At 66.9% G+C, this 51902-nt stretch carries 51 protein-coding genes; 16 read left to right on the top strand and 35 right to left on the bottom strand.

Annotation, left to right across the window (positions count from 1 at the left end; translation table 11 throughout):
* The first annotated feature begins 222 nt into the window (after positions 1–222).
* A complete protein-coding gene (locus HMPREF3014_RS06375) occupies positions 223–1335 on the top strand; it encodes an alkene reductase (RefSeq protein WP_023087634.1) in 1113 nt (370 codons plus the stop codon).
* 194 nt (positions 1336–1529) lie between these two features.
* Entirely contained in the window at positions 1530–1736 is a 207-nt protein-coding gene (locus HMPREF3014_RS06370) for a hypothetical protein (protein ID WP_003086874.1), read from the top strand.
* A 5-nt stretch (positions 1737–1741) separates the two neighbouring features.
* On the opposite strand, the gene HMPREF3014_RS06365 is transcribed toward HMPREF3014_RS06370, so the two are convergent.
* A complete protein-coding gene (locus HMPREF3014_RS06365) occupies positions 1742–2365 on the bottom strand; it encodes a class I SAM-dependent DNA methyltransferase (protein WP_003449511.1) in 624 nt (207 codons plus the stop codon).
* Between the two features lie 325 nt (positions 2366–2690).
* Here HMPREF3014_RS06365 and HMPREF3014_RS06360 point away from each other — a divergent pair, with 325 nt between their 5' ends.
* Positions 2691–4238 carry a TerC family protein gene (locus HMPREF3014_RS06360; protein ID WP_003082751.1) on the top strand — a complete coding sequence of 516 codons (1548 nt, stop codon included), beginning with the start codon at positions 2691–2693 and terminating at the stop codon, positions 4236–4238.
* Positions 4239–4293: 55 nt separating this feature from the next.
* On the opposite strand, the gene HMPREF3014_RS06355 is transcribed toward HMPREF3014_RS06360, so the two are convergent.
* The gene (locus HMPREF3014_RS06355; RefSeq protein WP_003109252.1) at positions 4294–5073 is read right to left on the bottom strand and encodes an SDR family oxidoreductase; all 780 of its coding nucleotides are present in this window, start codon (positions 5071–5073) and stop codon (positions 4294–4296) included.
* A 5-nt stretch (positions 5074–5078) separates the two neighbouring features.
* Positions 5079–5510: a GlcG/HbpS family heme-binding protein gene (locus HMPREF3014_RS06350; protein ID WP_003082743.1), complete on the bottom strand. Its 432-nt coding sequence runs from the start codon at positions 5508–5510 to the stop codon at positions 5079–5081.
* Between the two features lie 84 nt (positions 5511–5594).
* On the opposite strand from HMPREF3014_RS06350, the gene HMPREF3014_RS06345 reads away from it, so the two are divergent.
* Positions 5595–6503 carry a LysR family transcriptional regulator gene (locus HMPREF3014_RS06345; protein WP_003112374.1) on the top strand — a complete coding sequence of 303 codons (909 nt, stop codon included), beginning with the start codon at positions 5595–5597 and terminating at the stop codon, positions 6501–6503.
* A 3-nt stretch (positions 6504–6506) separates the two neighbouring features.
* On the opposite strand, the gene HMPREF3014_RS06340 is transcribed toward HMPREF3014_RS06345, so the two are convergent.
* From HMPREF3014_RS06340 to HMPREF3014_RS06285, 12 genes are all read right to left on the bottom strand, one after another.
* The gene (locus HMPREF3014_RS06340; protein ID WP_003116047.1) at positions 6507–8435 is read right to left on the bottom strand and encodes a DNA/RNA non-specific endonuclease; all 1929 of its coding nucleotides are present in this window, start codon (positions 8433–8435) and stop codon (positions 6507–6509) included.
* Between the two features lie 91 nt (positions 8436–8526).
* A complete protein-coding gene (gene ilvA / locus HMPREF3014_RS06335) occupies positions 8527–10074 on the bottom strand; it encodes a threonine ammonia-lyase, biosynthetic (protein WP_003082739.1) in 1548 nt (515 codons plus the stop codon).
* The gene (locus tag HMPREF3014_RS06330) at positions 10071–10478 is read right to left on the bottom strand and encodes a YybH family protein (RefSeq protein WP_003082737.1); all 408 of its coding nucleotides are present in this window, start codon (positions 10476–10478) and stop codon (positions 10071–10073) included. The genes ilvA and HMPREF3014_RS06330 overlap by 4 nt, the downstream gene beginning before the upstream one ends.
* A 265-nt stretch (positions 10479–10743) precedes the next feature.
* Entirely contained in the window at positions 10744–11256 is a 513-nt protein-coding gene (locus tag HMPREF3014_RS06325) for a prealbumin-like fold domain-containing protein (RefSeq protein ID WP_003082734.1), read from the bottom strand.
* Positions 11257–11315: 59 nt separating this feature from the next.
* Positions 11316–11648, bottom strand: a complete 333-nt coding sequence (locus HMPREF3014_RS06320) for an ElaB/YgaM/YqjD family protein (RefSeq protein ID WP_003082731.1) — start codon at positions 11646–11648, stop codon at positions 11316–11318.
* A 128-nt stretch (positions 11649–11776) separates the two neighbouring features.
* Positions 11777–13975 carry a TonB-dependent receptor gene (locus HMPREF3014_RS06315; protein ID WP_003082728.1) on the bottom strand — a complete coding sequence of 733 codons (2199 nt, stop codon included), beginning with the start codon at positions 13973–13975 and terminating at the stop codon, positions 11777–11779.
* A gap of 237 nt (positions 13976–14212) precedes the next feature.
* Positions 14213–15103 carry a heme o synthase gene (cyoE, locus tag HMPREF3014_RS06310; protein ID WP_003082726.1) on the bottom strand — a complete coding sequence of 297 codons (891 nt, stop codon included), beginning with the start codon at positions 15101–15103 and terminating at the stop codon, positions 14213–14215.
* A gap of 10 nt (positions 15104–15113) precedes the next feature.
* On the bottom strand, positions 15114–15449 hold the full coding sequence (cyoD, locus tag HMPREF3014_RS06305) for a cytochrome o ubiquinol oxidase subunit IV (protein ID WP_003109258.1): 336 nt from the start codon (positions 15447–15449) through the stop codon (positions 15114–15116).
* Positions 15449–16078, bottom strand: coding sequence for a cytochrome o ubiquinol oxidase subunit III (cyoC, locus tag HMPREF3014_RS06300; protein WP_003086858.1), 630 nt, complete (start codon positions 16076–16078; stop codon positions 15449–15451). Before cyoC ends, cyoD begins: the two co-directional genes overlap by 1 nt.
* A 3-nt stretch (positions 16079–16081) precedes the next feature.
* Complete coding sequence (gene cyoB, locus HMPREF3014_RS06295; protein WP_003082705.1) at positions 16082–18058, bottom strand: cytochrome o ubiquinol oxidase subunit I; 1977 nt, start codon at positions 18056–18058, stop codon at positions 16082–16084.
* 6 nt (positions 18059–18064) lie between these two features.
* Complete coding sequence (gene cyoA, locus HMPREF3014_RS06290; RefSeq protein WP_003082702.1) at positions 18065–19060, bottom strand: ubiquinol oxidase subunit II; 996 nt, start codon at positions 19058–19060, stop codon at positions 18065–18067.
* Between the two features lie 626 nt (positions 19061–19686).
* Positions 19687–21228 (bottom strand): MFS transporter, encoded by a 1542-nt coding sequence (locus tag HMPREF3014_RS06285; protein WP_019371986.1) that lies wholly within the window; start codon positions 21226–21228, stop codon positions 19687–19689.
* 157 nt (positions 21229–21385) lie between these two features.
* Between HMPREF3014_RS06285 and HMPREF3014_RS06280 the strand changes: the two genes are divergently transcribed.
* Complete coding sequence (locus tag HMPREF3014_RS06280; RefSeq protein ID WP_003120492.1) at positions 21386–22000, top strand: TetR/AcrR family transcriptional regulator; 615 nt, start codon at positions 21386–21388, stop codon at positions 21998–22000.
* Between the two features lie 7 nt (positions 22001–22007).
* On the opposite strand, the gene HMPREF3014_RS06275 is transcribed toward HMPREF3014_RS06280, so the two are convergent.
* Both HMPREF3014_RS06275 and HMPREF3014_RS06270 read right to left on the bottom strand, forming a co-directional pair.
* Positions 22008–22394 (bottom strand): DUF4440 domain-containing protein, encoded by a 387-nt coding sequence (locus HMPREF3014_RS06275; RefSeq protein ID WP_003082694.1) that lies wholly within the window; start codon positions 22392–22394, stop codon positions 22008–22010.
* A gap of 13 nt (positions 22395–22407) precedes the next feature.
* A complete protein-coding gene (locus HMPREF3014_RS06270; RefSeq protein ID WP_003082692.1) occupies positions 22408–23766 on the bottom strand; it encodes an MDR family MFS transporter in 1359 nt (452 codons plus the stop codon).
* A gap of 107 nt (positions 23767–23873) precedes the next feature.
* On the opposite strand from HMPREF3014_RS06270, the gene HMPREF3014_RS06265 reads away from it, so the two are divergent.
* On the top strand, positions 23874–24785 hold the full coding sequence (locus HMPREF3014_RS06265) for a LysR family transcriptional regulator (RefSeq protein ID WP_003082689.1): 912 nt from the start codon (positions 23874–23876) through the stop codon (positions 24783–24785).
* Positions 24786–24835: 50 nt separating this feature from the next.
* Here the strand turns inward: HMPREF3014_RS06265 and phnX are convergent, their stop codons facing one another.
* Together phnX and phnW are read right to left on the bottom strand one after the other, a co-directional pair.
* A complete protein-coding gene (phnX, locus tag HMPREF3014_RS06260) occupies positions 24836–25663 on the bottom strand; it encodes a phosphonoacetaldehyde hydrolase (RefSeq protein ID WP_003100114.1) in 828 nt (275 codons plus the stop codon).
* A 35-nt stretch (positions 25664–25698) separates the two neighbouring features.
* Complete coding sequence (phnW, locus tag HMPREF3014_RS06255) at positions 25699–26814, bottom strand: 2-aminoethylphosphonate--pyruvate transaminase (protein WP_003086851.1); 1116 nt, start codon at positions 26812–26814, stop codon at positions 25699–25701.
* Between the two features lie 167 nt (positions 26815–26981).
* Between phnW and HMPREF3014_RS06250 the strand changes: the two genes are divergently transcribed.
* Positions 26982–27842: a LysR substrate-binding domain-containing protein gene (locus HMPREF3014_RS06250; protein WP_003082684.1), complete on the top strand. Its 861-nt coding sequence runs from the start codon at positions 26982–26984 to the stop codon at positions 27840–27842.
* Between the two features lie 8 nt (positions 27843–27850).
* On the opposite strand, the gene HMPREF3014_RS06245 is transcribed toward HMPREF3014_RS06250, so the two are convergent.
* The 4 genes from HMPREF3014_RS06245 to HMPREF3014_RS06230 form a co-directional block, all read right to left on the bottom strand.
* Positions 27851–28375, bottom strand: a complete 525-nt coding sequence (locus HMPREF3014_RS06245; protein ID WP_003082681.1) for a DUF2937 family protein — start codon at positions 28373–28375, stop codon at positions 27851–27853.
* A 26-nt stretch (positions 28376–28401) separates the two neighbouring features.
* The gene (locus HMPREF3014_RS06240; protein WP_003082680.1) at positions 28402–29175 is read right to left on the bottom strand and encodes a class II glutamine amidotransferase; all 774 of its coding nucleotides are present in this window, start codon (positions 29173–29175) and stop codon (positions 28402–28404) included.
* Between the two features lie 3 nt (positions 29176–29178).
* On the bottom strand, positions 29179–29640 hold the full coding sequence (locus HMPREF3014_RS06235) for an HIT family protein (RefSeq protein ID WP_003082677.1): 462 nt from the start codon (positions 29638–29640) through the stop codon (positions 29179–29181).
* 63 nt (positions 29641–29703) lie between these two features.
* Positions 29704–30177: a hypothetical protein gene (locus tag HMPREF3014_RS06230; RefSeq protein WP_003086834.1), complete on the bottom strand. Its 474-nt coding sequence runs from the start codon at positions 30175–30177 to the stop codon at positions 29704–29706.
* Positions 30178–30325: 148 nt separating this feature from the next.
* On the opposite strand from HMPREF3014_RS06230, the gene HMPREF3014_RS06225 reads away from it, so the two are divergent.
* Together HMPREF3014_RS06225 and lepB are read left to right on the top strand one after the other, a co-directional pair.
* Complete coding sequence (locus tag HMPREF3014_RS06225; protein ID WP_003116042.1) at positions 30326–32377, top strand: S9 family peptidase; 2052 nt, start codon at positions 30326–30328, stop codon at positions 32375–32377.
* Positions 32378–32453: 76 nt separating this feature from the next.
* Positions 32454–32993, top strand: coding sequence for a signal peptidase I (gene lepB, locus HMPREF3014_RS06220; protein WP_003082673.1), 540 nt, complete (start codon positions 32454–32456; stop codon positions 32991–32993).
* Positions 32994–32999: 6 nt separating this feature from the next.
* On the opposite strand, the gene hxuC is transcribed toward lepB, so the two are convergent.
* The 5 genes from hxuC to HMPREF3014_RS06195 all read right to left on the bottom strand — a co-directional run bounded on the left by hxuC (position 33000) and on the right by HMPREF3014_RS06195 (position 38141).
* A complete protein-coding gene (hxuC, locus tag HMPREF3014_RS06215) occupies positions 33000–35555 on the bottom strand; it encodes a heme receptor HxuC (RefSeq protein ID WP_023087635.1) in 2556 nt (851 codons plus the stop codon).
* Positions 35556–35683: 128 nt separating this feature from the next.
* Positions 35684–36667: a FecR family protein gene (locus HMPREF3014_RS06210; protein WP_023087636.1), complete on the bottom strand. Its 984-nt coding sequence runs from the start codon at positions 36665–36667 to the stop codon at positions 35684–35686.
* Positions 36664–37191, bottom strand: coding sequence for an RNA polymerase sigma factor (locus HMPREF3014_RS06205; RefSeq protein ID WP_003082669.1), 528 nt, complete (start codon positions 37189–37191; stop codon positions 36664–36666). The genes HMPREF3014_RS06210 and HMPREF3014_RS06205 overlap by 4 nt, the downstream gene beginning before the upstream one ends.
* 148 nt (positions 37192–37339) lie before the next feature.
* Entirely contained in the window at positions 37340–37789 is a 450-nt protein-coding gene (locus HMPREF3014_RS06200; protein ID WP_003082662.1) for a YcgN family cysteine cluster protein, read from the bottom strand.
* A gap of 76 nt (positions 37790–37865) precedes the next feature.
* The gene (locus HMPREF3014_RS06195) at positions 37866–38141 is read right to left on the bottom strand and encodes a metal/formaldehyde-sensitive transcriptional repressor (protein ID WP_003082658.1); all 276 of its coding nucleotides are present in this window, start codon (positions 38139–38141) and stop codon (positions 37866–37868) included.
* A 67-nt stretch (positions 38142–38208) separates the two neighbouring features.
* Here HMPREF3014_RS06195 and aitP point away from each other — a divergent pair, with 67 nt between their 5' ends.
* Positions 38209–39180, top strand: coding sequence for a CDF family iron/cobalt efflux transporter AitP (gene aitP / locus HMPREF3014_RS06190; protein WP_003082653.1), 972 nt, complete (start codon positions 38209–38211; stop codon positions 39178–39180).
* Between the two features lie 11 nt (positions 39181–39191).
* On the opposite strand, the gene HMPREF3014_RS06185 is transcribed toward aitP, so the two are convergent.
* The 3 genes from HMPREF3014_RS06185 to rnd all read right to left on the bottom strand — a co-directional run bounded on the left by HMPREF3014_RS06185 (position 39192) and on the right by rnd (position 41793).
* Complete coding sequence (locus tag HMPREF3014_RS06185) at positions 39192–40124, bottom strand: D-2-hydroxyacid dehydrogenase (RefSeq protein WP_003082652.1); 933 nt, start codon at positions 40122–40124, stop codon at positions 39192–39194.
* Between the two features lie 254 nt (positions 40125–40378).
* On the bottom strand, positions 40379–40672 hold the full coding sequence (locus tag HMPREF3014_RS06180) for a YcgL domain-containing protein (protein ID WP_003100122.1): 294 nt from the start codon (positions 40670–40672) through the stop codon (positions 40379–40381).
* On the bottom strand, positions 40669–41793 hold the full coding sequence (gene rnd / locus HMPREF3014_RS06175) for a ribonuclease D (protein WP_003100123.1): 1125 nt from the start codon (positions 41791–41793) through the stop codon (positions 40669–40671). The genes HMPREF3014_RS06180 and rnd overlap by 4 nt, the downstream gene beginning before the upstream one ends.
* A gap of 140 nt (positions 41794–41933) precedes the next feature.
* Here rnd and HMPREF3014_RS06170 point away from each other — a divergent pair, with 140 nt between their 5' ends.
* Together HMPREF3014_RS06170 and HMPREF3014_RS06165 are read left to right on the top strand one after the other, a co-directional pair.
* Positions 41934–42995 carry an SMP-30/gluconolactonase/LRE family protein gene (locus tag HMPREF3014_RS06170; RefSeq protein WP_003116037.1) on the top strand — a complete coding sequence of 354 codons (1062 nt, stop codon included), beginning with the start codon at positions 41934–41936 and terminating at the stop codon, positions 42993–42995.
* 300 nt (positions 42996–43295) lie between these two features.
* Positions 43296–44150, top strand: a complete 855-nt coding sequence (locus HMPREF3014_RS06165; RefSeq protein WP_023087637.1) for a sulfurtransferase — start codon at positions 43296–43298, stop codon at positions 44148–44150.
* Positions 44151–44174: 24 nt separating this feature from the next.
* On the opposite strand, the gene HMPREF3014_RS06160 is transcribed toward HMPREF3014_RS06165, so the two are convergent.
* The gene (locus HMPREF3014_RS06160; protein ID WP_003116035.1) at positions 44175–45014 is read right to left on the bottom strand and encodes an alpha/beta hydrolase family protein; all 840 of its coding nucleotides are present in this window, start codon (positions 45012–45014) and stop codon (positions 44175–44177) included.
* Positions 45015–45125: 111 nt separating this feature from the next.
* Between HMPREF3014_RS06160 and HMPREF3014_RS06155 the strand changes: the two genes are divergently transcribed.
* The 3 genes from HMPREF3014_RS06155 (at position 45126) to HMPREF3014_RS06145 (ending at position 47900) form a co-directional block, all read left to right on the top strand.
* On the top strand, positions 45126–45719 hold the full coding sequence (locus tag HMPREF3014_RS06155; protein ID WP_016253681.1) for a TetR family transcriptional regulator: 594 nt from the start codon (positions 45126–45128) through the stop codon (positions 45717–45719).
* A 221-nt stretch (positions 45720–45940) separates the two neighbouring features.
* Complete coding sequence (locus HMPREF3014_RS06150) at positions 45941–46420, top strand: hypothetical protein (protein WP_003082640.1); 480 nt, start codon at positions 45941–45943, stop codon at positions 46418–46420.
* Between the two features lie 205 nt (positions 46421–46625).
* Positions 46626–47900 carry an outer membrane protein transport protein gene (locus HMPREF3014_RS06145; RefSeq protein ID WP_003082638.1) on the top strand — a complete coding sequence of 425 codons (1275 nt, stop codon included), beginning with the start codon at positions 46626–46628 and terminating at the stop codon, positions 47898–47900.
* 58 nt (positions 47901–47958) lie between these two features.
* Here HMPREF3014_RS06145 and HMPREF3014_RS06140 read toward each other — a convergent pair whose 3' ends face one another.
* From HMPREF3014_RS06140 to HMPREF3014_RS06130, 3 genes are all read right to left on the bottom strand, one after another.
* The gene (locus tag HMPREF3014_RS06140; RefSeq protein ID WP_003082631.1) at positions 47959–48513 is read right to left on the bottom strand and encodes a glutathione peroxidase; all 555 of its coding nucleotides are present in this window, start codon (positions 48511–48513) and stop codon (positions 47959–47961) included.
* A 164-nt stretch (positions 48514–48677) separates the two neighbouring features.
* Entirely contained in the window at positions 48678–49877 is a 1200-nt protein-coding gene (locus HMPREF3014_RS06135; protein WP_003449467.1) for an MFS transporter, read from the bottom strand.
* Between the two features lie 73 nt (positions 49878–49950).
* Complete coding sequence (locus HMPREF3014_RS06130) at positions 49951–50400, bottom strand: MarR family winged helix-turn-helix transcriptional regulator (RefSeq protein ID WP_010895547.1); 450 nt, start codon at positions 50398–50400, stop codon at positions 49951–49953.
* Positions 50401–50530: 130 nt separating this feature from the next.
* Here HMPREF3014_RS06130 and HMPREF3014_RS06125 point away from each other — a divergent pair.
* Positions 50531–51902, top strand: a 1372-nt coding sequence (locus HMPREF3014_RS06125; RefSeq protein WP_070753826.1) for an acyl-CoA dehydrogenase family protein, incomplete at its 3' end; no start/stop codon positions are given.

Here is a 51902-nt window from a genome sequence, read left to right as displayed (position 1 = left end):
CGGATAACGCCGGGGGCGTTATTCGCCCTACCCGCCTGACGCAGCGCGTCATAGGCCATTCCTCCTCCCTCGGTGCGCCCGCGCTATCCGGGCATTCATGAATTGAACTCAAGTGTCATTTTCCCCGGCAGCGGTTTTTCGCACGAATCGTTCCGCCAATAATGCGCCCACCTTCTTCCAGTACGCCGCGCCGCGGCCGGCCTCACGAGCGAGATCGCCATCATGCTGTTCAGCCCCTATGCCCTTGGCCACCTGACCCTCCCCAATCGCATCGTCATGCCGCCGATGACCCGTTCCCGCGCCGCCAGTGGCGAAGTCGCCACCGCGCTGATGGCCGAGTACTACAGCCAGCGCGCCGGCGCCGGCCTGATCGTTTCCGAAGGCACCCAGATCAGCCGGCAGGGCCAGGGCTACGCCTGGACGCCGGGCATCCACAGCGCCGAGCAGGTCGCCGGCTGGCGCCAGGTCACCGACGCGGTGCACGCCGCCGGCGGGCGCATCTTCGCCCAGCTCTGGCACGTCGGCAGGGTCTCGCACACCTCGCTGCAACCGGGCAACGCCGCCCCGGTGTCCTCCTCGGCGCTGGTGGCCGAAGGCGTGAAGGTCTTCGTCGATCCCCAAGGCCGCGGAGCGCAGGCCGGCGGCGGCGAGATGGTCCAGCACTCGGCGCCGCGCGCGCTGGCCGTGGAGGAAATCCGGGAGATCGTCGCCGACTATGCCCAGGCCGCACGCAACGCCCTCGACGCCGGCTTCGACGGGGTCGAACTGCACGGCGCCAACGGCTACCTGATCAACCAGTTCATCGACTCCCAGGCCAATGCGCGCAACGACCAATACGGCGGCTCGCTGGAGAACCGCCTGCGCTTCCTCCGCGAAGTCGCCGAGGCGGTCACCGCGGTGGTCGGCAGGGAGCGCATCGGCGTGCGCCTGGCGCCGCTGACCACCCTGCAGGGCGCGGTCGACGACACCCCGCAAGCCACCTACCTGGCCGCGGCGCGGCTACTGGACGAGATCGGCGTGGCCTACATCCACATCGCCGAGGCCGACTGGGAAGACGCCCCGGCCATGTCGGCGGCGTTCAAGGAAGCGTTGCGCATCGTCTACCGTGGCAGCCTGATCTACTCCGGCATGTACACCAAGGCGCGCGCCGAGGAAGCCCTGGCCAGGGGCTGGGCCGACCTGATCGGCTTCGGCCGGCCGTTCATCGCCAACCCTGACCTGCCCTACCGCCTGGAGCACGACCTGGCGCTGGCCGACGGCGACCGCTCGACCTACTTCGGTGGCGGCGCCGCCGGCTACACCGACTACCCGAGCCTGCCGCAGGCGGCCGGTTGAAACCCCTAGCCGACCGGACCGCGAGCGCGCGGCCGGTTGGCGAAACATGCCGCCACAACCTCGCCTTTGGTCGACTAGAACCCACGGCTGGCGGGACCTAGACTCAATTCGCCAGATATTCATTATTAATAGGCCTGATTTCCTGGACAGGGGGGACCACCGATAGCATCGAGGAACATTTCGAGGAATCCGCCATGAGCAAGTCCCTGATCGTCTCCCTGGCCGCCAGCCTGGTCGTCCTGGCCGGTTGCGCCAACCCGCCGCGCAGCGTCGAACGCCCCTACAGCGACGCCGAAATCAAGTCCTACGCCCTCGACAGCCTGGAACGCAGCGACCTCTCGCCGAAGCGCCTCGACCAGTACCGCAGCGTGCTCGGCACGCCGCACCGGCAGACCCTGTAGCGCCTTCAGACGGGGCGCCGCCAGACGCTCGCCAGCCAGGGCTGCTGCTCGCGCGGCAGGCCCGGCGGCCGGTAGTAGTGCTCCAGCTCGACGAAACCGGCTTCCTCCAGCAGGCGTTTCCAGGCCGGGTAATCGTGGTAGGCACCGTAGCGTTGGCCATTCCAGCCCTCGCGGTTGTCGCCGCGCGGGTTGGAGCTGAACAGCACGCCGCCCGGCCGCAGCGCTTCGAAGAGTTCGCCGAGCACCCGCGGCAAGGCGCTGCCGGGCACATGGAACAGGCTGGCGTTGGCGAAGATGCCGTCGAAGTGCCCGGCCGGCAGTCGCAGCGCCAGGAAATTCTGTTGCCATACCTCGCAACCGCTGTCGGCCCTGGCCATCTCGACGAAGCGCGGCGTGCCTTCGAGTCCCACCGGCTGGTGGCCGAGGCGGCGGAAGGTGGCCAGGTCGCGCCCGGGACCGCAGCCGAAATCGAGGATCCGGTACGGCGGCGACCCGTCGATATGGCGCAGCAGCGCCTCGACGTTCTGGCTCACGTCATGGCCGCGGGTGCCCTCGCGGAAGCCTTCGGCGTTGCGCTGGTAGTCGGCCAGGGTGGTGGCGGTGATCGCGTCGAAATCCTCGGTGCTCATGTCTGCTCGCAGTGGCGGGGTTCCGCCCAGTCTAGCGCCGGCACGGGTTTCGCCTAAGGTTTTGTAATAGTTTCCCGCTGTGGCGAGGGCCCGCGACACAGTAGGATCGACTTCCCTTTGACTCTCAATGGCCATCATGACCACCCTTTCGGAGCCCCCCAGTCGTCCTTCCGGACAACCCTCCCCGCTTCGCCTTCGCCACCTGCGTCCGCCCCTCGACGCCGAATCCCTCGCCTCGTCCCCCTCCGTCACCGCCGGCTGCCGCAGCCGCGCCGTGCAGCGTCGCGCCAGCGCGACGGCCAGCCGGACCGGGAGGTAAGCGCACATGGAATGGATAGCTGACCCGACTGCCTGGCTCGGCCTGGCGACCCTGATCGTGCTGGAGATCGTCCTCGGCATCGACAACCTGGTGTTCATCGCGATCCTCGCCGACAAGCTGCCGCCGCACCTGCGCGACCGCGCCCGGGTCCTCGGCCTGTCGCTGGCGCTGCTGATGCGCCTGGGCCTGCTGGCGAGCATCTCGTGGATGGTGACCCTCACCGAGCCGCTGTTCGAGGTATTCGGCAAGAGCTTCTCCGGCCGCGACCTGATCATGCTGTTCGGTGGCGTGTTCCTGCTGTTCAAGGCCACCATGGAGCTGCACGAACGCCTCGAAGGCCATGTCGCCCAGCACGCCGGCAACAAGACCTACGCGCTGTTCTGGCCGATCGTCGCGCAGATCGTGGTGCTCGACGCGGTGTTCTCGCTCGACGCGGTGATCACCGCGGTGGGCATGGTCGAGCACCTGGAAGTGATGATGATCGCGGTGATCGTCTCCATCGGCCTGATGATCGTCGCCAGCAAGCCGCTGACCCGCTTCGTCAATCGTCACCCGACGGTGATCATGCTGTGCCTGGGCTTCCTGATGATGATCGGCTTCAGCCTGACCGCCGAGGGCCTGGGCTTCCATATCCCGAAAGGCTACCTGTACGCGGCCATCGGCTTCTCGATCCTCATCGAGGTGTTCAACCAGGTCGCCCGCAAGCGCCGCAAGAAGAGCCTGCAGGGCCACCGCCCGCTGCGCGCGCGTACCGCCCATGCGGTGCTGCGCCTGCTCGGCGGCCAGCGCCTGGAGGCCGACGAGGTCGGCGAGGAAGTCGCCGACCTGTTCGAGGAGGGCGACGACCAGGTGGTCTTCGACCGCCGCGAGCGGGTGATGATCAGCGGCGTGCTGCAATTGGCCGAGAAGCCCATCCGCAGCCTGATGACGGTACGCGCCGAGGTCGACTGCATCGACCTCGACAGCGGCCGCGAGGCGATCCGCGCGGCGCTGCTCGAATCGTCCTACTCGCGCCTGCCGCTGGTGCGCGACGGGCGCGTCGAGGAGCCGCTGGGCTACGTGCACAAGAAGGAACTGCTCAAGGAGCTGCTCGCCGGCGCCCAGCCGGACCTGGAAAGCCTGGCCCGCCAGCCGCTCAACCTGTTGCAGGACTGCTCGATCCTCAACGCCCTGGAGCAGATGCGCGAGGCCTCGACCCACGTGGCCTTCGTGGTCAACGAGTTCGGCGAATTCATCGGCCTGCTGACCCTGACCGACATTCTCGAATCCATCGCCGGCGAGCTGCCCGACGCCAGCGAGATCGACGGTCCGGACGTGGTCGAGGAGAACGACGGCTACCTGGTCAGCGGTGCCATGAACCTCAGCCAGGTGCGTCGACGCGTGGGGTTCGACGCGCGCGCCACGGAGGACTACCAGACCCTCGCCGGGCTGGTGATGAGCCTGCTCGACCGCCTGCCGGTGATCGGCGACCGCCTGCAGTGGCAGGACTGGGAACTGCGGGTGGTGGAAGTGGAAGAACGCCGGGTGACCCGGGTCCTGCTGCGCAGGGGCTGAGCGAAGCGGCGGCCGCCGATCCGGCCGCCGCCCTCCCCGGCGCAGCGGCAGACCGCTACAGGCGGCGCTGCCAGGCCTGCGCCTGCTCGTCCTTGACCACCTCGACGAAAGCTTCCGGCAACAGGGTGCGGAACGGTCCTTCGTCGGCCTCGGCCAGCTCGACCATCCGCGCGATCATTTCCTCCGGATCGTACTGCTCGAAGGGAAAGCGCACGCCGCTGTGGTCGGTGAAGTGGCGCTGCGGGTCGTACCAGCGTTTCCAGGTTTCCATCATGCGATCGTTGAAGCCGGTCTGGTACGGGCCGGGATTGATGGTGCCAACCTGGATGCCGAACGGCTTCAGTTCGGCATGCAGGGCCTCGGCGAAGGCCTCCAGGGCATGCTTGGAGGCGCAGTAGGGGCCGGTATAGGGTCCGGTGATCAGGCCGGCGATGGACGACACGAAGAGCACCTTGCCGCCACGCTTCTGCTCGACCATGCGCCGGACGAAACCCTGGGTCAGTTCCAGGTTGGCGAACACGTTGGTCTCGAACAGCGCGCGCACCAGTTCCAGCGGGATCTCCGCGCTGGCCCCGGCCTCGGCGCTGCCGGCGTTGTTCAGCAGCACGTCGATATCCCATTCCCAGGCGCGTTCGCGATCGGCGGCGACGGTGATGTCGAGGGTTTCCACCCGCAGCGGGACGCCACGTCGCCCGGCCTCTTCGCGCAGGTCGGCGGCCTGCCCGGCGCCGCGCACGCCGGCGATCGTCCGATGGCCGCGGGCGGCCAGGCGCAACGCCACTTCCCGACCGAAGCCGCTGCCGGCCCCGGTCACCAGGATTCGCTTCTGTTTCATCTCGATTACCTCTGGATTGTTGCCATGGCCACGGCGGCCTCGGCGATGGATTGGTCCTGGGCCGCGCTGGCGCCGGAGACGCCGACGCCACCCAGGCAGGAACCGCCGGCATCGCCCAGCGGCATGCCGCCGGCGAAGCAGGCCAGCCCGCCGTTGCTCTGCTCGATGCTCCACAACGGCTGGCCCGGCCCGGCGAGTCGGCCCAGCTCGCCGCTGGGCAGGCGGAACAGCGCGGCGCTGCGCGCCTTGCGCTGGGCCAGGTCGATGGCACCGGGAACGCTATCGTCCATCCGTACGAACGCCAGCAGGTTGGCATGGGCGTCGACCACCGCGACGCAGACCGCCAGGCGCTGCCGCTGCGCTTCGGCAATGGCCGCCGCGATGCAGCGTTGGGCATGTTGCAGAGACAGGTGGGTAGACATGGCCGGCGTCCTCATCGAGTGCTTGCGGGCCAGTCTAGAAAGGTCGAAGCTTTAACAGAACCGGCCTTCTCCTACGTAGACTTTCAAGTTTTTCTAACAATGAATCGACGCGATCCCCTCGCCGGCCTGCATGTCTTCAGGCAGGTCGCCGACACCGGCAGCTTCACCCGCGCCGCCGCCCTGCTCGGGGTGACGCCGGCAGCGGTGAGCCAGGCGATCAACCAACTGGAAGCCGAGCTGCGTCTCAAGCTGTTCCACCGCACCACCCGCGGGGTCAGCCTGAGCGAGGCCGGGCAGCGCTACCACGAACAGACCGAACAGCCCTACCGCGACCTGGTGCGCGCCCGCGAAGCGCTCGGCGAAAGCCTCGCGGAACCCTCCGGGCAGCTGCGCATCAGCGCCCTGCACCTGGCGAAGAACCTGGTGATCGCACCGATGCTCAACGAGTTCGTGCGACGCTACCCGAAGGTACAACTGGAGATCCGCTACGAGGACCAGTTGGTGGATATCGTCAGGGAACGACTGGATGCCGGCATCCGCCTGGCCGACGCCCTGCAGCCGGGCATGGTCGGGGTGCAACTGACAGCGCCGCTGGCGTGCCTGCTGGTGGCCACTCCGGCCTACCTCGCCGAGTACGGTACGCCGGCCAGCGTCGCCGACCTCGATGGGCATGCCGCCGTGCGCTTCCGTTTCCCGCGCAGCGGCCGCCTGCACAAGTGGCGCTTGCGGGAAGACGGGCGGGAACTGGAAGTGGACCTGCCGGCACGCTTCGTCAGCACCGACACCGAGGCGATCATCGAGGCGGCCCGCGCCGGCGCAGGGATCGCCCAGGCATTCATCCGCGAGCGGGTCGCCGCGGACCTCGCCGCCGGGCGCCTGGTGGAAGTGCTGCCTGGCAGTTGCCTGCCGCTGCCGCCGATGTGGCTGTATTACCTGAACCGCCGCCACGTACCGGCCAAGCTGCGCGCCTTCATCGAACTGCTACGCGAGTGGCGGCAGCCGGCCTGAACCTCAGCGGCCCTTGCCGGCCGGCCCCGGCCGGCTCAGCAGGAGGTCGTCCGGTCCGTCGATCTCGATGAAGCGACCGCTTTCCAGCGCCTCCTCCAGCGGCGTGCCGGCGAGCACGTCGGCCTTGCGCAGGGCGCTGGAGAAACGCAGGTCGGCGCTGGCCTCGACCTTCGCCAACGGCACCTGGTAGGTCTTGAACGCACCGTAGCGGAAGCCTTCGCTGGGCATCATCCCTTCCTGCCCCAGCAGGTAGGCGGACACTCCCAGTTCGCCGCTGTCGGCGTCGATCATCGCCACCACCTTCCAGAACTCCAGCGGCACCTGCACGCCCTGGTAGAGCGGATCGTCGTCGCGGAACACCGGGCCGGTGAACACCGAGATGCGGAAGCCCTCGCTCCTGGCGTTCTGCAGCACGTAGTCCTCCAGCGACAGCCAGCTGCGCTGGTTGAGCTGCGCCACCTGGGGCACCGCGTTGGTGTAGACGAAGGTGTCGTCCTCAGCCTGCCGGGCGACGGCATCGCTGTCGCCCCAGCCGGGATCCTCGCGACGCACCATGTGGCCCTTGTCGAACGAAGCCGGGCCGTAGAAGTCCTTGTGTCCGACCTGCGCGGCCGCCTCGATGCGCGGGTCGAAGCCCCAGGAATCCTTGCGCTTGAGCGAACGCTTGAGCGCGCCGTCGATATTCACCGCGGTGAGGATCGGCAAGCGCCGGCTGGCGCTCATCACCACCGAGAAATGCAGATAGTCCAGGCGCGTGCCCTTGCCCACCGGCAGCACCTGGTGGCTCTTGCCCGGCTTGGGCAAGGCCGCCTTCGGCCCGAGGAAGGCCTCGTCGAAACCCTTGCGCTCGGCCAGGTCGGCGACGCTGCGCTGCTTTTCCTGGAAGCGCGGCACGCCGCGCTTCAGCTCCGCCCCGGCCACCGGCACCCAGGCGCGACGCGCCAGCAGGCTGCGGATCACGCTGGCCTTCACCGCATAGTTGGTCTTGCGGAACTGGCCGCCGAAGTGCAGGCCGACCACCTCGCCGCCGTCGATCGAAAGCACCGCCGAGCCGGAATTGCCGCCCAGGGTCGAGCAGTCGTGGGTCAGGTACCAGGCGTCATGGGGCAATCCCACGACTTCGCCGGGAGCGAAGCGCTTGACGTCGTAGATGTTGCCGAAGATATCTTCCATCGCCCCGGCGTCGTTGCGGCTGTCGCGCGCCGGATAGCCGACCACCGCCACCGCCTGGCGCGGCTCGGCATCCTGGCGCGCGAGGACCAGCGGCGGCGGCAGCAGGTCGCCCTTCACTACCTGGAGGATCGCCATGTCCGGCGCCTCGGAGACGTCCGGGGCGATCCACAGGACCCGCGCGATCACATGCTCGTCGCTTTCCGGCTGGCGGTATTCCTCGCGGAAGTCCACGCGGGTGCGCACCTGCTTGCCGGCCTGGTTGAGACGGAAGCGGAACAGGCTGCCCTGGCGCTCGGCGAACAGGCTGGCGACATGCCGGTTGGTGACGATCAGGTCGTCCTCGATGCGCCAGCCGGTACCGCACCAGTCCATGCTGTCGTGGTCGATCAGTTCCAGCCGACCGACCGAGCGGATCGGCGTGGCCAGCGCGGCGCGATGCTTCTTCAGGCGCTGCTCCAGGCCGGCCAGCGGCGCTTCGTCGAAGATACCGTTCTTCACCAGCAGCACCGGCCGGCTCTTGAGCAGGACGATCGCCTCGCTGAAGCGCCGCGAGTCGAAGAACGAGGCGTCGGATTCCGGCGACACGCTCTTGCCCAGGTGGTCGGCGATCTGCTCGCGGCTGGCGTTGTACGCCGGCACGTTGCTCCACTCACCGCGGGCGGCGAGGTGGGCGAGTTCCTCGCGGGTGCCCTTTTCCTTCAGTACCGAGCAGACCCGCAGTTCTTCCGGCGTGGCCCGCCGGGGGTTGCGCTTGCGCATGGCCATGTCCCTCGCTGGGCGGATATCCCTGGCAGGAGTCTAGCCGAGGGACATGACAGGGCCATGTCCCGCTGGCGCACCGCCGCGCAGCTCAACCGGCGAACAGCCGGTAGGCCGGGTTGTGGGTTTCCTCCCAGTACGGATAGCCGATGGCTTGCAACGCCGCCTCCAGCTCGCCGCGCTCCTCGTCCGGCACCTGCAATCCGGCCAGCACCCGACCGTCGGCGGCGCCGTGGTTGCGGTAGTGGAACAGGCTGATGTTCCAGCGCGAGCCGAGCTTGTCGAGGAAGTTCAGCAAGGCCCCGGGGCGTTCGGGAAACTCGAAGCGGAACAGCCGCTCGCGGCGCACCTCGGTACCGTGGCCGCCGACCATGTGGCGGATGTGCAGCTTGGCCATCTCGTTGTCGGTCAGGTCGAGTACCGGGAAGCCCTGCTCGCGCAGGCCGGCGAGCAGGTCGGCGCGGCTGTCGGTGAGCGGATGGGTCTGCACGCCGACGAACAGGTGGGCCTGGCGGTCGCTGTGGTAGCGGTAGTTGAACTCGGTGATCTGGCGCCGGCCCAGCGCCGCGCAGAAGGCCTTGAAGCTGCCCGGCCGCTCGGCCACGGTGACGGCGATGATCGCTTCGCGCTGTTCGCCCAGTTCGGCGCGCTCGGCAACGTGGCGCAGGCGGTCGAAGTTGATGTTGGCACCGGAGTCGATGGCCACCAGGGTCTGCCCCTCGGTGCGTTCGCGGGCCACGTACTTCTTGATCCCCGCTACGGCCAGGGCGCCGGCCGGCTCGGTGATCGAACGGGTGTCGTCGTAGATGTCCTTGATCGCCGCGCAGATTTCGTCGCTGCCGACGGTGATCACCTCGTCGACATGGTCCTTGCAGACCTCGAAGTTGCAAGCGCCGATCTGCGCCACCGCCACCCCGTCGGCGAACAGCCCGACCTGGCCCAGCACCACCCGTTCGCCGGCGGCCAGCGCCGCCTGCAGGCAGTTGGAATCCTCCGGCTCGACGCCGATCACGCGAATATCCGGACGCAGGTGCTTGACGTAGGCGGCGATCCCGGCGATCAGGCTGCCGCCGCCGACCGGCACGAAGATCGCGTCGAGGCGGCCGCTGTGCTGGCGGAGGATCTCCATCGCCACCGTGCCCTGTCCGGCGATCACGTCCGGATCGTCGTAGGGTGGGACGAAGGTCATGCCTTCGCGCTCGGCCAGTTGCAGGGCATGGGCCAGCGCATCGGGGAAGGCGTCGCCGTGCAGCAACGCCTCGCCGCCGCGTGCCAGCACGCCCTTGACCTTGAGTTCGGGAGTGGTGCGCGGCATCACGATCACCGCCCGCACGCCCAGGCGCTGCGCCGCCAGGGCCAGGCCCTGGGCATGGTTGCCGGCGGAGGCGGTGATCACCCCGCGGGCCTTCTGCTCGTCGCTCAGGCGCGCGACACGGGTGTAGGCGCCGCGGATCTTGAAGGAGAACACCGGCTGCAGGTCCTCGCGCTTGAGCAGCACCCGGTTGCCCAGGCGCTGGGACAACTGCGGCGCGACCTGCAAGGGGGTTTCCACGGCGACGTCGTACACCGGCGCGGCCAGGATGCTTTCCACGTAGCCGGCCAGCAGGGGTTTGCTTGCGCTGAGGGTCGAGGCGCTCATCGGCTGGCCTCCGCGCTCGCCGCCACCGAGGCCAGCAGGTCGGTGCCGTAGGAGTTGTCCACCGCGCAGCGCCACTGGCCATCGGCCTCCTGGCGGAACACGTAGGTGGCCCGACGTTGCAGGCGTCCGGCCTTCGACTCGATCACCGCCTCGGCCATGACCAGCGCCGTATCTCCCGCCTCGATCACCCGCAGGTCGTGCTGGCGCACTCGCAGGCTGTGCTCGAAGTGCCGGGCGATGGCGTCGAACGCCTGGCGGATCTGCGCCTTGCCGCAGGCGTTGAGGCCCGGCTTGACCACCAGGGTGGCGTCGTCGCAATAGAAATCCATCAGGGCATCGAACTGCCCGGCATTGATCAGGGCGTCGGCCCGGCCAACGAGGTTCTGGAGGGTCTGGTGCTGCATGCTGTTCTCCCGGTTCGGTGGTTTTGGCCCAGGAGACAGAACGAAGAACCCGCCTCGAGGGCGGGTTCGGAGTGGACGCTGGCTAACCCGCCATAGCTGGAATGGCGGTAATAATGCTGCGGCGGGTAAGCAGGGTCGCGAAGGTCATGGGTATCGAAACTACGGCGCAGGCCCGTTGGCTGTCAAGCGGTCCGGCCGCGCCGGCAGGAAAAAGCCCCTGCCGCGATGGCAGGGGCTTGCCGTTTTGGCCGAACACCGCCGGAGGTCAGCGGGTCAGCAGCACCTTCTGCGGCTGCGAGCCGCTCACGGTGACCAGCTTGGTGACGGTGCCGCCCTCGGTGATGGTCTTGCCATCGCTCTGGGCGCTCCAGGTCAGCTCGCTGGAAATGTAGTAGGTGCCGTTGGGGATGTGGTCGAAGTCGAAGCGACCGTTCTGGTCGGTGGTCGCCTCGCGCACGTAGGTGGCGCGTCGCGGGTCGAGCACCGGCGGTTGCACGTCGGGGTCGCGCTTGGCGGCATCAAGGTTGCCGAACTTCGCGTAGTAGGCCTTCATGTAGCTGGTCGCAGGCTCCAGGGTGACCTTGGTGTTGGTCCCCTTCTGGATCGCACCCGACGCGCTGGTCAGGTACAGGTCGCCGTTGATCACGCCCTCTCCCACCTGCTGGGTCGCCGCGTATTCATGCTCCGGGAAATCCGGCAGGTCGTTGGGATTGGAGGCGCAGGCCGCCAGGGCCACGGTCATGGCCAGGAGGCCGAGGTTCTTCTTGATCGAAAGCATGGGCAATTCCTTTTTTCAAGCGAAGGTAACGAGTCCGTTGTGCGGCACCGACCGCGTGCTCAGGAGCGACGCCCGAGCAGGAAGCCGGCGAGCAGGCCCACCGCGGTGGTGATGGCCACGGTCTGCCAGGGATTGGCGCCGATATAGCTTTCCGTCGCATCCACCGCGTGGCGGCTGCGTTCGGCCACGGCGCTACCGCCCTTGCCGAGGGCATCGTTGGCCTTCTCCAGCAGCGCGCCGATCCGCGCACGGGCGCTATCGGCCTTGTCGCCGGCGAAGGCGGCGCTGTCGGCGAGCATGCTGTTGGCTTCGGAGAGCAGTTCCTGCAGCTCGCTGTAGCTCTGGTGCTGGATCTGCTCGAGGTTGTCTTTCACTGCGTTTTTGCGTGCCATCGAAGAGGCTCCCTGAAAAATGACTTGCAAAGGAGTTGATAGGCGCCGCAGTGAAAAAGTTCAGAGGAAATCGCCGGGAAGAACCGGCGCCCAGGCAGTGGGCGCCGGCTTCCATGGCCTGCCTGCCGTCAGAACGCGTAGATCGCCGAAAGAATCGCCGTGCGACCGTCGCCATACTCGATGGCCGAGGAGCGCGACTGGTTGCCGTACACCTGGCGCACCCGCTCGACGTAGGCCTTGTCGAACAGGTTGTCGAGGTTGAGTTGCAGTTTCAGGTCGCGCGTCGCCTGGTAGCCGAGCATCATGTTGTGCACCCAGTAGGCATCCAGCTTGCCGTTGTCCACCGAGGTGACGTTGCGCTGGCTGACGTAGCGTGCGCCATAGCCCAGGGTCACGCCCTCGGGCAGTTCGTAGGTGCTCCAGAGGCTCAACGAGCGCGGCGGGGTATTGCCCAGGGCCTGCCCCTCACGCTGCGGGTTGCTGGATTTCAGGGTTTCGCTGTCGAGGTAGGTGTAGGTGGCGAAGAGGTCCCAGTGCTCGTTCAGCTTGCCGCTGGCGCTCAGCTCCAGGCCACGCACGCGCTGTTCGCCGGCAAGCACGTAGCTGCCGTCGGCCAGGCGTTCGCGAGCGTCCTCCTTCTTCACCTGGAACAGCGCCGCGTCCAGCTCCAGGCGCCGTCCGAGGAACTCCCACTTGGTGCCCAGCTCGTAGGTACTGTTCTTCTCCGGCGCCAGGCCTCCGGTCGCCTCGGTCACGCCCGAGCCGGTGGTGACCAGGTGTTCCGCCGAGGGGTTGAAGGAGGTGCCGTAGGAGAAGTACACCCGCCCGTTCTCCAGCGGCTTGAATACCAGCCCCGCCCGTGTGCTCAGCTTGCCGTCGGAACTGTCGGCGCGCACCGTCGGCTTGCCTGAGGGCGTGCTCCGCGAGGTGCCGTCGATCCAGTCGTAGCGCAGGCCCAGGCTGAGGTCCCAGCGCTCGTCCAGGGCGATGGTGTCGAAGGCGTACAGCGCCTTGACCTCCAGTTCGGTCCGGTTGCGCGCGCTGTCGCGCTTGTCGGTGGGGCCGTTCCAGTAGCCCGGCGGGTTGTGCAGGTCGAAGCCGTTGGCCGGGTAGAACTTGCCCAGGTTGTAGGAGTAGGTGGTGCGGTCGTAGGTCTCGCGGGACAGCTCGAAGCCGCCGATCAGCGTATGCGCCAGGCCGAAGGTATCGAAGCGGCCGGTGAGGTTGGTCTGGTTGATCCACATCCGCGTCTTCGAATCGCGCCCGTAGGCTTGCGGTCCCGCCGGCAGGTAGCGACCCGGCGGCAGGCCCTTCTGGTTGACGTGGGAGGCGGAGATCACCGTGTCCCGATGCAGGTGGGAATAGCGGATGAGGTTCTGCAACTGGAAGTCGTCGCTGAAATCGTGTTCGAGCTTGAGGGTGGCGACGTCGTTGTCGATCCGTTCCTCGTCCAGGTTGCGCCAGCCGAAATAATCGTGGCGGCTGACGCCGTCCAGCTTGCGCCCGTTCAGCGCCGGCACGCCATAGTCGGGAAGGTTGTCGTCGCGCTGGTGGAAGTAGCTCAGGGTCAGGCGGGTCGGGGTGTCCAGGCCGAAGGTCAGGGATGGCGCGATGCCCCAGCGCTGCTTGTCGATCTGTTCGCGCCCGGCGACGTCGTTGTGGTGGGCCATGAGGTTGAGGCGGAAGGCGGTCGATTCGCCAAGCCCTTCCAGCGGCTGGTTGGTGTCCAGGGTCAGGCGCCGGTAGCGGTCCGTGCCCAGCCCGGCGCCCAGGTGGGTGAAGGCTTCGGCCTTGGGCTGCTTGCTGACCATGTTGATGCTGCCGCCGCTGGTGCCGGCGCCGCCGAACACCGAGTTCGGTCCCTTGATCACTTCCACCGCCTCCAGGTTGAACAGGTCGCTGCGGCTGGTCTGGGCGCTGTCGCGCAGCCCGTCCACCTGCATGTTGGCGTTGGCGCTGAAGCCGCGGATGTTGATGCTGTCGCCGGAACCGCCGCCGCCCTCGCCGGCGTTGAAGGTGATGCCGGAGACGTTGGACAGCACCTGGCGCAGGCTCAGGGCGTTCTGCTCCTGGATCACCTTTTGCGGCACCACCGTGACGGTCTGCGGGGTATCCAGCAGCGGCACGGCGTACTTGGCCGAGGCCGAGCGTTCGACCCTGGACGACGCCTGCTCGCCGGTGACCGTGTCGGCTCCCAGTTCCAGGGGATCGTCCTTGCGCGCCGCGTCCTCGGCCAGGGCCGGCGAGGAGCAGGCGGCCATCAATAGCATCAGCGGCGCCAGCGGGCGTTTGGTGGGCAAGGGGGACGGCTCGTTGCGACGATCCATGAAGTACTCCATCTTGGTTATTGAGAATCATTGGCATTTGATTGATGGAGGGTTTTTTCCACAAGCCGGACAGCTCCGAAAAAGCTCCCGGAAAAATCTGATAACCAACGGCAGAGTCCCGGAACAGAGGGCTCGCCGCGCGGCCCTTCTGCCAGGCGGCGACCGCATCCCTGCCATCGCGCAGACAAAAAAAAGCCCCGCCAATCGACCGGCGGGGCTTCCCTAAAGCGTGTCGCCTCAGAACAGCGAGGCGACCAGATGGGTGGCGGGCGCCACCTGGAAGTCGATGGACATCATCACGCTCAGCGCGGTGATGGCGACGATGGAGAAGGCGAACAGCTTGCGCGCCCAGACCCGGTCGTCGGCGGTCCAGTAGCCGGTCAGGGCGATGGCCAGCCACCACAGGCTCACCGCCACCGCCACCAGCAGGTAGCCGTAGCCGGCGTAGCCGCCCAGGCACAAGGCGAGGGTCGCCGCCATGAAGGCGAGGATGTAGAGCACGATGTGGATCTTGGTCACCGCGATGCCGCGCGCCACCGGCAGCACCGGGATGCCAGCCGCCTCGTAGTCCTTCAGGCGGAAGATGGCGATGGCATAGGAGTGCGGCATCTGCCACAGGCAGAAGATCGCCAGCAGCGAGGCGGCGCCGGCGTCGAACTGGCCGCTCACCGCGCAGTAGCCGACCACCGGCGGCATCGCCCCGGAGAGGCTGCCGACCAGCGTGCCGTACTGCGAACGACGCTTGAACCACAGGCTGTACAGGCCGACGTAGACGAAGTAGCCGAAGCCGGCCAGCGCGGTGGTCAGCGGGTTGGTCCGCCACCACAGCAGGCCGAAGCCGGCGACCCCGAGGACCAGGCCGTGGGCCAGGGCAGCCTTCAGCGAGATCTGCCCGGTCACGGTGACCCGCCCGCGGGTCCGCTCCATGTGCCGGTCGATGTCGCGGTCGATGCAGTTGTTCAGCACGCACCCACTGGCGACCACCAGCGACAGGCCGATGACCGTGGCCAGCAACAGCATCGGCTCGACGCTGCCGCGGGCGGCGAGGAAGTATCCCCCCGCCACCGCGATCAGGTTGCCGAAGATGATTCCTGGCTTGGCCACCAGGAGATAGCGTTTCAGCTTCACGTCATGGCCCTCAGGGCATCGGCATCATCAGCATGTCGGCGCTGAAGATGATCCACAGCGAGAGACCGACCACCAGCAGGATGACGATCACCGTGAAGATGAACGCCATCACGTTCCAGCGCCCTTCCGACGACATGTTCATGTGCAGGAAGCAGATCAGGTGCACCACCACCTGCACCAGGCCGAGGACGACCATGGTGAGGATGGTCGCGTGGCGCGAGAAGCCGCCGTCCATGACCATGTAGAACGGGATCGCGGTGAGGATCACCGAGAGCACGAAGCCGATCGCGTAGGAACCCAGGCTGCCGTGGCCGGCGCCGTGGTTGTCGTGTGCAGCGCTGCTCATTACAGGGCCCCCATCAGGTAGACGACGGTGAAGACGCAGATCCAGACGATGTCGAGGAAGTGCCAGAACAGGCTCAGGCACATCATCCGGGTGTTGTTCTGCGCGGTGAGGCCGCGGGTCCAGATCTGCGCCATCAGCACCAGCATCCACAGCAGACCGGCGCTGACGTGCAGGCCGTGCATGCCGACCAGGGTGAAGAAGGACGACAGGAAGGCGCTGCGGCTCGGGCCGAAACCTTCGGCGATCAGGTGGTGGAACTCGTTGATCTCCATCCCGATGAACGCGGCGCCGAGCAGGAAGGTGACCCCGAGCCAGGCGATCGCCTGGCCCTTGGCGCCCTTGTGCGCAGAGAGCATGGCCAGGCCGTAGGTGCAGCTGGAAACCAGCAGGATGGCGGTTTCCACCAGCACGTAGGGCAGCTCGAAGATGTCCTTGCCGCTGGGGCCGCCGGCGGTGTGGTGAACCAGCACCGCGTAGGTGGCGAAGACGCTGGCGAACAGCACGCAGTCGGTCATCAGGTAGAGCCAGAAACCGAATACGGTGTTGCCGCCGCTATCGTGTGCATGATCGTGGTCGTGGCCCACTTCGTGGGCGTCGGCCAGATGCTTGTTCAATACTGCCGTCGACATGGTTCAGACCTGCTTGGCGAGTTGCTGGAAACGGGCGCTTTCGATCTTCTCGATCTCTTCGGGCTGGACGTAGTAGTCGACGTCCTGGTTGTAGCTGCGCACGATGAAGGAGCCGATCATGCCGACGAAGCCGACCGCCATGAGCCACCAGATATGCCAGATGGCGGCGAAGCCGAAGACGAAGGCGAACACGGCGATGGAGAAGCCCGCGGCGGTGTTCTTCGGCATGTGGATCGGCTGGTAGGCCGGCAGCTTGCGGTAGGCGGTGCCGGCCTTCTTCATGTCGTGGAAGGCATCCACGTCCTGCACCTTCGGCAGCTCGGCGAAGTTGTAGAACGGCGGCGGCGAGGAAGTGGCCCATTCCAGGGTGCGGCCTTCCCACGGGTCGCCATTGACGTCGGCCAGTTGCTTGCGGTTGCGGACCGAGACGAACAGCTGGATCAGTTGGCAGGCGATGCCGCAGAAGATCAGCACGGCGCCGAAGAACGCGACCACCAGGTAGGGCTTCCACAGCGGGTTGTCGTAGTGGTTCAGGCGACGGGTCATGCCCATGAAGCCGAGGATGTAGAGCGGCATGAAGGCCATGTAGAAGCCCACCAGCCAGCACCAGAAGGAACGCTTGCCCCACTTCTCGTCGAGGGTGAAGCCGAACGCTTTCGGGAACCAGAAGGCGAAGCCGGCCAGGTAGCCGAATACCGCGCCGCCGATGATGGTGTTGTGGAAGTGGGCGATCAGGAACAGGCTGTTGTGCAGCAGGAAGTCCGCGCCCGGGATGGCCAGCAGGACGCCGGTCATGCCGCCGATGGTGAAGGTCACCATGAAGCCCAGGGTCCACAGGATCGGCGTGCTGAAGCGCAGGCGGCCCTTGTAGATGGTGAACAGCCAGTTGAACAGCTTCACCCCGGTGGGGATCGAGATCAGCATGGTGGCCACGCCGAAGAAGCCGTTGACGTCACCGCCCGAACCCATGGTGAAGAAGTGGTGCAGCCACACGGTGAAGCCGAGGAAGGTGATCGCGGCGCTGGCCCAGACCATCGACTTGTAGCCGAACATGCGCTTGCCGGCGAAGGTCGCGGTGACCTCGGAGAAGATACCGAAGGCCGGCAGGATCAGGATGTACACCTCGGGATGGCCCCAGGCCCAGAAGAGGTTGATGTACATCATGGCGTTGCCGCCGAGCTCGTTGGTGAAGAAGTGCATGTCCAGGTAGCGGTCGAGCGACAGCAGGCCCAGCGCAGCGGTGAGGATCGGGAACGAGGCGACGATCAGGATGTTGGCGAAGGTGCAGGTCCAGGTGAAGATCGGCATCTGCATCAGCTTCATGCCCGGGGCACGCATCTTGAACACGGTGACCAGGAAGTTGATCCCCGTGAGCAACGTGCCCATCCCGGATATCTGTAGCGCCCAGATGTAGTAGTCCACCCCTACCCCGGGGCTATAGGCCAGCTCCGACAGCGGCGGATAGGCCACCCAGCCGGTACGGGCGAATTCGCCCAGGCCCAGCGACACGTTGACCAGCATGGCGCTGACCACGAGCAGCCAGAAGCTCAGCGAGTTGAGGAAGGGGAACGCCACGTCGCGCGCGCCGATCTGCAGCGGCACGGCCAGGTTCATCAGGCCGGTCATGAACGGCATGGCCATGAAGATGATCATGATCACGCCATGCGCGGTGAAGATCTGGTCGTAGTGCTCCGGCGGCAGGTAGCCGTGGTTGGCGCCTTCGGCCAGGGCCAGCTGGCCGCGCATCATGATCGCGTCGGCGAAGCCGCGGACCAGCATGACCAGGGCGACGACGATGTACATCACGCCGATCTTCTTGTGGTCGACCGAGGTCAGCCACTCGGTCCACAGGTAGGTCCACTTGCGGTAGTAGGTGATCGCACCGACCACGCCGAGGCCCAGCAGGGCGACGACGGCCAGTGTGACCATGACGATGGGCTCGTGGTAAGGCACGGCCGAGAGTGTCAGTTTCCCGAACATCTGCGCTTACTCCTGGGTACTCGGTTGCATGTGCATGTCCTTCATGTCTTTCATGCCCTGCATGGCTTGCATGTCCATGTCCTGCATGTCGTGACCGGTCATGGCGGCTTCGTGCTCAGCCCCGGCGTGCTCGCCGTGCGCGGCACCCTTGGCGTCGCCGTGGTGCTCGTACTTGGTGAGGATGTGGCCAAACAGTTCCGGGCTGACCGAAGAGAAGTAGGTCGGCGGAACGTTCTCGCTCGGCTTGACCAGTTCCGGGTAGGTGCCGATCGACAGGCTGGCCGGTGCCGCCTTGACCTTGGCGACCCAGTCCTGGAAGCCCTGCTCGGAGGTGGCGATGGCCTTGAAGCGCATGCCGGAGAAACCGCCGCCGCTGTAGTTCGCGGAGATACCGTCGAATACGCCTTCTTCGTTGGCGATCAGGTGCAGCTTGGTCATCATCCCGGCCATCGAGTAGATCTGGCTGCCCAGCTGCGGGATGAAGAACGAGTTCATCACCGAATCCGAGGTGATCTGGAAATTCACCGGGGTGTCTTTCGGGAAGGCGATCTCGTTGACCGTGGCGATACCCTGCTCCGGGTAGATGAACAACCACTTCCAGTCCAGCGAAACGGCCTGGATGGTGACCGGCTTGACCTCGGAGTCCAGCGGACGGTACGGGTCGAGCTTGTGGGTGCTTTCCCAGGTGATCCAGCCGAGGATCGCGATGATCACGCAGGGCACCAGCCAGACCACCGCCTCGATGCGGTTGGAGTGGTGCCAGTCCGGCTTGTACTCGGCCTGGGTGTTCGAGGCGCGGTACTTCCAGGCGAACGCCAGGGTCATCACGATCACCGGGATGACCACGATCAGCATCAGCAGGGTCGCGGTAATGATCAGGGTGCGCTCGTCCATGCCCACCTGCCCTTTCGGGTTGAACAGGGTCATGTCGCAGCCGCCGAGCAGCAGCGCGGGCGCCAGGGAAAGCCATTTCAATGCGGCAAACGGGTTTGCTTTGGTCATCTTCCGGCCTTAATCGATGGAAGGAGCGAGTGGTCGCTCATGGATGTCTCCTTGCAAGGCTTGTGGCGGAGACCGCTGGCTTCAGCCAGTTCCAGACATGCAGTCGCCGCCGGGGTACGGAACGGCCATTGCCCGGCCACGGGAGAAGGCAAGCGGATACCTTTCCCGATTCCGGTGGCGGACTCGTTCCACGCGCTGAGTCGTTCCTTGATGAACAGCGTTTTCGAAGCTGTGCCGGAAGAGGCCAAGGGCGGCCAAGGCACGTGCATGCCTGGGCGAGAAGGATTGCCCTTCCCGCCGGGTGATCAGGTCGCAGTTATCGGTCGGCTATTTGTTGTGCAACAGGCAAGGCAGGAACCCATTTATCGCGATGCGGAGCAGAGACTCGCGCGACGCTCGTTGGACCGAAACTGAGCGTCAGTTATTACAATTCATTTCAGCTGAGGAGCCTATGACACATCTTGCAATAGACTTTCTCAAACATAGATAAAGTAGGGCTTTTACCTGCCTGCGACAGGTTGTCGCAGGCCGTACCCTAGCACAACAGTTGGAATACGCGAATATTCTTCGCTTCGAGCAGCATAACGCAAGGAAATCGCCCCCACGCCAGCATCGTGACCCGAGAGTCAGTGTCTATCGGCCTGCAACTGTACCCCTGCCGTTCGTCCAGATGCGCCAACTGTATCCGCCGCCGGGCCGGCGCTAACGCGCAGGCGCCAGAGCAGCGCGGCGGCCAGCAGGGCGCTGGCTCCGGCCACCAGCATAGCCAGACGGAAGCCCTCGGCCAGCGCGGCCGGCAGCTCGGCGTCGAGCCCCGCCAGGGAACCAGGCAAGCGATGGGCCGTGATCGCCTGGGTGGCGAGCCGTTGCGCATCGGCAATCCCCAGCTCCTCCAGCCGATCGCCCAGGACGACGATCGCCCGCCCGCTCAGCAGCGCTCCCAGCAACGCGATGCCGACGGCCATGCCGGCCTGGCGCAGGGTATTCATGGTCGCCGAGGCCATCCCGGAACGCTCGCGGGCCACGCTCGCCATGACCGCCAGACCGGTGCCGGGAACGGCCAGGCCCATGCCCAGGCCGAGCGCCACCAGCAACAGGCCGACCCAGGGATACGCGGTTCCCGTACCGCAAGCGGCCAGCGCCAGCATGGCCAGGCCGATCACCAGGTAGCCCAGCACCAGCAGGCGTCGCAGCGGTACGTGCCGCTGCAACCGGCCGAACAGCATGGACAGTGCGCCCATGGCGAGGAACTGCGGCGCCAGGTAGAAGCCGGCCTGCTGCGCCGAGGCACCCTGCACCTGCTGGAAGAACAGGGAGAGGAAGAACAGGCTGGCGTAGCCGGAAAAACCGAGGACGAACGAGGCCAGGTTGCAGACGGCGAACCCGGCCTGGCGGAACAACCCCAGGGGCAGCAGCGGTCGGGCGGTCCGCCGCTCGACGAAGAGGAAGCCAAGCAGGCCGACCCCGGCCAGGAGCAGCGCCGGCCAGGCCGTGGGAGACAACCAGCCGCCCTCTCCCGCGGCGATCAGGGCGTAGGTCAACGCCCCCAGCCAGACCACGCTGAGCAGCTGCCCCAGGGGATCGAAGGCGGCGTGCTCGGGGTGCGCGGTTTCCTCGATGCCCCACAGGCCCAGGGCGAGCGCCAGCAGGCCGAGCGGCAGGTTGATCAGGAAGATGCTCTGCCAGCCGGCGTGCTCCACCAGCAGGCCGCCGAGCAGCGGGCCGAGGATCAGCGACAGCGCGCTGAAGGAGGTCCAGCCGCCGATCACCTGGGCGCGCTGGCCGGGATCGTGGAAAGCCTGGGTAAGGATCGACAGCGCGCCGGGTATCAACAGCGCCCCGGCGATGCCCTGGACCGCGCGTCCGAACAGCAGCAGCGCCAGCGAGGTGGCCAGCGCGCAGAGCAGCGAACCGAAGCTGAACAGGCCGACCCCGAGCAGCCAGGTCAGCTTGCGACCGTAGCGGTCGCTCAGCGGTCCGGAAGACAGCATGAAGGCGCTCAGGCACAGCGCATAGGCGTCGACCACCCACTGCAGGCCGGCCAGGTCGGTATCCAGGGCGTACTGCAGCGTCGGCAGGGCGAGGTTGACGATGCTGATGTCGAGCGAGGCGATGAAGGTTCCCAGGTAAATGGCGGCGACCAGGGCGACACGACGCGAAGGGTTCATGGAGTACTCCGATGAGAGGGCGCTGGCCCAGGAATAATCCATTGACCGACGGTCAGTCAATAAATATCGCGAAACATTCTCATCTTCCTGTCATGCCTCGTCTTCCCCTCCACGCTCTTTTACACTGCGGCCAACCCAACCACCGGACCCGCGCTCCATGCCCGATCGCCACGCCGAACAGCCTGCCCGCCAACCGCGCACCAAGCCTGCGGAGGTTCGTCTCGAGGAACTGATGGCGGCGGCGCAGCAACTGTTCCTAGACAAGGGTGTGGACGCCACCACCATCAGCGACATCGTCGCTGCCGCGGGGGTCGCCAAGGGTACCTTCTATCACTACTTCCAAGCCAAGGCCGACATCCTCCTGGCCCTACGCGAGCGCTTCACCCAGGCTTTCCAGCAGCGCATCGCGAATGCCGTCGAGGCCTGTCCGGCGAACGACCATCCCGGCCGCCTGCGCGCCTGGACCGAGAGCGGCCTGGCGGGCTACCTGGAGGGCTACCGGCTTCACGATGTGGTCTACAGCGAACACCATCACCACCAGCGCGGCAACCAGGAGCGCGACCGCGTGCTGGAGCAATTGGCGGAGCTACTGGAGAACGGCGCGGCGGCCGGCGCCTGGCCGCTGCGCAACCCACGGCTGAACGCCCTGCTGCTCTACTCCGGGCTGCATGGCGCCGCCGACGACGCCATCGCCGGCGGCCGCCTGGATACCCAGCCGCTGGCCGGCGAACTCGCCGATGCCTTCCTGCGCCTGCTCGGTGCCAGCGACTGAGGCAGGCTCAGCCGCAGAAGGTTTCCTGCAGGTGGCGCCAGTACAGCCGCCCTTCGTCGTCACGGTGCAGGACTACGGTGGACAGGCGCTCGCTGCGACCCGCCGCGTCGGACTGGATTTCCCGATAGGCCAGGGTCGCGCCATCCACGCCTGAAGCCAGCAGACTCTCGCCGTCGATCTCGATGCGCAGCCCAGGACGGGTGCCGCCCTTGCTGCGGAACAGCTCGCCCAGAGCAGTCTTGTCCAGGACCACGCCATGCGGCGTGACCATCGAGAAGTCCTCGGCGAAACGCGCCATCAACGCATCCAGCGCGTCAGCCCGTGAGTCGCCGGCCAGCCAGTCGCGGATCGCCACGTGGGCATGGTGGATTTCCCGGCGGTAGGCACAAGTCATGGTGTAGCTCCTTTCAGGTCTGGACCAGGGCGCGAACCCCGGCGGAATCGATACGCCTCACCCACGGCAGAGGCAATAGCGTGAAAGCGGCGGCGAACAGGAAGCAGTGGACGAAGGCCGCGGGGTCGGCCCGCGCCTGCAATAGGTTGAGCAACCCACCGAGCACGGCCATGCCCAGGCAGAACGCCAGTTGCCGATTGATGTTCCACAAGGCGCTGGCATGGCCCATGCGCGCCGCCGGGACGTCGAGCAAGGCCATGCCCTGTGCCGCGCTGCTACACAGGCTGCCGCCGAATCCCATGGTCGCGTAGGCCCCCGCCAGTTGCCAGAAGCCGCTCCCCTCCCCGCTTCGAGCCAGCCACAGCAGGCCGCCGGCCTGTATCGCCATGCCCGCCAGCAGCAAGGATTTCGGCCCCCAGCGATTGAAGCGTCGCCGGGTCAGGCCGATGGCCAGGCCGGCCGCCAGCGCCCAGGGCAGCATCAGCGCACCGGCACGGCTCGCGCTGAGGCCGAGGGGGCCTTGCAGATAGAGCATGGCGACCAGGTTGGCGCCCATGAAGGCTCCCGGCACGCAGAGATAGACCAGCATCGCCGTACGCAGCAATGGCGCCTCCAGCAAGCCAAGGTCGAGCAGCGCGTCGGTACGAGCGCGCCCGTCACGCCAGTAGCAGCAGCCCAGCACGCAGGCCAGCAGCGCCAGGAGCAGGCCACGCCCGCCGCCGCCGGGCGATCCCAGCCAGGCGAGCGCCACCAGCAGCGTGGCCAGCGCCGCCGAGCCGAGCAGCAGGCCGCGCAGGTCCAGGCGCTGCGCCGCATGCTTGTGCCTGGGCAGCCAGCGCATCGCCAGGGCCAGCACCAGCAGCGCCGGCGCCACGCTGGCGAAGAAGATCCCACGCCAGGACAGGCTGTCCACCAGCCAGCCGCCGAGGGCAGGCGCCACGGCGGGAACGATCAGCGCCACCAGCATCACCCGTGCGGTCAGGCCGGCCCGTGCCGACGCCGGGACATTCCGATAGGCCATGGCCTGGCCGAGGGGGATCAGCAACCCGCCGGCCAACCCCTGGCACAGGCGCCAGACGATCAACGTCGCCGCCGATCCAGCCAGGCCGCAACCCAGCGAAGCGCTGGCGAAACCGGCCAGTGCCAGCAGCATCAGTCGCCGTTCTCCCAGGCGCGAAGCGAGCCAGACGCTCAACGGAATCACCAGGGTCAAGCCGAGCAGGTAGGTGTTGCCGATCCACGCCAGGGTCGCCACCGAAGCGCCAAGGGAACGCCCGATGTCCGGGTAGGCGACGCTGGCGATGAAGATGTTCACCAGGTCCAGGGCGAACCCCAGCAGGTACAAAGTGGCCAGGCGGGACGGTTGATTCATGGGCGCTCCGGAGGTTTGCCGGGGAGCATAGCGAGGCGCTCGCGCTATCTGGAGAGGCTAATCGCGCATAGACTGTCAAATCGAATTTGACAATAGGGTCGCCTTCCATGGTCAGCCTCGACCGCTTCGAAACCTTTCGCGCCGTGGTCGACTGCGGTTCCCTCAGCGCCGCCGCCGACACCCTCGGCCAGACGCGTGCGGTAGTCAGCTTCAACCTCAAGCGGCTGGAGGCCGAGCTGGGCGTTTCTCTGCTCAGCCGCAGCACCCGGCGGATGGCCCTGACCGATGCTGGCGAACGCTTCTACCAGCGCTGCGTGAAGGTGCTCGACGAGGCGCGCCTGGCCATCGACGACGCCCGCGCCGAGCATGGCGAACTGCGTGGCAGCCTGCGCGTCACCACCACCCAGGAATACGGCCTGCGCCAACTGGTGCCGGCCCTGCAGGCATTCGCCCGGCTGCACCCGGCGTTGCAGGTACAATTGTCGACCTCATCGCTGCATGCCGACCTGATTGGCGAACGCTTCGACGTCGCGATCCGCCTGGGGCGCCTGGAGGACTCCACCCACCATGCGGTGCAACTGGCCAGCTTCGAGGTCCTGGCGGTGGCCAGCCCGGCCTGCCTGGCGGCGCTCGGCGAACCGCCGCCGACCGACCTGGAGAGTCTGGAGCGCCTGCAGAATCTCGGTCACAGCCGGCTGGCGGACTCCCTGCCCTGGCAAGTACGCGCCCCCGACGGCGCCCTGCGCAGCTACCGCGGACCGCGCCATCCCATGCTGCTGGCCGACAACGCCGCGGCCCTGCGCGCCTTTGCCCTCGACGGCCTGGGTATCGCCGTGCTGCCGGACTGGCTGGTGCAGGCCGACTTGCGCTGCGGCGCACTGCAACGCCTGCTGGCGGACCACGGGTTTCCGCTCCAGGGCGTGCATGCCGTTTATCCGCCGACCCGCCACCTGCCGTCGAAGGTCCGCGCGTTCATCGACTTCCTCAAGACTCGCCTGGGGCACCCGGACGCCGGTTAGAAAACCGAGGCCGCCGCGGTTGCCCGCGGCGGCCTCGGCACAGACGTGGCTCAGTTACCCTGCGGCATCTCGCCGCGCGCCAGGCGCGCATTGATGTCGCGGACCACCGCCGGCAGCTCGGCGATGGTCTCGATCAGGTAGTGCGGACGCGAACCTTCGAACATCTGTTCGATACGCGTCCGCTCGCGCTCCAGTTCGGCCGCCGGCAGCGCCTTGTACTGCTCGTAGGTGAGGCCCAGGGCATTGCCCGAGCAGGTCAGCGCCACCGTCCACATCCCGGCGCGGCGCCCTTCGAGGATACCCGGCCAGGTGTCGTCGACCTTCACGCAGGCCGCCACATCGTCGATCCCCAGGGCGATCACGTTGGCCAGCGCCTGGGCCGGCCATGGCCGGCCGTTGGGCACTTCGTCGGTGGCCACCACGTGGTCGGCGACGTAACCGTTGGTCTCGGCCAGGGCTACCACCTTCTCCATCACCACCGCCGGATAACCGGAACAGGAACCGATCTTCAGGCCCATCCCGCGGAGTTCGGCGATCGCCTGCAGGGCGCCGGGGATCAGCGCCGAATGTTCGGCGATCTTTTCGATCTGCAGCGGCATGAAGCGCTCGTAGATGGCGGTGACATCGTCGTCGCTGGGCAGGCGGCCGAAGACGGCGCGGTAGCGCTCGGCGATCGCCGGGATGTCGCAGAGGGTGCGGATGTGGTCCCACTTGCCCATTCCCATCGGACCGCGCGCTTCCTCCAGGCTGACCTGGACGCCGAATTCGGCGAAAGCCTCGACGAAGATCTGGGTCGGCGCGAAGGAGCCGAAATCGACTACGGTTCCCGCCCAGTCGAGGATGGCGGCCTGGAGGGTGGCTGGCTGGTTGTAATTCATTGTCGTGAACCCTTTTCTGCTCGTTGTCGTTCAGTTCAGATCTCGAGGACTTCCAGTTCGCGCAGCGCCTCGCCGATGGCGGCGACCGCCTGCCGCATCTCCGCGGCGTCGACGTGGCCGATGCAGCCGACGCGGAAGGTTTCCACCTGGGTCAACTTGCCCGGATAGAGGATGAAGCCCTTCTCCCGCACGCGTTGGTAGAAGTCGGCGAAGCGGTAGCGCGGATCGCGCGGCGCGTGGAAGGTAACGATGATCGGCGCCTGGATTTCCGCCGGCAGGAAGCTGCGGAAACCGAGCCGGGCCATCTCGCCGAGCAGCGTTTCGCAATTGCTCGCGTAGCGCCGCTGGCGCGCCGGCAGGCCGCCCTCCTCTTCGTACTGGCTGAGCGCTTCGTGCAGGGCGGCGACCACATGGGTCGGCGGGGTGAAGCGCCACTGCCCGGTCTTGCGCATATAGGCGTGCTGGTCCTGCAGGTCCATGGCCAGGGAGTGGCAGTTGCCGGCGCTGGCTTCCAGGGCGGCGCTGCGGGCGAAGACGAAGCCCATCCCGGGGACGCCCTCCAGGCACTTGCCGGAGGCGGCGATCAAGGCATCGAACGGAACTTTCCGGGCATCGATCCCGATCGCCCCGAAGGAGCTCATGGCATCGACGATCAGGCGCTTGCCGTGACGCTCGACGACCTTGGCGATGGCCTCGAGCGGATTGAGGATGCCGGTGCTGGTCTCGCAGTGGATCAGCGCCACATGGCTGATCGCCGGATCGGCGGCCAGCAGACGCTCGACGTCAGCGGCGGTGGTCGGCACGTTCTCTTCGGTCTCGAAGGTGCTGAAGGGCCGTTGCAGAACCTCGCAGATCTTCGCCAGGCGCTTGCCGTAGGCACCGTTGATCAACACCAGGACCTTGCCGTCGCGCGGCACCAGGGTGCCGATCGCCGCTTCCACGGCGAAGGTGCCGCTGCCCTGCAACGGTACGCAGGTGTGGCTGCCTTCGCCGCCTACGATCTTCAGCAGGCGCTGGCAGACGCTGGCGGTGAGTTCGTTGAAATCGCTGTCCCAGGAGCCCCAGTCGACCATCATCGCCCGACGGGTACGGTAGGAGGTGGTCAGCGGACCGGGGGTCAGCAGGATGGGTGCGCGTTCGGCAGTGCTCATGCTCATTTCCTCTGCGGGAATCGGCCAAAGAAACCGGATCGGGCTTCGCGGTCCGGGCGGTCGTTCCGCGCCGGCGTTCCAGGGAAGCCTGGAGACATAAGGTGAGCGCCGCGCTACTATCGTTCAAATTGTTTGTTCCGATGCCAGCCATAAGCCAGGCCGATACCATGAATCTCTTCCAGCTCCGCGCCTTCGACGCCGTGGCCCGCGAAGGCAGTTTCACCCGCGCCGCCGAGCGCCTGTGCATCAGCCAACCGGCGGTGACCGGACACGTCAAGGCACTCGAGGAGCACTACCAGGTCACCCTGTTCCGGCGCACCGCCCGGCGCATCGAACTGACCGAGGAGGGCTCGCGCCTGGTGGCGATCACGCGCACCCTGTTCGCCCTGGAGGAAGAAGCCGAGGCCCTGCTCGACGCCAATCGACAATTGGTCTCCGGCCGCCTCGAAGTCGCCGCCGACGGCCCGCACCTGGTGATGCCGATGCTCGCCCGGCTGCGCGCGAGCTATCCGGGAATCACCGTCAACCTGCGTCTGGGCAACGCCCAGGAGACCCTCGCGGCGCTGCTCAGCGAACACGTCGACGTCGCCGTGCTGACCGAGGTCGAGGCGCGTCCCGGGCTGTTCCTGGAGGAGTTGGTGAATTCGCGTATCTGCGCCCTGTTGCCTCGCCAGCATCCCTGGTGCGAACGCAACGAAGGCGTACCGCTGGAAGAGCTCGACCAGCAGATCATGGTGCTGCGCGAACCCGGTTCGATCACCCGCCGCACCTTCGACCGCGCCTGTGCCGAGCAGGGCGTGCAGCCGCGGGTGCTGCTGGAGCTGGACAGCCGGGAAGCGGTGACCGAAGCGGTGGCCGCCGAACTGGGCGTCGGCGTGGTGTCTTCCCTGGAGGTCGGCAACGATCCGCGGGTTCGCGCGGTGCCGCTGGTCGGTCCCGAGCTGACCAACCGCCACCTGATCGGCTGCCTGGAGAAGCGCCGCGGCCTACGGGTGATCAGGGCATTCCTGGAACTGGCGGCGGCCTGAGTCGCGCCTCAGCTCCAGTGACGCTCGCGGGTGCGGCGGTCTTCGCCGAAGCCGAACAGCGAGGCCAGCGAATACACGATCAGCTCGGCGATCCAGGCGACCAGCAAGGCGCAGCCCAGGCCCCAGGCGATCACCTCGGGCTTGAGCAGGACCTGGTAGCTGTAGCTGGCATAGGTTTCCATCAGCAACTCATGGTTCGGTGCGCGCAGCATGTGCCAGGCGCGGGCGTACCAGGGACCCTGCATGGCCTGCCACTCAGCGTCGAGCATGCGCGCGCGACGCATCAGGCGGTCGAGGTTCTCGCCGTCGCGCTGGAACACCGGATCGCTGTTGCTGCGGTAATGCCTGACCAGTTCCTCCAGGCTACCGTTGAAGAACTGCCCGGCGGTCTGCTGGAAGCCCTGGATGTTCTGCGCGGCCTCCAGGCGATGGGCGTCGACGCGCTTGGCGTAGTCGTCGATGAAACCGGGCACCTGCACCCCGAGCAGCAGGCCCAGGGTGAACAGCAGCAGTCTCAGGTAACTGCGGAACATGCGCTCTCCTCGTTCACGGCGGCGATTCAGACCCGCCCCTTGGCCAACACCTCGCCGCCCCACCAGAGGACCCACTCGCCGCTCTGCTGCAAGGTCCAGTTCTCGTTGTCGGTGAGCGGCTCGGTGGCGATCACCGTGACCACATCGTCCGGCGTGGTTTCCGCATGGAAGTCCACGGTCAGGTCGGCATCCTTCAACCGCGCCGGGCCGAATGGCGCACGGCGGGTAATGTAGGCGAGTTTGCTGGAGCAGAAGGTGAACAGCCAGTCGCCGTCGCTGATCAGGGCATTGAACACACCTTTCTTGCGATATTCGTCACAGGCCGAGATCAGCACCGGCAACAGCACCTCCACCGGCACCGGCTCGGGGAAAGCCCGGCGCACGCGGTTCAGCAGGTCGCAGAAGGCCGCCTCGCTGTCGGTCTCGCCGACCGGGCGGTAGAAACCGGGCTTGGGCTGGAAGTCGGCCAGTTGGCCATTGTGCGCGAAGGTCCAGTAGCGCCCACCGAGTTCGCGGATGAAGGGGTGGGTGTTGCTCAGCCCGACCTTGCCGACGTTGGCCTGGCGGATGTGCCCGATGACCGTCTCGCTCTTGATCGGGAAGCGCTGCACCAGCCGCGCCACCTCCGAATCGACGCTCGCCAGCGGGTCCTGGAACAGCCGCACGCCGCGTCCTTCGTAGAAGGCGATGCCCCAACCGTCGCGGTGCGGGCCGGTACCGCCGCCGCGCTGCATCAGTCCGGTGAAGCTGAAGACGATGTCCGTCGGGACGTTGGCGCTCATGCCCAATAGTTCACACATGGCTCAAACCTCCCTGAGCAAGGCTGTACGTAGTAGTTCTCGTTCCCGCTGCAGACGCGCCTGCAGGCTCGCGCGACCGACCGGCAGGAAACGGGTCAGGGCGCGCCAGAGCAGTCGCGGCAGGTCGCCGCGACGCCGGGGAATCAGGTGCAGATGCAGGTGCGCCACGTGCTGGTTGGCCGCCACGCCATCGTTGAGCAACAGGTTGATGCCTTCCACGCCGAAACCGGCCCGGCGCAATGCGCGACCGATACGCTCGGCGAGCGCCAGGAGGGCGTCGCGGGCGGCGGCGGAAAGATCGCTCAGGTGCGGGGCGTGCTCGCGGGCTACGATCAGCACGTGCGCCGGTCGCAGCGGAAAGATGTCCAGCAGGACGATGAAATGCTCGTCCTCGAAGAGTCTGTGCGCCGGCTCGCGGCCACCCGCTATGGCGCAGAACACGCAATCCATGGGAAATCCCGACATAGGCCTCGCCTCATGCTGAACGCCTGCCGGGCGTAGCGCAAGAATGGATTTCGTCGCGAAAGGCTACAGGCGCGGCTCGATGCGCATGCGCCGGTCGCCGTGCTCGTCGGTGCGGGTGTCGACGTCCGGCATCAACTCGGGCTGCATCATCTGCCGCAGGGTCGGCTCGTCCTCGGCGTCCTGCGACGGATGCCGACGATTCTTCCAGGCCCGCTCCAGCGGCCAGCGGATGGCGGCGATCAGCAGGTACAGGCCGAAACCGAGCAGCGCCACCAGGGCCAGGTCAGAGACCGCGCGCCAGGCGTTGTTGCCGACCTTGAACACGACATCCAGCGCGGTGATGGCGATGGCCGGGGCGTAGAGGTCGTTCTGCGGGTCCACCGGAGTCGGCGTGAACAGCAGGATGAAGACGATCAGCCGCAGGGGTTCGCGCAGCCAGCGCCACATCCAGCCGGTCATCAGCCAGAACACCAGCATCAGGCCGAGTCCGGCGATGGCGTAGGCGCCCCAGGCGATCAGATAGTCTTGTTCATTCATGCGGCGTGCGTGGCGATAGCGGTGATGGGGGGCTTATGATAGCCGCTTTTGCATGCCGACGCGCCTACCCACCGATGGCGGGCGCCGCGCCGCCAGTTTTATTCAGATTTCCCGGCCTCGCGCATGGCCGGATCGACGAGGATTCCCGATGCCCCATCCGCAGCCCCCCATCGCCCGCCGCGACGCCGGAAGCGACCCCTACGCCTGGCTGGAGGAGCGCGACGCCCCGGAGGTGCTCGACTACCTGAAGGCCGAGAACGCCTACCTGGATAGCGAACTGGCCGACCAGGCCGGGTTGCGCGAGACCCTGTTCGAGGAGATCAGGGGACGCATCCGCGAGACCGACCTGTCGTTGCCCAGTCCGTGGGGTCCGTGGCTGTACTACCAGCGCACCACCGCCGGCGACGAATACCCGCGCCACTACCGCTGCCCGCGTCCGGCGGACGGCAGCCTGGCGGTCGACGAAGGCGCCGAGCAACTGTTGCTCGATCCCAACCAGTTGGCCGACGGCGGCTTCCTCTCCCTCGGCGCCTTCAGCATCAGCCCCGACCAGAGCCTGCTGGCCTACAGCCTGGACACCAGCGGCGACGAGATCTACCGCCTGTTCGTCAAGGACCTCGCCAGCGGCGCGGTGCAGGCCCTGCCCTTCGAGGACTGCGACGGCAGCCTGACCTGGGCCAACGACAACCGCACGCTGTTCTTCGGCGAACTGGACGACACCCACCGCCCGCACAAGCTCTATCGCCACCGCCTGGGCGAGGCCGGCGCCGAGCTGGTGTTCGAGGAAGGCGACGGGCGCTTCTTCCTGCACTGCTACCGCTCCAGCTCGGAACGCCAGCTGATCCTCCTGCTCAACAGCAAGACCACCAGCGAGGCCTGGGTGCTCGACGCCGACCAGCCGCAGGGAACGTTCCGTTGCCTGGCGCCGCGCGAGGAAGGCCACGAGTACTACCCCGACCACGGTCGCCTCGACGGCCGGGGCCTGTGGCTGATCCGCAGCAACCAGGCGGGGATCAACTTCGCCCTCTACCAGGCCGAGGAGTCGCGGCCGACTTGCGAGCACTGGCAACTGCGCGTGGCCCACGACCCGCAGCGGACCCTGGAAGATGTCAGCCTGAACGCCGAGGCGGTGATCCTCGGCCTGCGCGACGGCGGCCTGCCGGTTATCGAGGTGCAACCGCAGGGCCTGCCGGCCTACCGCGTGCAGTTGCCGGACGCCGCCTACAGCCTCTACGTGCAGGACAGCCTGGAATTCGACAGCCCCTGCGTGCGACTGCGCTACGAGGCCCTGAACCGTCCGGCGCAGGTACGCCAGCTGAACCTCGCCGATGGCACGCAGACCGTCCTCAAGCAGACCCCGGTGGAAGGCCCATTCGACGCCGACGCCTACGCCAGCCGGCGCATCTGGGCCAGCAGCGGCGACGGCACGCAGGTGCCGGTCAGCCTGGTGGCGCGCAAGGAAGTCCTCGACGGCATCGCCGCCGGGCGCCCCGCGCCGCTCTATCTCTATGGCTACGGCGCCTACGGGCATAGCCTCGATCCCTGGTTCTCCCACGCCCGCCTGAGCCTGCTCGAACGCGGCTTCGTCTTCGCCATCGCCCATGTCCGTGGCGGCGGCGAACTGGGCGAAGCCTGGTACCGGGCCGGCAAGCTGGAACACAAGCAGAACAGCTTCGACGACTTCATCGCCTGCGCCGAGCACCTGCTCGCCGAGGGCTACTGCCGTCCCGAGGGTCTCGCCATCAGCGGCGGCAGCGCCGGCGGGCTGTTGATCGGCGCGGTGCTCAACCAGCGCCCGCAACTGTTCGGCGCGGCCATCGCCGAGGTGCCTTTCGTCGACGTGCTGAACAGCATGCTCAATCCGGACCTGCCGCTGACCGTCACCGAATACGATGAGTGGGGCAACCCGCAGGAGCCCGAGGTGCATGCGCGGATCGCCGCCTACGCGCCCTACGAGAACGTCAGGGCCCAGGACTACCCGCACCTGCTGGTGGTCGCCGGCTACAACGACAGCCGCGTGCAGTACTGGGAAGCCGCCAAGTGGGTGGCGAAACTGCGGGCGACCAGGACCGACGCCAACCTGCTGCTGCTCAAGACCGACCTCGGCGCCGGCCACGGCGGCATGAGCGGCCGCTACCAGGGGCTGAAGGACGTGGCGCTGGAATACGCCTTCCTGCTCAAGGTCCTCGGCCTGGTATGACCACCGCGGGGGCCGGCGACGCCGGCCTTCCGCCACGAAAAAGGGAACCTTCGTGAAACGACGCTTCTGGCCCGCCATGGGCCTGCTCGCCGCGATCATGCTGGCCGTCTACCTGGCGAATCCGTTCGGCACCGCCAGTCTCGACCCGCGCGCACGGCTCCTCGGCGTGGCGCTGTACAAGATCCCTTCGCGCTCGATGGAACCGACCTTGCAACAGGGCGACTTCATCCTCGCCAACGCCGCGCGCTACGCCTTCGCCGACCCGCAGGTCGGCGACCTGGTGGTGTTCCGCTTCCCGCCGCAGCGCAGCATCGCCTATGTGAAGCGCATCGCCGGGATACCCGGCGATCGCGTGCGGATCGATGGCGGCCGGCTCTACGTCAATGAGCGCCCGGTGACGGAGCCCTACCTGGCGCAACAGGCGCTGCGCCAGCCGGACTCCCTGCGCATGGCCGAGCGGACCGTCCCCGCCGGCCAATACTTCATGCTCGGCGACAACCGCGACAACTCCAACGACAGCCGCTACTGGGGCTACGTACCGCGCGCCGACCTGGTCGGCCGGGTGTTCGCCGTCTGGTATGCCGAGGACACCCGGCGCATCGGTTCGGTGCGCTGACGCCCCTCAGAAGAACTGGGTGACGCTGATCTTGGCGTTGCGTCCCTGGCTGTAGACCAGGTCGCCGCCCAGCGGCTGGCGATAGGAGCGGTTGAACAGGTTGTCCACGGTGAAGTCGATGCGGGTGTCCTTCAGGCCCAGCTTGGCCGGGACCCACTCGGCGAACAGCCGATGAGTGTCGTAGCTGTCGTTGGCCGCGTGATCCCAGTAGATATCGCCGGAACCGGTACCCATCCCGCCGCTGTAGCGATCGCTGGGCAGGCGGTCGGTCTTGCGCACGAACTCGCCCTGCCAGCCGAGCTTGGCATCCCATTCCGGAACCTTCAGGCCGAGCATGGCCACCCACTTCGGCGGCGGGATGTCGCGCGCCCACACGTTCGGTCCCCAGGGATTGCTGTAGGCCCCATCGTGCTTGCCGGTCATCCACGAGTAGGACAGGCTGCCGAACAGCCGCTGGCTGTCGTAGAAGCTCTCGATCTCGAAGCCCTTGATGGTCAGGCCCGGCAGGTTGCGGTAGTTGCTCAGCGGCAGCATGTCGCCGCAGCTACCACCGATACTGCCGTTGTCGATCGACTGCTGGCGGCAGCCGACGCTGCGGGTGCGGAATATCTCGTCCTTGATGCGGTTCTGGAACAACGTGGTGCGGATCTGCAGGCTGTCGCCGGCGACCAGCAGGTCCGGCAGGTTGATCACGCTGCCGCCACGGATCGCATGGATGCGCTCGGCGTCCAGGTCGCGGCTGCTGCCACCGATGGTCGAACTGTTCTGCACTTCGTACTGCTCGTCGATCACCGGCGCTCGCCAGGTCTCGGTGTAGTCGGCGAAGAACGCCAGGTTCGGCGTCGCGGTCCAGAACACCGACAGCCGCGGCGACCAGCCGGAGTAGGTCTGGGCGCGATAGTCATGGCCGAGCTTGGGATTGTCGTAGATCGGCGCCAGGTTGGCCTGGCCGTCGTTGCGCACGCTGTCGAAGCGCATCGATGGGGTGACGGTCAGGCTGCCGTAGGTGATCGCGTCCTGGATGTAGAAGCTCTGCGTGTCCTGCTTGCCGGCCGGCATGAATGCCGGTTGCAGCCAGCCGTAGTTGTAGCGCGGGGTCTCGTAGGTCTTGCCCGGCATGTGCATGAGGATGTCGCGCTTGTGCTTGTGCAGCGCCGCGCCCAGGGTCAGCTCGTGCTGTAGCGCTCCGGAATCGAAACGGCTGGTGTTGCGCAGTTCCAGGACCTTGTCCTGGTACTCGGTACGCATCCGCTTGCCACCGGTGGCGAGCTGGTAGAAGGCGGTGTCCTCGCGACGGTCGAGTTGCTCGGTGCGGGCGTCGGAATAGCTCAGTTGCAGGTCGATCCAGGGGTTGTCCAGCGGATGGTAGTTGTACTTGCCGGTCCAGGTGGTGTCGGTGGTATCGCGGTGGGCCAGCAGGCGGGTCAGGCCCAGCTCGTAGCCGTAGCGGTCGATGGTCCACTGGCTCGGCGGGGTCGGGTAGCTGCTGGCGGAGAACGGCGTCCAGCGCGAGCTTTTCGAGCGCAGGTAGGTGAAACCCAGGTCGTGCTCCTCGGTGGGGTGCAGGTTGAGCTTGAACAGGCCGGTCTTCTCGTCCTGGGCGCTGTTGGGCAGGCGCTTGGGGTTGATCGGGTAGTCGGTGGGCGACAGCGGCAGGTTGTCGGCCAGCTTCATGTCGCGGCCGTCGCGGCCGTTGAGGTAGAGCAGGGCATCGACGCGGCGGTCTTCGCTGCGACCGAACACGGCGCCGGAGTATATCTTCTGCTGGTCGTTGGAGTGATAGCCGTACTTGAGCATGGCGCCGACGTCGCGGCCTTCGCGCAGCAGGTCCGGCGCGTCCTTGGTCTCCATGTGCACGGTGCCGCCGAAGCCGCCATTGCCGGTGAACACCGAGTGCGGTCCCTTCTCCACCTCGATGCGCTTGATCATTTCCGGTTCGATGAACACTGTGCCCTGCTGATAGCGCTCGAAGCCGCTCTTCTGCGCGCCGTCCAGGGTATAGGGCACGTCCTCGGCGTCGCCCAGGCCCCAGATGTTGGTGGTCTGTCCACCCGGCTTGGGCGAGCCGCCCATGGTCACTCCGGGCAGGGTCTGCAGCAGGCTGGGGATGTTGTCCGCCTGCTGGCGTTCGATATCCCGCCGGGTCAGGGTCGAACGGCCGACGTTGCTGGCGTCCACTTCGCGACCGTTGCCGACGATGGTCTGCGCGTCCAGTTGCAGAGCGTTGTCGCTGTAGGCATCGACCTGGCGCCGGCGCACCACGTAGCCGCCGCCCGCCTCCACCAGCTCCAGCTCGGAACCAACCAGCAACCGCTCCAGCGCCTCGCGCACCCCGTAGCTGCCGCTCAGCGCCGGAGCGCGCAGGCCCCGCAGGAGCGACTCGTCGAACAGCACCTGGACCTGCGCCTGCTGCGCCAGGCGCGACAGCGAGGCGGCCAGCGGCTGCGCCGGCAGGTCGAAGCGTCGTTCGGCAGCGCTGGCGCCGGCGGCCCACAACGCGGCGCCGAGCACGGCGGCGGAACACAGCGGGCGCCAGGCGGCGCGGGTGAAAGGCAAGGTCATGCTGGAACTCTCCCCAAGTGACTGCTGGATGTCGCCGGCAGCGGCGACGGACAGCAGAGAAGACGCAGCAGGGAGAAAAACCCACATATGCGAATGAAAAATATTTTCATTAATGCTGACGACGCGCCTCAGCGCGCCAGGATCAGCACCTCGCCACCAGCCTGCGGCTGCACCCGCACCGGCAATAGCGCCGGCAGGGCGAGGAGAAAATCGTCGGGGCGGGCGATCCGCACCGTACCGGAGACCCGCTTGCCGGCAAGCCGGGGATCTCCCAGGCGGATCGGCGCGGCACGATAGCGCGACAGTTCCTCCACCAGTTCGCCCAGCGGCTTGTCGCGGAACACCAGTTGCCCATCGCGCCAACTGGCGACCTGCTCCGGCGCCACATGGCCGAGTTCCAGGCGCTGGTCGACGAGGTCCAGGCGCGCGCTGTCGCCAGCCAGCAGCACATGTTCGGCATCCTTCTCCAGGGACGGCTGCAACGCCACGCGCCCCTGTTTCACCGCCACGGCGAGGGCCTGCGCGTTGCGCCGGACGCTGAACTGGGTACCGAGTACGGTGACCCGGCTGTCGCCGCTGCCGACCCGGAAAGGCCGGGCCGGATCGTGGCTGACCACGAAGAACACCTCGCCTTTCTTCAACAGCACGTCGCGGGTGCGCTCGGCGTAACGCACCTGCACCTGGGTATCGACGTCGAGGAACAGCTTCGATCCGTCCGCCAGGACCACCTCGCGCTGCTCGCCAGGTGCCGTGCCGTAGGCGAGGTTCGGTCCGAGCGACTGGTCGCGCCAGAACAGGGTGGCGACGAGCAGCGCGCAGAACACGAAGAACGCCGCCGCCAGCGCCCGTGGCAGGCGCCAGGCCGGCACCGGCTCGGGAATATCGTTCAGCGCCGGGCGCGGCAGGCCGTCGAACTCGCGCCAGAGCCGCTCCATGCCCTCGAGCGCTTCGCGATGGCGCGGATCGGCGCGTAGCCAATCCTCCAGCTCGGCCCGGCAGGCAGCGCTGAAATGCCCGGAACGACGCCGGCTGAACCAGTAGGCGGCGCGGTGATCGATGTCCTCTTCGGTTTCGTCTGCGAACAGCGGTTCCAGTCGTTCCAGCGGCTTCATCCTTCGCCTCCCTGGCCAAGCCGCCGCTTGCAGTGCAGCAAGGCGCTGGCGATGTGCTTTTCCACCATGCTCAGGGAGATTCCCATGCGCTCGGCCACTTCGACCTGGGACAGGCCGTCGAACTTGTGCAGGACGAACGCTTCGCGCCGCCGCGGCGGCAGCTCGGCCAGCGCGGCCGCCAGGTGGCTGAGGCGCTGCTGCTGTTCGAAACGCTCCCCCGGCCCGGCCGCCTCGCCTTCCAGCGCGGCGGGTTCGTCGTTCGCCGCCGGCCGGTCGAGATCCTGGCCGCGGCTCTGCTGCCGGCGCCAATGGTCGCGCAACAGGTTGCGGGCGATCTGGAAAAGAAATGCGCGCGGCTGCTCGACCGATTGCCGGCCCGGCCATTTCAGCCACTGGGCGAAAGTATCCTGGGCGAGGTCGGCGGCGTCCGCCGAACTGCCCAGGTGCTTGCGCAGGAAGCGCAGCAACTCGCCATGGAACGCCTGATAGGCATGCGAGACGGAACCACGGAAGCGCTCATCCATCCGTGCATCCTCCGGCGGCGCCCCCCGCGCCGTTGACCCGCTGCAACACCTCGCCTCCCCGCTTCCGTCGGATACGGAAGTCCCTTGCAAATATGCGAATGATAATACATATCATTTCACAAGGTAAGGAAGTGCGACGGACGCGAGCTCAGCCGGCGCGGAAGATCAGGTAGTCCTCCCAGTCGTCCTCGGCCACCTGGGTCTCGCTGAGCATGCGCCCGGACTGGGAAATGCGTTCCTTGTGGACCCGCTCCGGGTCGCCGCAGACCAGGTGGTGCCAGAGCGGCAGGTCCTTGCCTTCGGCAACCAGGCGATAGCCGCAGGTCGGCGGCAACCACTGGAACTCGTCGGCCTGCGCCGGGGTGAGCTGGATACAGTCGGGGACGAAACGGATGCGCTCGGCGTAGTTGGTGCAGCGGCAGCTTTGCAGGTCGAGCAGCTTGCAGGCGATACGCGTGTAGTAGACGCTGCCGTCGTCCTCGTCCTCGAGCTTCTGCAGGCAGCACAAGCCGCAACCGTCGCACAGCGACTCCCACTCGTCCTGGTCGAGTTGGGCGAGGGTCTTGCGTTTCCAGAAGGGTTCGACTTTGGCGGCCATGGCATCGGGGGCTGGTGAAAAGGCGCGATAGTCTAGTCCCCCGCCCCTTCCAGGCCAAGCACCGGCCGGCACATGGCTACTTCAGGTAGGAGCGCAGCGCGGTCACCACCAGCTCCAGGTCTTCGCGACGCTGCTCCGCGCTCGCCTGCTCGGCGCCGAGGTGTTCGCGGATGTGCCCCTCCAGCACTTCGTTCATCAGGCCGTTCACCGCACCGCGGATCGCCGCGATCTGTTGCAGCACCGCCGCGCATTCGCTGCCCTCTTCCAGCGCCTGCTCCAGCGCCCGGGTCTGCCCGGCGATGCGGCGCACCCGCGCCAGGAGCTTCTTCTTCCCATGGATGGTATGGGCCACCGCTCTCTCCTCAAGGTAATATACTGGGGTATAGTATATTTTCGACGTCTCGACAGGACAGTAGCAAATGCCCGGCACCCCGACTACCCAGCCCCTGCGCCATTCCCATCGGTTCGACCAGGGCAACCCGCTGGCCGAGCGCAACACGCGCTGGGCGGTATTGCTCACCGCCTGCATGATGGTCGCGGAAATCGCCGGCGGCTGGCTGTTCAACTCCATGGCCCTGCTCGCCGACGGCTGGCACATGAGCTCCCATGCCCTGGCCCTGGGTCTTGCGGTACTCGCCTACGGCGCCGCGCGGCGCTATGCCAACGACCCGCGCTTCAGCTTCGGTACCTGGAAGATCGAGGTGCTCGGCAGCTACACCAGCGCCCTGCTGCTTCTGCTGGTGGCCGGGCTGATGCTCTACCAATCGGTCGAACGCCTGCTCGACCCCAGCCCGATCCACTACCAGCAGGCGATGCTGGTCGCCGCGCTCGGCCTGCTGGTCAATCTCGCCTGCGCCTGGCTGCTGCGCGACGGCCATGCCCACCACGGGCACGGCCACTCGCACCACCACCACCACCACCACCACCACCACCACGACCATCATGCCCACCGGCACGATCTGAATCTGCGCGCCGCCTACCTGCACGTGCTGGCGGATGCCGCCACCTCGCTGCTGGCGATCGTCGCGCTGGCCGGCGGCCTGCTGTGGAACGCGGCCTGGCTGGACCCGCTGATGGGTATCGTCGGCGCGGTACTGGTCAGTGTCTGGGCATGCGGCCTGATCCGGCAGAGCAGCCGGGTATTGCTGGATGCGCAGATGGACGCGCCGGTGGCTGCGGAAATCCGCGCGGCGATCGCCAGCAGCCCGCTGCCGGCGGAACTGCTCGACCTGCACCTGTGGCAGGTCGGCCAGGGCAAGTACGCCTGCCTGCTGAGTCTGCTGACCACCGAGGAAGGCAGCGCCGACTATTTCAAGCGCCGCCTGGCCGAGCATGAGGAACTGGTGCACATCACCGTCGAGGTGAACCCGCTGCTCCCGCTCGCCGCCTGAGGGAACGCGGCTCAGTAGCCGCGAGCGAAGTCCACCTCGCCGCGCATGGCGGTACCCGCCCAGAAGCGCGCGAGGTTGTCGCGGAACAGTTCGACCATCGCCCCCGGCAGGGTCGGCGCGGCGGTGTGCCCGGTCAGCAAGAGGCGCGGGGTATGCCAGAACAGGTGGTTGGCCGGCAGCGGCTCTTCGCGGCAGACGTCGATCACCGCGCCGGCCAGTTGGTTGTTCTCCAGTGCCGCCACCAGGTCGGCGTCCACCACCGCGACACCACGCCCGGCATTGATGAACAGCGCCGTGGGCTTGAGCCGGGCGAACAGCGCACGGTCGTAGATGTCGTGGGTATCGGGGGTGTCGGGCAGCAGGTTGATCAGGTAGTCGGCCGTCTCCACCAGGCGACCGAGGTCGTCGAGCGACCCCATGCGGTTGAACGGCACCAGCGAACGCGGATTCTTCGCCACCCCGGTCAGGTCCATGCCGAAGCCGGACAGGGTATGCGCCACCGCCTGGCCGATCTCCCCGGTGCCCACGATCACCACCTGCCGGCCACGCAACCCGCCAGGCGTGCGGCTATCCCATTGCGAACCGACCTGGCTGGCCAGGCGACCGAGGAACTGGCGCTCGTGGGCGAGCATATAGGTCAGCAGGTATTCGCTCATCACCTGGCCGAAGATGCCTACCGCGCGTGTCAGGCTGTAGTCCTTCGGCAGGTCGGCGGCCAGCAGCGGCGTGATGCCCGCCCAGGTCGACTGCACCCAGACCGGATGCACGCCCTGGCGCAGCATCTGCGCCACCAGGTCGGGCTGGCCGAGCCAGATCGAGCACTCGCTGGCGGCGTCGATGAGTTGCAGGGGATCGTCCCCCGCCACCACCTTCAGGCTGGGGTCGGCCGCCATCAGCAGCGCGGCATAGAGAGCGTGGTCACGTTCGAGAATCAGCAAGCGCATGGGTCACACTGCCAAGCCGGACAAGGGCTGGCGATCAGGCCGGAGAATATTGTTCTTTCATGCATCACGGCTCCTGGAGGGAAGCCCTCGAGAGCAGCAGGTTTGGCGCTGGTAGACCACGGTCGCTGCCAGGGGTTCCGCTATCGTGCGACATCTTGCGGACATCATGCACCGAAGGCGCAACCTTGCACAGAGCGGGTTTCACGTCGTGAAAGTGGCGCCGGGAAGCCGGCGCCAGCGGGGTACGGCTCGCGTCAGAGCGGGTCGTTCATGCGCAGCAACTCTTCCGGGAGATGCTCGATGTACTCTTCTTCGCCCGGCGGCATCTGCAAGTGGAAGCCCTGCTTCTCGATGTTCTCCAGGACCTTGGCGACATCCTCGCGGGCCAGTTGGCGCTCGGGGGTGAGCAGCAGGTCGAAGACATGTTGCGGCGCGCCGAACGGCACCAGCAGGGCCTCGGGCACGCGGCTCAACGCCTCGCGCTTGTCGACATAGAGGTACATCTCGCTCTTGCGCGGGCTCTTGTAGACGGAACAGATTCGTTTCATGCGCTCTCCAGGGCGTCCAGCAGGGCCTGGCCCATGCGTTCGCGGCGCCAGCCGCGGAGGGAATCGGGCAGTTCGTAGGGACCGTCGGGATAGCCGCTCTTGAGCAGTGCCTCGAGGACTTTCTTGCGCAGCATCAGTTCGGGCGCCATGCCCAGGGTCTCCGCTTCGCGCTGGCCGATGGCGCGCAGGCTCTTGAGCAGCGGGGTGACCTCCGGCGGCAGCGGCTCGGGCAGCGCCTCGGGCCATTCGCTCTGCGGCAGGCGCGCAGCCTGGGCGATCAGTTCGATGAGGAAGTCGCCGTCCTGGCGCACGGTGCGCGGATGCATGTCCTCGATCGCCGCCAGGTCGGTCTTGTTCTTCGGCAGCAGGCGCGCCAGCGGCCACAGGGTGCGTTCGCGCAGCACGTGGTTGCGCGGCCGGTTGCGCAGGCGTGCCTGCTCCTCGCGCCAGGCGCAGAGTTCGCGGAGCACCGCCAGTTGCTGCGGACGCAGCCGCCAACCCAGCTTGACCTCGCGGTAGGCCTCGCGCGGATCGCTCTCGCGGCAGAGGTTGGCGACCAGTTCGGCGCCGTCCTCCAGCAGCCAGGCGCGTTTCTCCTCGCTCAGCCGCGCATCCAGGGCCAGGTAGACCTGGGCGAGGTGCTGGACGTCGTCGGCGGCGTAGCGCATCTGCATCTCGGTGAGCGGCCGTTGCAACCAGTCGGAACGGGTCTCGTCCTTGGGCAGGTCGATGTCCAGCACCTCCTTCACCAGCTTCGAGTAGCCCATCGAATGGGCCATGCCGAGATAGGCGGCGGCCAACTGCGTATCGAACAGCGGCACCGGCAGGCTGCCGGTGAGGCGCAGGAACACCTCGAGGTCTTCGCTGCAGGCATGCAGCACCTTCACCACCCGCTCGTCTTCGAGCAGCTCGGCGAAGGGGCTCCAGTCCTGGATCAGCAGCGGATCGATCAGCCACTCCTGCCGGCCATCGCCCACCTGCACCAGACCGGCCGCGGGATAGAAGGTATCGACGCGCATGAACTCGGTATCGAGCGCGAGGTACGGCTGTGTGCGCCATTCCCGGCATTGCTGCGCCAGGCTGGCATCATCGCGGATCCACTGGATTTCGGGCGCGGTCACGAACATCTCCTTGGTCAAGTGCGGCGCATTATATAGAGCCTGGCGCCATGCGAGCATTCCGCTCGGCACCGCGCTTGCCGATGAGCGTAGCGAATGTCCATACTCCGCCCTTTGTCCGACAATCCGAACAAGGGAACTGCATGAAGAAGCTCAGCGGAATAATCGTCCTCCTGCTGGCTGGCGCGGCTCTTTACCTGGCCCTGAAGACCAGCCCGATCGACCCGCTCGCCTGGGATGCTCCGGCCGCTCCGCAGATGACCGGGGTCCTCGAACCCAACGACACCCTGATGAAGGCCGAGCTGCTTGGCCAGGGCCAGTTGCACGGCCCCGAGGACACCGCCGTGGACAGCCAGGGCCGCGTCTATGCCGGTCTCGCCGACGGCCGCGTGGTACGCCTGGAGGCCAGCGGCAAGGTCGAGACCTTCGTCGACACCGGCGGCCGCCCGCTGGGCATGGACTTCGATGCCGCCGGCAACCTGATCCTCGCCGACGCCTGGAAAGGCCTGCTGCGCATCGATCCGCAAGGCAAGGTGGAAACCCTCGCCACCGAGGCCGACGGCGTCCCCTTCGCCTTCACCGACGACCTCGACATCGCCAGCGACGGCCGCATCTATTTCAGCGACGCTTCCAGCAAGTTCCACCAGCCCGACTACATCCTCGACCTGCTCGAGGCCCGACCGCACGGCCGCCTGCTGCGCTACGACCCGTCCACCGGCAAGACCGAGGTGCTGCTCAAGGACCTGTACTTCGCCAATGGCGTGGCACTCTCGGCAAACGAGGACTTCGTACTGGTCAACGAGACCTACCGCTATCGCATCACCCGCTACTGGCTGAAAGGCGAGAAGGCCGGCCAGCACGAGGTGTTCATCGACAACCTGCCGGGCTTGCCGGACAACCTCCAGGGCGACCGCAAGGGTACCTTCTGGGTGGCCCTGCCGACCCCGCGCAAGGCCGACGCCGACTTCCTCCACCGGCATCCCTGGCTGAAGGCGCAGCTGGCCAAGCTGCCGCGCATGTTCCTGCCGAAGCCGACCGCCTACGGGCTGGTCATCGCCATCGACGAACAGGGCAGGATCGTCCGCAGCCTGCACGACACCAGCGGCCACCACCTGCGCATGATCACCTCGGCGAAGCCGGTGGGCGACCAGCTCTACTTCGGCAGCCTGGAAAACGATCGGATCGGCCGTCTGGCGATTCCCTGAAAAAGCCGAGGCGAAAAAAAGCCCGGCGCAAGCGTCGGGCCAAGCCAATCGGACAAGCGTCCCGAGGGATAGAACACAGGAGCGGGTATCTCGGAACGAGCCGATTCTGCATGTCTGGACAAATCCCCCGCTGCCGGGCGAGGCTGATGACCGAGTAGGAATCTTCCTCGCCTGGAGCCAGCCCTTTCCTTTCGCCATTTCTCCGCCTCGCCGCGCGACGCCGGGATGACGCGACGCGGTCCAAGGGGCATGATCCACCCATTCGCCACCGGCTTTGCTTCCCGACCCAAGGAGTCCGCGATGTCGTCCGCCCAACTGCTGACCGCGCAACAACTGGCCGCCCGCCTCAGCGAACCCGACCTGCTGGTCCTCGACTGCCGTTTCGCCCTCGAAGACCCGTCCTACGGTGCTCGCGTCTATCAGGAGAACCACATTCCCGGCGCGCATTTCGCCGACCTCGAACGGGATCTTTCCGCACCCGTGCGCAAGGGCGTGACCGGTCGTCATCCGCTGCCGGATCCCACCGAGCTAGCGCTCAAGCTACAAGCCTGGGGCCTGCGCCAGGATAGCCAGGTGGTGCTCTACGACGACGGCCCCGGCGCATTCGCCGCCCGCGCCTGGTGGCTGTTGCATTGGCTGGGCAAGCGCGATGGGGTCTACCTCCTCGATGGCGGCCTGGCGGCCTGGAAGGCTGCGGGACTGGCACTGACCAATGGCGAAAGCAGCCTTCGACCCGGCGATTTCCAGGGCCAGCCCGATGCCTCGCTGCTGATCGACGCCGCCACCCTCCAGGCCCAACTGGGCCAACCCGGACTGGCGCTGCTCGATGCTCGCGCGCAGCCGCGCTTCCGTGGCGAAGTCGAGCCCATAGATCCGGTCGCCGGGCACATTCCCGGTGCCCAGTGCGCCGCCTTCACCGACAACCTTGGCAGCGACGGCCGCTTCCTTCCGCCGGAACAATTGCACCAGCGGTTCTCCGCCCTGTTGCGCGGTCGCCCGGTGGACGAGCTGGTCGCCTACTGCGGCTCCGGCGTCACCGCCTGCCACAACCTGTTCGCCCTGAGCCTCGCCGGCTTCCCGCTTCCGCGCCTCTACGCCGGCTCGTGGAGCGAGTGGATCACCGACCCGCGCCGCCCGGTCGCCACCGGCGACTGACGACGCCATACGCTCGGACGCGGCTTACGCCGCGTCGGGCAGCTTCCTGAAGTAGTCGAGCAACTCCTTCTGCAACGCCTCGTTGCGGAACAGCCCGAAATGCCCGACTGCCCCCTCGGCCCGTCCCTTGCGACGCAACTCCAGGTGCGCCGCGGCATAGACCTGGTGAAGCTTTTCCGCCGCAGCCCACGGCACGTAGTCGTCGTCCTCGAACAGGAAGCTGGCGACGGGGATGTCCAGCGCCTCGTAACCCTGCCGCTGCAATCCGAAGCGCGGTGCCAGGAGGTAGTCCGGCTGCCGCACCCAGCGCGCCCAGTCGCGCATGAAATGACTCGGCATATCCAGGCTGCCGAGGCCGAAGAAACGACTGGGAAAGCGTCGGAGCAGTCCGGTCAGTAGCGGCACCGCCACGCAGAACAGGCCGAACATCTGCCAGCGTTGCCTGCCTCGCCAGCGCCTCCAGTACGGAAACGAACCGGCGACGAACGCGGCGCCGCTCAATCCGCTGGCCTGACCAGCCAGACCGAGCAACTGCGCGCCGATGCTGTGGCCGACGAAATAGCGCGGTAGCTCCGGCGCGCGCGCTCGGCACCAGGCCAGCGCCGCATCGATGTCCTCGCGTCCCCAGTCGGCCAGGCGATAGCTAGCCACGGCAGGGTCGTCGCCTTCGCTGCCGCGGTAGCTGAACAACAGCACCTCATAGCCGGAAGCCGCGGCCAGGACGGCGAAGCGCTGGTAGAAGGCGCGCCTGACGCCGAGCGCGCAGGCCACCACGATGCTCCCCTGCGCATCGCCGACGGCCGGGAAGTGGTCGCCGGCCAGGCGCACACCGTCACGGCAGGCGATCTCCACTGCGGTACTCATTCGCGCTCTCCTTTGCCGTGCGGGTTCGAGCAGCCGGGACGGACGCAATGCTCGACGGATCGCCAGGCGTGCTAGCATGAACATACCGACGGTATGTAAGAAGGCAGCAGTATGAATGTCAAGAGCAGGCAGCAGGAAAATGCCGAGGCGACCCGCGAGGCGCTGCTGGAAAGCGCCCTCTCCGCCTTCATCGAACATGGCTATGGCGGCGTCTCCATCGACGCCATCGCCCGCGAGGCGCGCGTGACCAAGGGCGCGTTCTACCACCACTTCGGCAGCAAGCAGGAACTGCTCGCCGAATGCTACGAACGCCAGGTACGGACGATCGCCGAGGACCTGGACAGGGTGCCGGCGCAGGTCGACAAGTGGGCGGAGGCCGCCGCGCTGGCCGAGGCCTTCATCGACAGCGTGATGGCGCGCGGCAAGCGGCAACTGTCGCTGCAGGAGGTGATCACGGTCGTCGGCTGGGAGCGATGGAAACGCATCGACTCGCGCCATACGCTGCGCTACGTCGGGCGCCTGGTGGACGAACTGGCGGCCAGTGGCGAACTCAAGGACTACCGCCGGGAAACCCTGGTCGGCCAACTCTACGGCTTCCTTACCCAGGCCGCGATGAGTCTTCGCGATGCACGCAACAAGCGGCAAGCGGCCAATGAAGTGAAAGCCATCATCCGCGACTTCCTCTACAGCCTGCGCAGGGGCTGAGAATGCCGCCCAGCACAAGCGAAGCAAGGACACGCCGGTTTAATTTCCAGCGGGCATATCAGCCGTTCTCTAAAGCTGGAAACAATTTAAAAACAGTCCTTTACAGCTGACTTGTTTCACTACACTTCAAATCAAGCGGCTAAGTCCGCTATCGGCGGGGCCATCGGAATAGAAGCTGCCAAACTGCCCGGCCCCGCCGATCCACCTTGCGCGAGGCCGTCATGGGTATTTCCGCCAACGATCTTTGCCAGCACGTGATACGCCCGACCCTGGACTACCTGTCCTGCCACAGCCCCGCCGCCGAAGCGCTGCTGCTGGGCGCGGCGGCCTGCCAGTCGGCGCTGGGGAGCGCCCTCGACGACCGCCGTGGCCACGGCCTGTACCGGATCGCCAGCGAACGCCACCAGCAGCTCTGGGACCAGTACCTGGCGCTGGACCCGGAGCGCGCCAGCCGGGTCCGCGGCCTGGCCAGCCAGCATGCCTTCCTCGCCGCGCCGCACCTGGAACTGACGGTGAACCTGCGCTACAGCACGGCCATCGCCTGGTCGCTGGTGGAAGCCGCGCGACTGCCACTGCCCGACCAGCACGACCACCTCGCCCAGGCTCGCGTGTGGCGCCAGGTATTCCAGCCGCACGGTCGCCTGCACGAGTTCATCGACGCCTGGCAACGCTGCATCGGCAGCCTCAGCCAGGTCGCCTGACGGCGAATGGAAAAATCCCGCGTCCGAAACAGACCAACCGGTCAGAAAATTTTTTACATACAGACACGAACGGTTGCGCTACCTTCGCTTCACTGGCACCGGAGCCAACCGCTCTGTTCCGCACCCTGCGGAACTTCGGAACACTGGCGCCGGTCTGGGAATCTTGGTAGTTTGCGCGCCGTTATACACAGGAGTTGCTCCAACAATGAAAACAATATGGTTTAAAACCTCTCTCGCACTGACCATTAGCGCTGTCTCCACCTACACCCTCGCCAACGGCATCGCCATCAACGAACAGAGCGCCAGCGGCGCCGGCACCGCCTACGCCGGCCGCGCCTCGTCCGCGCTCGATGCCAGCACCATCTACGGCAACCCGGCCGGCCTGTCCAAGCTGAAACGCACCGAAGTCAGCGGCGGTCTAGCCATCGTCAAGGCCAAGGACGACATCAGCCAGGCCCACAGCACCGCCCAGGGCAGCAACAAGGGCGACTCGGTACCGCTGGCCGCCGTACCGTTCGGCTACTTCTCCACGCCGATCAACGAAGATTTCACTTTCGGCCTGGGCATCTACGTGCCCTACGGCATCATCAACGATTACGAAAACGGCTTCATGGGCAGCTCCCACGGCTCCTATAGCAAGGTGCAGGTGATCACCGTGCAGCCGACCATCGCCTGGAAGATCAACGACAAGGTTTCCGTCGGCTTCGGTCCGACCTTCAACCGCATCGACGGCCAGTTGAAGAACACCCTGGCCACCAATGGCCTGCTCGGCAGCAACGGCGATACCAAGATCAACATCAAGGGCGACGACACCGCCATCGGCTACAACGTCGGCGTGATGGTCGACCTGACCGACGACACCACCTGGGGCCTGACCTACCACTCCAAGGTCAAGTACCACCTGGGCGGCAACACCGAAGTGAAGAACGCTCCGGGTGCCCTGGGCCTGAATGGCAAGTACGATGCCAAGCTGGACATCACCCTGCCGGAATCGGTGGATACCTCCATCACCCACAAGTTCGACGACAAGTGGACGGGCTACCTGGGCGCCGTCTGGACCCGCTGGAGCCGCCTGGAGAAGATCGAGGTGCGCAACAGCGGCGTACCGGCGCTCGGCCAGGCCCTGGGCTTCAACACCATCGGCGAAGACCTGAACTGGCGCGACACCTGGTCCTTCTCGGTAGGTACCTCCTACCAGGCCACCCCGGAGTGGGTGCTGCGCACCGGCTTTGCCTACGAGCCGTCGCCGACCTCCAACGAGGACCGCAACGTGCGCATCCCGGTGGGCGACCGCAAGGTCTTCACCGTCGGTGCCGGCTGGTCGCCGAACCAGGACCTGACCGTCGACGTGGCCTACGCCTACCTGTGGGAAACCACCGCCGGCGTCAACCAGGAAGGCAGCGCCCTGCAGCCGGCCTACAGCGCCAAGTACGACAACAGCGCGCATGGCCTGACCGCCCAGGTCACCTATCGTTTCTGATCGCACGCGCCAACGAAGAAGCCGGGCAATGCCCGGCTTTTTCATGCCTGGCCGACCCTCAGGGCTGGCTGGCGATGGCCTTCTCGATGGCGGCCTGGAGCTGCGGATCGTCCGGGGTGGTCTTGCTGGAGAACTGCGCGACCACCCTGCCCTGGCGATCCACCACGTACTTGTAGAAATTCCAGCGCGGCGCCTGGCCGCTCTGCTCGGCCAACTGGCGGAACAGCGGGATCGCCTCGTCGCCGCGCACGTGCTGCGGCTGGGTCATGGCGAAGGTCACGCCGTAGTTGCCATAGCAGATCTTCGCGGTCTCGGCGGTATCCGCGGCTTCCTGCTTGAAGTCGTCGGAAGGTACCCCGAGCACTTCCAGGCCCTGCCCCTTGTAACGCTGGTAGAGCGCCTCGAGCCCCTTGAACTGCGGGGTGAAGCCACAGTGGCTGGCAGTGTTGACCACCACCAGCGGCTTGCCGGCGTAACGCTGGCAAAGATCGATGCTTTCCTTGGAACGCAGCTTGGTCAACTGGCCCTGCAACAGTTCCGGGCAATCGGCGGCCCAGCCGCTCAGCGGCAGCCCGGCGAGCGCCAGGACGGACAACAGCACGCGAGGTTTCATGGAATGGCTCCTTGGCGACGAATGTCCCAGCTTACCCTTCCCCGCGCCTATCGCCACCTATCAGCATGCGCCCATGCCCAGTTCCAGCAGCGCCAGTCCGCCACGCTGCCAGCCCCACCAGGCGAGTCCCAGCAGCGCCCCGGCGGCGAGCAGCCAGGCCAGCTTCACGCCGCGCCTCCGGCCACCTGCAGGCGCGCCACCGGACGCTCGCGCACCGGCCAGTTGAGCAGCGCCGCGAGCAGGCTTAGCAGGATCGACAACTGCCAGACCAGGTCGTAGCTGCCGGTGCGGTCGTAGACCACCCCGCCCAGCCAGCCGCCGAGGAAGGCGCCCAACTGGTGGAAGAGGAACACAATGCCGCCGAGCATCGACAGGTTGCGCACGCCGAACAGGGTCGCCACGGTGCCGTTGGTCAGGGGCACCGTGGACAGCCACAGCAGCCCCATGGCCACGCCGAAGGCGTAGGCGCTGTAGACGCTCAGAGGCAGCCAGAGGAACAGTACGATCACTACCCCGCGCACCAGGTACAGCGCGGTCAGCAGGCGCGGCTTCGACCAGCGCCCGCCGAGCCAGCCGGCGATGTAGGTGCCGAACACGTTGAACAGCCCGACCAGCGCCAGCACCGTGGTGCCGACCTGCGCCGGCAGGTGCTGGTCGACCAGGTAGGCCGGCAGGTGTACGCCGATGAACACCACCTGGAAGCCGCAGACGAAGAAGCCCAGCGCCAGCAGCCAGAACCCGGAATGCGCGCAGGCCTCGCGCAGCGCTTCGCCGAGGCTCTGTTCATGGCCCTGCGGCGGCAACGGGCGATCCTTCATCAGCCCGGCCAGCGGCACGATCAGCGCCACCAGCAGGCCCAGGGCGAGCAGGGCCGAGGACCAGCCCAGCCAGCCGATCAGGCCGAGGGTACCGGGCAGCATGGCGAACTGGCCGAAGGAGCCGGCCGCGCTGGAGATACCCATCGCCATGCTGCGCTGCTCCGCCGGCACTGCGCGGCCGACGGCGCCGAGGATCACCGAGAACGAGGTGCCGGAAAGGCCCAGGCCGATCAGCAGGCCGGCGCTCAGCGACAGCCCGGTGGCCGACTGCGAGAGTCCCATCAGGACCAGACCGAGGGCGTACAGCAGGCCCCCCACCAGCACCGCCCGCGCCGCGCCGTAGCGGTCGGCGAGCGCCCCGGTGAACGGCTGGGCCAGGCCCCAGACCAGGTTCTGCAAGGCGATGGCGAAGGCGAAGACTTCGCGGCCCCAGCCGAAGTCGGCGCTCATCGGCGCGAGGAACAGGCCGAAGCCATGTCGCACGCCGAGGGACAGGGCGAGGATCAGGGCTCCGGACAGCAGGATCCAGAAGGCGGCACGCGGCATGGGTCGCTCCATCTACGGGTATATACCCGCTTTATCGTGAACGAAGCGCCTCGGCGAGAGGCTTCGTCGGTTGTCAGTCCAGTCGCTCCAGTTCCGCCAGCAACGCCGCCAAGGCGCCGCTGCGCTCCTCGCCAAGGCGCCCGGCGAGACGCCGCTGAGCATCTTCCCAGGCCGGCGTTCCGCGCTCCAGGGCATCCAGCCCGGCAGGCGTCAGCTCGACCAGGCGGTTGCGCTGGTCCTCGCCACCGGTCAGGCGCAGCAGGCCGTCGCCTTCCAGCACCCGCAGGTTGCGACCGAGGGTGCTGCGGTCGAGTCCCATGGCTTCGGCGAGTTCGGAAATGCTCGGCCGGTCCAGGCGCCGCAGGTGCCGCAGCAGGGAAAACTGCGCCACCTTGAGGCCGGTATCGGCCAGCGCCTCGTCGTAGAAGCGGGAAACGCTGCGGGCGGCGCGACGCAGTTTGGTACAGAGGCATTGGGTCGGTAGCATGGATGCGTGTATATACCCGTACCTCTCGTCGGTCAAGCGGATTGTCCGAACTGCCAACGCCGCCTGTTGCCCCTGCCAAGGCCGGACGCCGGGCGCTGGCCTATAACTCGCGCTGTCAGCGGCGACCGGGAGCACCCGGCGCCCTCCATCCATCGCCGAGGTAGCCATGCCCGTTTACAAAGCCCCGCTGCGCGACACGCGCTTCCTGCTCAACGAAGTCTTCGATTTCCCCGAGCATTACCGCAACCTGGTCAACGGAGCCGAAGCCACGCCAGACATGGTCGATGCGATCCTCGGCGAATGCGCGAAGCTCTGCGAGGAAGTGATCGCCCCGCTCTACCACAGCGGCGACGAGGAAGGCTGCCACCTGGAGAACGGCGAAGTACGGACGCCGAAGGGCTACAAGGAAGCCTACGAGGCCTATGTCGCCGGCGGCTGGCAGGGCCTCTCGCACCCGGTGGAGTACGGTGGCCAGGGCCTGCCGATGAGCCTCGGCGCGCTCAAGCAGGAGATGATGGGCACAGCCAACTGGCCGTTCTCCATGTATCCCGGCCTCTCCCTCGGCGCGATGAACACCCTGATGCAGCACGGCACCGAGGAACAGAAGCAGACCTACCTGGTTCCGCTCACCGAGGGCCGCTGGGGCGGCACCATGTGCCTCACCGAGCCGCAGTGCGGCACCGATCTCGGCCAGGTGAAGACCCGCGCCGAGGCCAACCCCGACGGTAGCTACGCCATCAGCGGGACGAAGATATTCATCTCTTCCGGCGAACACGACCTGACCGAGAACATCGTCCACATCGTCCTCGCCCGCCTGCCGGACGCACCGAAGGGCACCCGCGGCATTTCCCTGTTCATCGTGCCCAAGTTCCTTCCCGGCGAAGGAGGCGCGCTCGGCCCGCGCAACGGCGTGAGTTGCGGCGCGCTGGAGAAGAAGATGGGGATCAAGGCCTCGGCCACCTGCGTGATGAACTTCGACGGCGCCACCGGCTTCCTCATCGGACCGCCGAACAAGGGCCTGGAATGCATGTTCACCTTCATGAACAGCGCCCGCATCGGCACCGCCATCCAGGGCGTGGCCACCGCCGAGCTGGCCTACCAGGGCGCCCTCGCCTACGCCCGCGAACGCCGCTCCATGCGCGCGCTCTCCGGGACCAAGGAACCCGACCAGGTCGCCGACAGCCTGATGCACCACGGTGACGTGCGGCGCATGCTGCTGACCCAGAAAGCCATCGCCGAAGGCGGCCGGGCGCTGGTCTACCTGGCCACCCAGTACGCCGACCGGATGATCCAGGGCATCCTCAGCAACGACGACGCCGAATACGAACGCTGGGACGACAAGCTCGGCTTCCTCACGCCGATCCTCAAGGGCTGCCTGACCGAACTCGGCCTGGAAAGCGCCAACCTCGGCATGCAGGTGTTCGGCGGCCACGGCTATATCCGCGAACACGGCATGGAGCAGATCGTCCGCGACGCGCGGATCGCCACCCTCTACGAAGGCACCACCGGCATCCAGGCCCTCGACCTGCTCGGCCGCA

The sequence above is a fragment of the Pseudomonas sp. HMSC065H01 genome, assembly GCF_001815235.1.
Taxonomy (GTDB): Bacteria; Pseudomonadota; Gammaproteobacteria; order Pseudomonadales; family Pseudomonadaceae; genus Pseudomonas; species Pseudomonas aeruginosa.
This window is presented reverse-complemented; position numbering and strand designations above follow the sequence as displayed.

What these genes read in the sequence shown, in the direction of transcription:
- HMPREF3014_RS06265 (WP_003082689.1), top strand. Translation starts at nt 23,874, where the DNA reads ATGGTCAGCCTCGACCGCTTCGAAACCTTTCGCGCCGTGGTCGACTGC.
- HMPREF3014_RS06145 (WP_003082638.1), top strand. Translation starts at nt 46,626, where the DNA reads ATGAAAACAATATGGTTTAAAACCTCTCTCGCACTGACCATTAGCGCT.
- hxuC (WP_023087635.1), bottom strand. Translation starts at nt 35,555, where the DNA reads ATGACCTTGCCTTTCACCCGCGCCGCCTGGCGCCCGCTGTGTTCCGCC.
- HMPREF3014_RS06360 (WP_003082751.1), top strand. Translation starts at nt 2,691, where the DNA reads ATGGAATGGATAGCTGACCCGACTGCCTGGCTCGGCCTGGCGACCCTG.
- HMPREF3014_RS06285 (WP_019371986.1), bottom strand. Translation starts at nt 21,228, where the DNA reads ATGAACCCTTCGCGTCGTGTCGCCCTGGTCGCCGCCATTTACCTGGGA.
- HMPREF3014_RS06340 (WP_003116047.1), bottom strand. Translation starts at nt 8,435, where the DNA reads ATGCGCAAGCGCAACCCCCGGCGGGCCACGCCGGAAGAACTGCGGGTC.
- HMPREF3014_RS06365 (WP_003449511.1), bottom strand. Translation starts at nt 2,365, where the DNA reads ATGAGCACCGAGGATTTCGACGCGATCACCGCCACCACCCTGGCCGAC.
- HMPREF3014_RS06250 (WP_003082684.1), top strand. Translation starts at nt 26,982, where the DNA reads ATGAATCTCTTCCAGCTCCGCGCCTTCGACGCCGTGGCCCGCGAAGGC.
- HMPREF3014_RS06165 (WP_023087637.1), top strand. Translation starts at nt 43,296, where the DNA reads ATGTCGTCCGCCCAACTGCTGACCGCGCAACAACTGGCCGCCCGCCTC.
- HMPREF3014_RS06355 (WP_003109252.1), bottom strand. Translation starts at nt 5,073, where the DNA reads ATGAAACAGAAGCGAATCCTGGTGACCGGGGCCGGCAGCGGCTTCGGT.
- HMPREF3014_RS06345 (WP_003112374.1), top strand. Translation starts at nt 5,595, where the DNA reads ATGAATCGACGCGATCCCCTCGCCGGCCTGCATGTCTTCAGGCAGGTC.
- phnX (WP_003100114.1), bottom strand. Translation starts at nt 25,663, where the DNA reads ATGAATTACAACCAGCCAGCCACCCTCCAGGCCGCCATCCTCGACTGG.
- HMPREF3014_RS06155 (WP_016253681.1), top strand. Translation starts at nt 45,126, where the DNA reads ATGAATGTCAAGAGCAGGCAGCAGGAAAATGCCGAGGCGACCCGCGAG.
- HMPREF3014_RS06210 (WP_023087636.1), bottom strand. Translation starts at nt 36,667, where the DNA reads ATGAAGCCGCTGGAACGACTGGAACCGCTGTTCGCAGACGAAACCGAA.
- HMPREF3014_RS06200 (WP_003082662.1), bottom strand. Translation starts at nt 37,789, where the DNA reads ATGGCCGCCAAAGTCGAACCCTTCTGGAAACGCAAGACCCTCGCCCAA.
- HMPREF3014_RS06230 (WP_003086834.1), bottom strand. Translation starts at nt 30,177, where the DNA reads ATGAATGAACAAGACTATCTGATCGCCTGGGGCGCCTACGCCATCGCC.
- HMPREF3014_RS06140 (WP_003082631.1), bottom strand. Translation starts at nt 48,513, where the DNA reads ATGAAACCTCGCGTGCTGTTGTCCGTCCTGGCGCTCGCCGGGCTGCCG.
- HMPREF3014_RS06185 (WP_003082652.1), bottom strand. Translation starts at nt 40,124, where the DNA reads ATGCGCTTGCTGATTCTCGAACGTGACCACGCTCTCTATGCCGCGCTG.
- HMPREF3014_RS06150 (WP_003082640.1), top strand. Translation starts at nt 45,941, where the DNA reads ATGGGTATTTCCGCCAACGATCTTTGCCAGCACGTGATACGCCCGACC.
- HMPREF3014_RS06180 (WP_003100122.1), bottom strand. Translation starts at nt 40,672, where the DNA reads ATGAAACGAATCTGTTCCGTCTACAAGAGCCCGCGCAAGAGCGAGATG.
- HMPREF3014_RS06375 (WP_023087634.1), top strand. Translation starts at nt 223, where the DNA reads ATGCTGTTCAGCCCCTATGCCCTTGGCCACCTGACCCTCCCCAATCGC.
- HMPREF3014_RS06320 (WP_003082731.1), bottom strand. Translation starts at nt 11,648, where the DNA reads ATGGCACGCAAAAACGCAGTGAAAGACAACCTCGAGCAGATCCAGCAC.
- HMPREF3014_RS06170 (WP_003116037.1), top strand. Translation starts at nt 41,934, where the DNA reads ATGAAGAAGCTCAGCGGAATAATCGTCCTCCTGCTGGCTGGCGCGGCT.
- HMPREF3014_RS06135 (WP_003449467.1), bottom strand. Translation starts at nt 49,877, where the DNA reads ATGCCGCGTGCCGCCTTCTGGATCCTGCTGTCCGGAGCCCTGATCCTC.
- cyoA (WP_003082702.1), bottom strand. Translation starts at nt 19,060, where the DNA reads ATGACCAAAGCAAACCCGTTTGCCGCATTGAAATGGCTTTCCCTGGCG.
- HMPREF3014_RS06160 (WP_003116035.1), bottom strand. Translation starts at nt 45,014, where the DNA reads ATGAGTACCGCAGTGGAGATCGCCTGCCGTGACGGTGTGCGCCTGGCC.
- HMPREF3014_RS06240 (WP_003082680.1), bottom strand. Translation starts at nt 29,175, where the DNA reads ATGTGTGAACTATTGGGCATGAGCGCCAACGTCCCGACGGACATCGTC.
- HMPREF3014_RS06270 (WP_003082692.1), bottom strand. Translation starts at nt 23,766, where the DNA reads ATGAATCAACCGTCCCGCCTGGCCACTTTGTACCTGCTGGGGTTCGCC.
- HMPREF3014_RS06315 (WP_003082728.1), bottom strand. Translation starts at nt 13,975, where the DNA reads ATGGATCGTCGCAACGAGCCGTCCCCCTTGCCCACCAAACGCCCGCTG.
- HMPREF3014_RS06225 (WP_003116042.1), top strand. Translation starts at nt 30,326, where the DNA reads ATGCCCCATCCGCAGCCCCCCATCGCCCGCCGCGACGCCGGAAGCGAC.
- HMPREF3014_RS06370 (WP_003086874.1), top strand. Translation starts at nt 1,530, where the DNA reads ATGAGCAAGTCCCTGATCGTCTCCCTGGCCGCCAGCCTGGTCGTCCTG.
- cyoC (WP_003086858.1), bottom strand. Translation starts at nt 16,078, where the DNA reads ATGTCGACGGCAGTATTGAACAAGCATCTGGCCGACGCCCACGAAGTG.
- cyoB (WP_003082705.1), bottom strand. Translation starts at nt 18,058, where the DNA reads ATGTTCGGGAAACTGACACTCTCGGCCGTGCCTTACCACGAGCCCATC.
- HMPREF3014_RS06330 (WP_003082737.1), bottom strand. Translation starts at nt 10,478, where the DNA reads ATGCAGCACCAGACCCTCCAGAACCTCGTTGGCCGGGCCGACGCCCTG.
- phnW (WP_003086851.1), bottom strand. Translation starts at nt 26,814, where the DNA reads ATGAGCACTGCCGAACGCGCACCCATCCTGCTGACCCCCGGTCCGCTG.
- HMPREF3014_RS06350 (WP_003082743.1), bottom strand. Translation starts at nt 5,510, where the DNA reads ATGAGGACGCCGGCCATGTCTACCCACCTGTCTCTGCAACATGCCCAA.
- HMPREF3014_RS06275 (WP_003082694.1), bottom strand. Translation starts at nt 22,394, where the DNA reads ATGACTTGTGCCTACCGCCGGGAAATCCACCATGCCCACGTGGCGATC.
- HMPREF3014_RS06235 (WP_003082677.1), bottom strand. Translation starts at nt 29,640, where the DNA reads ATGTCGGGATTTCCCATGGATTGCGTGTTCTGCGCCATAGCGGGTGGC.
- HMPREF3014_RS06280 (WP_003120492.1), top strand. Translation starts at nt 21,386, where the DNA reads ATGCCCGATCGCCACGCCGAACAGCCTGCCCGCCAACCGCGCACCAAG.
- HMPREF3014_RS06245 (WP_003082681.1), bottom strand. Translation starts at nt 28,375, where the DNA reads ATGTTCCGCAGTTACCTGAGACTGCTGCTGTTCACCCTGGGCCTGCTG.
- HMPREF3014_RS06325 (WP_003082734.1), bottom strand. Translation starts at nt 11,256, where the DNA reads ATGCTTTCGATCAAGAAGAACCTCGGCCTCCTGGCCATGACCGTGGCC.
- HMPREF3014_RS06205 (WP_003082669.1), bottom strand. Translation starts at nt 37,191, where the DNA reads ATGGATGAGCGCTTCCGTGGTTCCGTCTCGCATGCCTATCAGGCGTTC.
- ilvA (WP_003082739.1), bottom strand. Translation starts at nt 10,074, where the DNA reads ATGAGCGCCTCGACCCTCAGCGCAAGCAAACCCCTGCTGGCCGGCTAC.
- cyoD (WP_003109258.1), bottom strand. Translation starts at nt 15,449, where the DNA reads ATGAGCAGCGCTGCACACGACAACCACGGCGCCGGCCACGGCAGCCTG.
- aitP (WP_003082653.1), top strand. Translation starts at nt 38,209, where the DNA reads ATGCCCGGCACCCCGACTACCCAGCCCCTGCGCCATTCCCATCGGTTC.
- lepB (WP_003082673.1), top strand. Translation starts at nt 32,454, where the DNA reads ATGGGCCTGCTCGCCGCGATCATGCTGGCCGTCTACCTGGCGAATCCG.